At 70.7% G+C, this 57671-nt stretch carries 47 protein-coding genes and 2 pseudogenes (2 of these 49 running past the window's edge); 21 read left to right on the top strand and 28 right to left on the bottom strand.

What is annotated here, in order from left to right; genetic code table 11:
• The 4 genes from ACFYOB_RS14005 to ACFYOB_RS13990 form a co-directional block, all read left to right on the top strand.
• Positions 1-971, top strand: the 3' portion of a protein-coding gene (locus ACFYOB_RS14005) for an AMP-binding protein (RefSeq protein WP_388559330.1). It extends 637 nt beyond the left edge of the window; the window shows 971 of its 1608 coding nt (coding positions 638-1608); the start codon falls outside the window, past its left edge; its stop codon occupies positions 969-971.
• Positions 972-1139: 168 nt separating this feature from the next.
• On the top strand, positions 1140-2756 hold the full coding sequence (locus tag ACFYOB_RS14000) for an MFS transporter (RefSeq protein ID WP_388559327.1): 1617 nt from the start codon (positions 1140-1142) through the stop codon (positions 2754-2756).
• A 267-nt stretch (positions 2757-3023) separates the two neighbouring features.
• Positions 3024-4406: a KamA family radical SAM protein gene (locus ACFYOB_RS13995; RefSeq protein WP_388559324.1), complete on the top strand. Its 1383-nt coding sequence runs from the start codon at positions 3024-3026 to the stop codon at positions 4404-4406.
• Positions 4403-5656 carry a pyridoxal phosphate-dependent aminotransferase gene (locus tag ACFYOB_RS13990; protein ID WP_388559321.1) on the top strand — a complete coding sequence of 418 codons (1254 nt, stop codon included), beginning with the start codon at positions 4403-4405 and terminating at the stop codon, positions 5654-5656. The genes ACFYOB_RS13995 and ACFYOB_RS13990 overlap by 4 nt, the downstream gene beginning before the upstream one ends.
• Positions 5657-5735: 79 nt before the next feature.
• Here ACFYOB_RS13990 and ACFYOB_RS13985 read toward each other — a convergent pair whose 3' ends face one another.
• Positions 5736-6005 carry a phosphopantetheine-binding protein gene (locus ACFYOB_RS13985; RefSeq protein ID WP_328928364.1) on the bottom strand — a complete coding sequence of 90 codons (270 nt, stop codon included), beginning with the start codon at positions 6003-6005 and terminating at the stop codon, positions 5736-5738.
• A gap of 108 nt (positions 6006-6113) precedes the next feature.
• Between ACFYOB_RS13985 and ACFYOB_RS13980 the strand changes: the two genes are divergently transcribed.
• The 3 genes and pseudogenes from ACFYOB_RS13980 to ACFYOB_RS13970 all read left to right on the top strand — a co-directional run.
• Positions 6114-7724 carry an AMP-binding protein gene (locus ACFYOB_RS13980; protein ID WP_388559318.1) on the top strand — a complete coding sequence of 537 codons (1611 nt, stop codon included), beginning with the start codon at positions 6114-6116 and terminating at the stop codon, positions 7722-7724.
• Positions 7725-7761: 37 nt separating this feature from the next.
• Entirely contained in the window at positions 7762-9360 is a 1599-nt protein-coding gene (locus tag ACFYOB_RS13975) for a PQQ-binding-like beta-propeller repeat protein (protein WP_388559315.1), read from the top strand.
• Positions 9361-9440: 80 nt separating this feature from the next.
• A pseudogene (locus ACFYOB_RS13970) lies at positions 9441-10119 on the top strand (transposase); the annotation flags it as partial.
• A gap of 239 nt (positions 10120-10358) precedes the next feature.
• Here the strand turns inward: ACFYOB_RS13970 and ACFYOB_RS13965 are convergent.
• The 17 genes and pseudogenes from ACFYOB_RS13965 to ACFYOB_RS13885 all read right to left on the bottom strand — a co-directional run.
• Complete coding sequence (locus ACFYOB_RS13965; protein ID WP_388559312.1) at positions 10359-10682, bottom strand: hypothetical protein; 324 nt, start codon at positions 10680-10682, stop codon at positions 10359-10361.
• A 389-nt stretch (positions 10683-11071) separates the two neighbouring features.
• Positions 11072-12466, bottom strand: coding sequence for a KamA family radical SAM protein (locus tag ACFYOB_RS13960; protein WP_388559518.1), 1395 nt, complete (start codon positions 12464-12466; stop codon positions 11072-11074).
• An 11-nt stretch (positions 12467-12477) separates the two neighbouring features.
• Positions 12478-14841: an SDR family NAD(P)-dependent oxidoreductase gene (locus ACFYOB_RS13955; RefSeq protein ID WP_388559309.1), complete on the bottom strand. Its 2364-nt coding sequence runs from the start codon at positions 14839-14841 to the stop codon at positions 12478-12480.
• Between the two features lie 80 nt (positions 14842-14921).
• Positions 14922-15866 carry a T3SS effector HopA1 family protein gene (locus ACFYOB_RS13950; protein WP_388559306.1) on the bottom strand — a complete coding sequence of 315 codons (945 nt, stop codon included), beginning with the start codon at positions 15864-15866 and terminating at the stop codon, positions 14922-14924.
• Between the two features lie 29 nt (positions 15867-15895).
• A complete protein-coding gene (lxmK, locus tag ACFYOB_RS13945) occupies positions 15896-17008 on the bottom strand; it encodes a class V lanthionine synthetase subunit LxmK (protein ID WP_388559303.1) in 1113 nt (370 codons plus the stop codon).
• Positions 17005-18201 (bottom strand): M16 family metallopeptidase, encoded by a 1197-nt coding sequence (locus tag ACFYOB_RS13940; protein ID WP_388559300.1) that lies wholly within the window; start codon positions 18199-18201, stop codon positions 17005-17007. The genes lxmK and ACFYOB_RS13940 overlap by 4 nt, the downstream gene beginning before the upstream one ends.
• A gap of 190 nt (positions 18202-18391) precedes the next feature.
• Complete coding sequence (locus ACFYOB_RS13935) at positions 18392-19693, bottom strand: M16 family metallopeptidase (RefSeq protein WP_388559297.1); 1302 nt, start codon at positions 19691-19693, stop codon at positions 18392-18394.
• A gap of 175 nt (positions 19694-19868) precedes the next feature.
• Positions 19869-20015: an LxmA leader domain family RiPP gene (locus ACFYOB_RS13930; RefSeq protein WP_388559294.1), complete on the bottom strand. Its 147-nt coding sequence runs from the start codon at positions 20013-20015 to the stop codon at positions 19869-19871.
• A gap of 210 nt (positions 20016-20225) precedes the next feature.
• Positions 20226-21206 (bottom strand): hypothetical protein, encoded by a 981-nt coding sequence (locus ACFYOB_RS13925; protein ID WP_388559291.1) that lies wholly within the window; start codon positions 21204-21206, stop codon positions 20226-20228.
• The gene (locus tag ACFYOB_RS13920) at positions 21203-21760 is read right to left on the bottom strand and encodes a flavoprotein (protein ID WP_388559285.1); all 558 of its coding nucleotides are present in this window, start codon (positions 21758-21760) and stop codon (positions 21203-21205) included. Before ACFYOB_RS13920 ends, ACFYOB_RS13925 begins: the two co-directional genes overlap by 4 nt.
• 49 nt (positions 21761-21809) lie before the next feature.
• Positions 21810-22826, bottom strand: a complete 1017-nt coding sequence (locus tag ACFYOB_RS13915) for an LLM class flavin-dependent oxidoreductase (RefSeq protein WP_388559281.1) — start codon at positions 22824-22826, stop codon at positions 21810-21812.
• Positions 22823-23200 carry a nuclear transport factor 2 family protein gene (locus ACFYOB_RS13910; protein WP_388559278.1) on the bottom strand — a complete coding sequence of 126 codons (378 nt, stop codon included), beginning with the start codon at positions 23198-23200 and terminating at the stop codon, positions 22823-22825. The genes ACFYOB_RS13915 and ACFYOB_RS13910 overlap by 4 nt, the downstream gene beginning before the upstream one ends.
• A gap of 10 nt (positions 23201-23210) precedes the next feature.
• Positions 23211-23672, bottom strand: coding sequence for a hypothetical protein (locus tag ACFYOB_RS13905; protein WP_388559274.1), 462 nt, complete (start codon positions 23670-23672; stop codon positions 23211-23213).
• A gap of 260 nt (positions 23673-23932) precedes the next feature.
• Positions 23933-24739: an ABC transporter permease gene (locus tag ACFYOB_RS13900; RefSeq protein ID WP_388559271.1), complete on the bottom strand. Its 807-nt coding sequence runs from the start codon at positions 24737-24739 to the stop codon at positions 23933-23935.
• Entirely contained in the window at positions 24736-25689 is a 954-nt protein-coding gene (locus tag ACFYOB_RS13895; RefSeq protein ID WP_388559268.1) for an ABC transporter ATP-binding protein, read from the bottom strand. The genes ACFYOB_RS13900 and ACFYOB_RS13895 overlap by 4 nt, the downstream gene beginning before the upstream one ends.
• 555 nt (positions 25690-26244) lie before the next feature.
• Positions 26245-26388, bottom strand: a complete 144-nt coding sequence (locus ACFYOB_RS13890) for a hypothetical protein (protein WP_388559532.1) — start codon at positions 26386-26388, stop codon at positions 26245-26247.
• Between the two features lie 108 nt (positions 26389-26496).
• Positions 26497-27086, bottom strand: a pseudogene (locus tag ACFYOB_RS13885) (transposase); the annotation flags it as partial.
• Between the two features lie 94 nt (positions 27087-27180).
• Between ACFYOB_RS13885 and ACFYOB_RS13880 the strand changes: the two are divergent.
• Positions 27181-27717, top strand: coding sequence for a phosphoribosyltransferase family protein (locus ACFYOB_RS13880; RefSeq protein WP_388559265.1), 537 nt, complete (start codon positions 27181-27183; stop codon positions 27715-27717).
• Positions 27718-27743: 26 nt separating this feature from the next.
• Here ACFYOB_RS13880 and ACFYOB_RS13875 read toward each other — a convergent pair whose 3' ends face one another.
• The 3 genes from ACFYOB_RS13875 to ACFYOB_RS13865 all read right to left on the bottom strand — a co-directional run bounded on the left by ACFYOB_RS13875 (position 27744) and on the right by ACFYOB_RS13865 (position 30622).
• Positions 27744-28160 carry a hypothetical protein gene (locus tag ACFYOB_RS13875; protein WP_388559261.1) on the bottom strand — a complete coding sequence of 139 codons (417 nt, stop codon included), beginning with the start codon at positions 28158-28160 and terminating at the stop codon, positions 27744-27746.
• Positions 28157-29005 (bottom strand): hypothetical protein, encoded by an 849-nt coding sequence (locus ACFYOB_RS13870; protein WP_388559258.1) that lies wholly within the window; start codon positions 29003-29005, stop codon positions 28157-28159. Before ACFYOB_RS13870 ends, ACFYOB_RS13875 begins: the two co-directional genes overlap by 4 nt.
• A 1230-nt stretch (positions 29006-30235) precedes the next feature.
• Complete coding sequence (locus ACFYOB_RS13865) at positions 30236-30622, bottom strand: hypothetical protein (protein ID WP_388559255.1); 387 nt, start codon at positions 30620-30622, stop codon at positions 30236-30238.
• A gap of 66 nt (positions 30623-30688) precedes the next feature.
• On the opposite strand from ACFYOB_RS13865, the gene ACFYOB_RS13860 reads away from it, so the two are divergent.
• On the top strand, positions 30689-31162 hold the full coding sequence (locus ACFYOB_RS13860; protein ID WP_388559252.1) for a hypothetical protein: 474 nt from the start codon (positions 30689-30691) through the stop codon (positions 31160-31162).
• Between the two features lie 345 nt (positions 31163-31507).
• Here the strand turns inward: ACFYOB_RS13860 and ACFYOB_RS13855 are convergent, their stop codons facing one another.
• The 3 genes from ACFYOB_RS13855 to ACFYOB_RS13845 all read right to left on the bottom strand — a co-directional run bounded on the left by ACFYOB_RS13855 (position 31508) and on the right by ACFYOB_RS13845 (position 34593).
• Positions 31508-32089, bottom strand: a complete 582-nt coding sequence (locus tag ACFYOB_RS13855) for a hypothetical protein (protein WP_388559250.1) — start codon at positions 32087-32089, stop codon at positions 31508-31510.
• Positions 32086-33234 carry an integrase gene (locus tag ACFYOB_RS13850; RefSeq protein ID WP_388559247.1) on the bottom strand — a complete coding sequence of 383 codons (1149 nt, stop codon included), beginning with the start codon at positions 33232-33234 and terminating at the stop codon, positions 32086-32088. The genes ACFYOB_RS13855 and ACFYOB_RS13850 overlap by 4 nt, the downstream gene beginning before the upstream one ends.
• A gap of 393 nt (positions 33235-33627) precedes the next feature.
• Complete coding sequence (locus tag ACFYOB_RS13845) at positions 33628-34593, bottom strand: ACP S-malonyltransferase (RefSeq protein ID WP_388559244.1); 966 nt, start codon at positions 34591-34593, stop codon at positions 33628-33630.
• A gap of 165 nt (positions 34594-34758) precedes the next feature.
• Between ACFYOB_RS13845 and ACFYOB_RS13840 the strand changes: the two genes are divergently transcribed.
• Genes ACFYOB_RS13840 through ACFYOB_RS13805 form a run of 8 tightly spaced genes read left to right on the top strand, consistent with a single transcriptional unit; the run spans position 34759 to position 45650 of the window.
• On the top strand, positions 34759-36582 hold the full coding sequence (locus tag ACFYOB_RS13840; RefSeq protein WP_388559241.1) for a fatty acyl-AMP ligase: 1824 nt from the start codon (positions 34759-34761) through the stop codon (positions 36580-36582).
• Positions 36576-38330, top strand: a complete 1755-nt coding sequence (locus tag ACFYOB_RS13835) for an acyl-CoA dehydrogenase (protein ID WP_388559238.1) — start codon at positions 36576-36578, stop codon at positions 38328-38330. Before ACFYOB_RS13840 ends, ACFYOB_RS13835 begins: the two co-directional genes overlap by 7 nt.
• 37 nt (positions 38331-38367) lie before the next feature.
• Positions 38368-38679 (top strand): acyl carrier protein, encoded by a 312-nt coding sequence (locus tag ACFYOB_RS13830; RefSeq protein ID WP_388559235.1) that lies wholly within the window; start codon positions 38368-38370, stop codon positions 38677-38679.
• Positions 38679-41636, top strand: a complete 2958-nt coding sequence (locus tag ACFYOB_RS13825) for a beta-ketoacyl synthase N-terminal-like domain-containing protein (protein WP_388559231.1) — start codon at positions 38679-38681, stop codon at positions 41634-41636. The genes ACFYOB_RS13830 and ACFYOB_RS13825 overlap by 1 nt, the downstream gene beginning before the upstream one ends.
• Complete coding sequence (locus tag ACFYOB_RS13820; protein ID WP_388559228.1) at positions 41633-42652, top strand: 3-oxoacyl-ACP synthase III family protein; 1020 nt, start codon at positions 41633-41635, stop codon at positions 42650-42652. Before ACFYOB_RS13825 ends, ACFYOB_RS13820 begins: the two co-directional genes overlap by 4 nt.
• A gap of 7 nt (positions 42653-42659) precedes the next feature.
• Positions 42660-44576, top strand: a complete 1917-nt coding sequence (locus ACFYOB_RS13815; protein ID WP_388559226.1) for an HAD-IIIC family phosphatase — start codon at positions 42660-42662, stop codon at positions 44574-44576.
• Complete coding sequence (locus tag ACFYOB_RS13810; protein ID WP_388559223.1) at positions 44563-44799, top strand: phosphopantetheine-binding protein; 237 nt, start codon at positions 44563-44565, stop codon at positions 44797-44799. Before ACFYOB_RS13815 ends, ACFYOB_RS13810 begins: the two co-directional genes overlap by 14 nt.
• The gene (locus ACFYOB_RS13805) at positions 44796-45650 is read left to right on the top strand and encodes a 4'-phosphopantetheinyl transferase family protein (RefSeq protein ID WP_388559221.1); all 855 of its coding nucleotides are present in this window, start codon (positions 44796-44798) and stop codon (positions 45648-45650) included. The genes ACFYOB_RS13810 and ACFYOB_RS13805 overlap by 4 nt, the downstream gene beginning before the upstream one ends.
• Positions 45651-45698: 48 nt before the next feature.
• Here ACFYOB_RS13805 and ACFYOB_RS13800 read toward each other — a convergent pair whose 3' ends face one another.
• Positions 45699-46739 (bottom strand): LuxR C-terminal-related transcriptional regulator, encoded by a 1041-nt coding sequence (locus tag ACFYOB_RS13800; protein ID WP_388559219.1) that lies wholly within the window; start codon positions 46737-46739, stop codon positions 45699-45701.
• 393 nt (positions 46740-47132) lie between these two features.
• Positions 47133-47861 (bottom strand): 4'-phosphopantetheinyl transferase, encoded by a 729-nt coding sequence (locus ACFYOB_RS13795; RefSeq protein ID WP_388559216.1) that lies wholly within the window; start codon positions 47859-47861, stop codon positions 47133-47135.
• 289 nt (positions 47862-48150) lie between these two features.
• On the opposite strand from ACFYOB_RS13795, the gene ACFYOB_RS13790 reads away from it, so the two are divergent.
• The 4 genes from ACFYOB_RS13790 (at position 48151) to ACFYOB_RS13775 (ending at position 53702) form a co-directional block, all read left to right on the top strand.
• Positions 48151-48996 (top strand): metallophosphoesterase family protein, encoded by an 846-nt coding sequence (locus ACFYOB_RS13790; RefSeq protein WP_388559213.1) that lies wholly within the window; start codon positions 48151-48153, stop codon positions 48994-48996.
• On the top strand, positions 48927-51848 hold the full coding sequence (locus ACFYOB_RS13785) for an AAA family ATPase (protein ID WP_388559210.1): 2922 nt from the start codon (positions 48927-48929) through the stop codon (positions 51846-51848). Before ACFYOB_RS13790 ends, ACFYOB_RS13785 begins: the two co-directional genes overlap by 70 nt.
• A gap of 264 nt (positions 51849-52112) precedes the next feature.
• On the top strand, positions 52113-53069 hold the full coding sequence (locus tag ACFYOB_RS13780; protein WP_388559207.1) for a polyprenyl synthetase family protein: 957 nt from the start codon (positions 52113-52115) through the stop codon (positions 53067-53069).
• 72 nt (positions 53070-53141) lie between these two features.
• Positions 53142-53702: a DUF664 domain-containing protein gene (locus ACFYOB_RS13775; protein WP_388559204.1), complete on the top strand. Its 561-nt coding sequence runs from the start codon at positions 53142-53144 to the stop codon at positions 53700-53702.
• 41 nt (positions 53703-53743) lie between these two features.
• On the opposite strand, the gene ACFYOB_RS13770 is transcribed toward ACFYOB_RS13775, so the two are convergent.
• A complete protein-coding gene (locus ACFYOB_RS13770; protein WP_388559201.1) occupies positions 53744-55468 on the bottom strand; it encodes an AMP-binding protein in 1725 nt (574 codons plus the stop codon).
• Positions 55459-57671, bottom strand: partial view of an ATP-binding protein gene (locus tag ACFYOB_RS13765; protein WP_388559198.1) — the 3' portion only. It continues 10 nt past the right edge of the window; the window shows 2213 of its 2223 coding nt (coding positions 11-2223); its start codon lies off the right edge, out of view; its stop codon occupies positions 55459-55461. Before ACFYOB_RS13765 ends, ACFYOB_RS13770 begins: the two co-directional genes overlap by 10 nt.

The following is a 57671-nucleotide window of genomic DNA, read 5'->3' as shown; positions in this document are numbered from 1 at the left end:
GGCTCGCCACCACCTCGCCGCTCCAGTTCGACTTCGCGCTGCTGGACATCGGGCTCGCGCTCGGCTCGGGCGCGCAGCTGATCCCCGTACCGCGCGAGCTGATGCACTGGCCGCGCAGGCTGTTGCGCTTCCTCACCGAGACCGGCGCCACGCAGGTGGACGGCGTGCCGTCCATCTGGCGGCCCGTACTGCGCCACGAGGCCAAGGGGCTGGCCGCGCTGGCCGGCCAGCTGCGCGGGGTGCTCTTCTCCGGCGAGGCCTTCCCGCTGCCGGAACTGCGCCAGTTGCAGAGCCTGTTGCCGCAGACCCGCGTGGTGAACTGCTTCGGCCCCACCGAGGCGATGGCCTTCTCCCTCACCGACGTGCCGAACCCGCTGCCCGAGGGCGCCGACAAGCTGTCCATCGGATTCGCCTACCCCGGCGCCGAGATGCTGCTGATCGACGAGGACGGCAGGCCCGTCGAGGAGCCGGGAGCGGTGGGCGAGATCCACCTGCGCGGACCGTCGCTCTTCACCGGTTACTGGGACGATCCGGAGGCCACCCGCGCCGTCCTGGTGCCCGATCCGCTCAACCCCAGGTCCGGCCAACTCGTTTACAAGTCAAATGACTTGGCATACCGAGGCGAGAGTGGTGAGCTGTACTTCGTCGGCCGGTCCGACCTCCAGGTCAAGATCCGCGGCAACCGGGTGGAGCTGGGGGAGATCGAGCGCCGGCTCCTGGAGTTCCCGGGCGTCGAAGCGGCCGCGGCGGTGGTGCGGCCGCGGCAGGGCGACGACCCCGAGCTGTACGCGTACGTCGTCCCGGCCCGCGGATTCACCGCGGACCCCCTCGTGATCAGCGCGTTCTGCAAGCAGACACTGCCCGAGTACATGGTTCCGCGGAAGGTCGGCCTGATCCCCGGCCTGCCGCTCACCCCCAACGGCAAGACCGACCGCAGGGCCCTGGCGGCGCGCGCCGCCGAGGAGGGCTGACCCCCCAGCCCGGCCCCACCCCCTGTTCCGCCCCCTGCACGGACCCCTGTTCCGACCCCTGTTCCGACCCCTGTCCTGACCCCTGTTCGCGTCCGGACGCTCCCCCCACATCCCCGCTTTCCGTTCACTGATACGTACGCCCCGTCCCGACAGCATTGGACAGCCCCCATGACCAGCTCCCTGAGCGAGAACGACAACACCGGACCGGAGGTTAAAGCGGGCCGTAAGGAATGGATCGCCCTCGGCGTTCTGCTCCTGCCCGTGCTGCTCGTCTCCATGGACCTGACGGTCCTCTACTTCGCGATCCCCTCCATCAGCGAGGACCTGAAGCCGTCCGGCAGCGAGCAGCTGTGGATGATCGACATCTACGGCTTCGTCCTCTCCGGAGTCCTCCTCACCATGGGTGCGCTCGGCGACCGCATCGGCCGCCGCCGCCTCCTGCTGATCGGTGCCGTGGTCTTCGGCGGCGGCTCCTTGCTCGCCGCCTACGCCTCCAACCCCGAGATGATCATCATCGCCCGGGCCCTGCAGGGCATCGGCGGGGCGACCCTCATGCCCTCCACCCTGGCGCTGATCCGCAACCTGTTCCGCGACCAGACCCAGCGGCGTACCGCCGTCGCGGTGTGGTCCACCGGCATGGCCGCCGGCGCGGCGCTGGGCCCCGTGGTCAGCGGCGCGCTCCTCACCGGCTTCTGGTGGGGCTCGGTCTTCCTCATCAACGTCCCCGTGATGCTGCTCCTGCTGGTGACGGCGCCGTTCCTGCTGCCGGAGTTCAAGGACGCCGCGGCCGGGAAGTTCGACCTGATCAGCGCCGCGCTCTCGCTCGCCATCGTGCTGCCGGTCATCTACGGCTTCAAGAAGATCGCCGTGGACGGCTTCTCCGTCACCCACGTCGTCGCCATCGCGGTCGGCCTGGCCATCGTCCCGCTGTTCCTGCGGCGTCAGCGCACCAGCTCCGACCCGATGATCGACATCTCGCTGTTCCGCAACCGCGCGTTCGGCGCCTCGGTGACCGTCAACATGCTCGCCTGCTTCACCCTGGTCGGCTACTCGCTCTTCAGCACCCAGTACATGCAGTCGGTCCTCGGCATGACCGCGCTGAAGTCCGCGCTGTGGACCATCCCCGGCACCCTCGCCGTGGGCGCCGTCGTCCCCGTCGCCACCGTGCTCGTGCGCACCGTCAAGCCCGCCCACATCATCGGCGCCGGGTTCACCATCGCCACCCTCGCGCTCCTGATGCTCACCCAGGTGCCCGCCGAGGACGGCCTGGTCCTGATCCTGATCGGCATCATCGCGCTCGCCGTCGGGCTCACCCCGGTCCTCACCCTGGTCACCGAGCTCGTCGTCGGCCAGGTGCCGCCGGAGCGAGCCGGTACCGCCTCCGCCCTGCTCCAGACCGGCCAGGAGCTCGGCGGCGCCCTCGGTGTCGCCGTCCTCGGCAGCATCGGCGCCGCCGTCTACCGCAACAGCTCCGAACTGGACGCCCCGGCCGGGGTGCCCGCCGAGGCGCTGGACCCGGCCCGCGAGACCATCGGCGGAGCCCTGGCGACCGCCGGCAAGCTCTCGGGCGAGGCCTCGGCCAACCTGATCGAGGCGGCCCGCGCCGCGTTCACGACCGAGGTGCACGCAGCCTCGGTGGCCGGCGCGGTCGTCATGGCCGGAGCCGCCGTCTTCGCCCTGATCGGGCTGCGCGCCGTCCAGACCGACAACCAGCGGGCAGCCGAACTGGCCGCCCAGGCCGCCCCGGTGGAGCGGGCCGGACAGCCGGGCGCCGGCACGGCCTGAGGCGCAGCCGCCCCACACCCCCACAGGCCCTCCCACAGGGCCCACCGACAGCCGCCCAGGACCTGAACCCCCGCCGGTCCTGGGCGGCTTCGCCATGCCCGGGGAGCGCGTCCGGAACCCCTTGCCGGCCGCCGGGCGCCAGGGGCCGCCGTAAGGGTAGGGCTGGGGTCCGATCTGGGGTCCGGTGGCCGATTCCTCTCCCTAGCATCGAACCGCATTCGAGCAGACGCTCGGAACTGCCAGGCACCAGGCTGGAGGAATATCCGCATGTCCCTGCTGGCAACCGATTCTGTCGAGACGGCACGGTTCCGCGCATACGGGCCGCGGCAGCTCGACGAGATCGCCGACCGCCACGGCCTGCCCGCCGACATACGGGAGACCGTCCGGCTCGTGTCGATGGTGCTGCCCTTCCGGGTCAACGAGTACGTCCTGTCGCAGCTGATCGACTGGGACCGAATCCCGGACGACCCGATGTTCCAGCTGGTCTTCCCCCAGAAGGGGATGCTGACCGAGCAGAACGAGCGGGACCTGGCCACCCTGTCCGCGGACCCCGCCTCGAAGATCGCCCTGCGGACCCTCGTCCAGCAGATCCGCGGCCGGCTCAACCCGCACCCGTCCGGCCAGAAGGAGCTCAACGTCCCCACCCGGGAGGGCGCCGAGATCGCCGGGCTCCAGCACAAGTACCGCGAGACGGTCCTGTACTTCCCGAGCCAGGGCCAGACCTGCCACTCGTACTGCACCTACTGCTTCCGCTGGGCGCAGTTCGTCGGCGACGCGGACCTGCGCTTCGCGGCGCCCGACCCGAGTGGCCTGATCTCCTACCTCGGCTCGCACCCCGACGTCACCGACGTGCTGGTGACCGGTGGCGACCCGATGGTGATGTCCACCGAGCGGCTGCGCTCCCACCTGGAGCCGCTGCTTCCCGTGGACACCGTACGGACCATCAGGATCGGTACGAAGTCCGTCGCGTACTGGCCGCAGCGGTTCGTCGCCGACCCGGACGCCGACGACGTGCTGCGCCTCTTCGAGAAGGTCGTCGCCTCGGGCCGCAACCTCGCCGTCATGGCGCACTTCAGCCACCCCCGGGAGCTCGGCACCGACCTGGCGCGCCGCGCGATCGCCCGCATCAGGTCCACCGGCGCCCTCGTCTACTGCCAGGCGCCGCTGATCGCCCGCGTCAACGACGACCCGGACGTCTGGAGCCAGATGTGGCGGGCCGAACTCGCCGCCGGTTCGGTCCCGTACTACATGTTCGTGGAGCGCGACACCGGCCCGTACGACTACTTCCGGGTGCCGCTCGCCCGGGCGGCCGAGATCTTCCAGTCGGCCTACCGCACCCTCCCGGGCCTGGCCCGTACGGTCCGCGGCCCGGTGATGTCCGCGACGCCCGGCAAGGTGGCCGTCGACGGCGTCGTCGAGAACGCCGAGGGCCGGTTCTTCCAGCTGCACATGGTCCAGGCCCGCGATCCCTCCCTGGTCGGCCGGCCCTTCCTGGCGCACTTCGACTCCGAGGCCGCATGGCTGGACGAACTGCGGCTCGACCGCACCGTACCGGCCGACATCGCGCGTGCGCTCGCCGGACCCGCGTGGCAGGGCGAGAAGGAGCTCTTCGGGACCAAGGCGGCCGCACCGGTGGGGAGCCCGGCATGAGCGACATGCGGATGTCACCGAACCTGGCCCTCAACCAGCTGGTGGCGCAGCGCCAGGCGGCCGGCGAGCCGCTGATCCACCTCGGCTTCGGGGAGTCCAGGCTCCCCGCGTTCGCACCGCTGGTGGAACGGCTCGCCGCCGGGGCGACCCGCAACGCCTACGGGCCGGTGGCCGGCGCGCCCGCGGTCCGGGGCGCCGCCGCGGGGTACTTCAACCGCCGCCGCATCCCCACCGACGCCGACCAGATCGTGGTCGCCCCGGGCAGCAAACCGCTGCTGATGGCCCTCAACCTGGCCGTCCCCGGCGACGTGCTGCTGCCCCGCCCCGCGTGGAACACGTACGCCCCGCAGGCCCGGCTGGCCGGCAAGCACCCGATCGCCGTCCCGATCCCCGAGGAGTGCGGCGGGGTACCGGACCCGGACGCCCTGCGCGAGTGCATCACCGCGGCGCGCGTGCTCGGCCGCGACCCGCGCATCATGGTGCTGACCCTGCCGGACAATCCGACCGGCACCCTGGCGTCGCCCCCGCTCATCCGCGAACTGTGCGCGATCGCCGAGGAGGAGGGGCTGCTGATCGTCTCGGACGAGATCTACCGGGACGTGGTGCACGACCCGGCCACCGAGTTCCTCAGCCCCGCCGAAGTGGCCCCCGAGTGCACGGTCATCGCCACCGGCCTGAGCAAGAGCCTCGCCCTGGGCGGCTGGCGCATCGGTGTGGCCCGCTTCCCGACGGGCCCCTGGGGCGAGTGGATCCGTACCGGAGTGGTCTCAGTGGCCAGCGAGGTCTGGTCGACGCTGGCGGGGCCGATGCAGGCGGTGGCCGAGTACGCCTTCAGCGAGCCGCAGGACGTCCGCGACAGGCTCCGGGCCAGCGCCCGGCTGCACGGCGTCGTCGCGCGCGAGGTCCACCGCATCACCGTGGAGGCGGGCGCCCGCTGCCGGCCGCCCACCGGGGCCTTCTACGTCTACCCCGACTTCGAACCGGTCCGCGAGGAGCTGGCGAAGTACGAGGTGACCGACTCGCCGACGCTGGCCCGGCGGATGCTGGACCTCGGGATCGTGGTGCTCGCCGGACACCTGCTCGGCGACGAGGGGGACGCCCTGCGGTTCAAATGCGCCACCAGCATGTTGTACGGCGAGACGGCGGAGCAGCAGCAGCTCTCGCTCGACGCGCAGGACCCGCTCGCCCTGCCGCACGTCCGCTCGAATCTCGACAGGATCGAGGAGAGTTTCCAGCGGCTGATCCCCTGACCGTCTTCCTGCCGCAAAAAGAGAAGCGGCCCGACTCGGATGTGAAATCCTCGTCGGGCCGGTCGGTGGACCGATTTTCTCACGCGGCGGATTCGGTTTCGGTGATCAGGGTTTTCCAGAGGACGTCCGGGCTCGCGAAATTCTCCAGTTTCAGCGCGTCGTCCAGGAAGCGGACGTCGTAGGCGCCTTCCAGGGCGGCGAGCAGTTCGACCGTTCCCATGGAGTCAAGCCCCAGGTCACGGAGTTGTGTGTCCCCGGTCAGTTTCTCGTCGGGGGAGAGGTAGGGCAGGAACGGGCGAATGACGGCCTCGAAAGCGCCGTCCCAGGTGTGATTCGTGAGTTCTGGCATACGGGAATGATGGGGGCGGCCGCCGATGGCTGTCAATGCGTCCCGGAAATGCGCCCGGAAAGCGTCCGGAAAAGAGCTTGCCGGTAATTCTGGCGAGGAGGAGCAGAAATGGAACCATTGGCGCGGACCGCGCTGCACGCACGTTTTCTGCGCGGTCTGGAACGCTCACCGCGCGGGGTGGCGGTGCGCGTCGGGAAGGAGACCGTCGACTACACGACGGCCCACGAACTGGCCCTGTCCTGGGCGGGGGCCCTGCTCGCCGCCCCCGGCGGGCCGCCGAAGGCCGTCGGTATCCTGGCGGGCCGCAGCGTGACCTCGTACGTCGCCGTCCTGGCCAGCCTGTACGCGGGACTCCCCGCGGTGCCGGTACTGGCCGACTTCCCGCCCGGCAAGATCGCCTCGATGCTGGCGTCGGCGGAGGTCTCCGCCCTCGTCGTCGACGAGGAGGGTGCGGCCCTGCTCCGGGAGCCCGACGGCCTCGCCACGGACCTCGCGACGGGGCTCGGGAGCCTCCCGGTGCTCGCACCGGACCTCGGCCGCGAGCAGGCCGAGGCGCTGGCCGCCGGCGGAGCGCTGCCGCTGTTCGCCGCCTCGCAGACCGCGCTGGCACAGCCGCGGAACGCCGCTCCCGACGACGTGGCCTACATCCTGTTCACCTCCGGCTCCACCGGCCGGCCCAAGGGCGTACGGCTCACGCACGGCAACACGGCGCACTACTTCGCGCTGATGGACGCCTGGTACGACTTCACGTCCGGCGACGTCTTCTCCCAGGCCGCCAACCTCAACTGGGACTCCGCCGTCTCGGACCTGTGGTGCGCCTGGGCGGTGGGCGCCCCGCTGGTCTCGGTCTCCCCCCACGCCTACCGCGACCTCCCCGCCTTCGTCGCCGAACACGGCATCACCGTCTGGTTCTCGGCCCCCAGCGTGATCTCGCTGTCCCGCCGCACCGGCCGCCTGGTGCCGGGCAGCATGCCCTCGCTGCGCTGGACCTACTTCGGCGGCGAGGCGCTCCAGTTCCAGGACACCGACGCCTGGCAGCAGGCCGCCCCCCACTCCGCGGTGATCAACGTCTACGGCCCGACCGAGATGACCATCACCACGCACCGCCACCGCTGGTCCCCGCAGGAGTCGACCCGGCTCGGCGTCAACGGCGTCGTACCGCTCGGCCTGCTCCACGACGGCCACGCGGAACTGCTCCTGGACGAAGACGGCGCCCCGGCCGTGGACGAAGGCGAACTTTGGCTGTCCGGCCCGCAGTTGTCGGCCGGCTACCTGGACCCCGAGGACGGAGCCGGCAAGTACCTGGAGCGCGACGGCGTCCTGTGGTACCGCACCGGTGACCGGGTCCGCCGGCTCGCCGGAGGCGAACTGGTCTACCTGGGCCGTACGGACTCCCAGGTGCAGGTGCAGGGCTACCGGGTCGAACTGGCCGAGGTGGAACACGCACTGCGCGCCGGCACCCCGGTGACCGACGCGGTGGTCGTCGGCGTCCCCGTGGCCAACAGCACCGAACTGGTCGCCTTCTACCTCGGCGGGCAGCGCACGCCGCAGGAGTTCCACCGCGACCTGGCCGGTCTGCTGCCCGCGCAGCTGATCCCGCGCCACTACCACCGGCTGGACGAGTTCCCGCTGAACACCAACAAGAAGACCGACCGGCTGGAGCTCACCGCACGCGCTGCCGCACTGCACGGCAACCGCGTCCCGGTGACCGCCGGCTGATCGACGAACCCCATCACAGCACGAAAGAGGAAGTCCCATGCGCACAAGACCCCGGTCCCGGCAGGGAGTGGTCCGCAGATTCGCGCTGCTCGCCGTTGCCGCACTGACCGCCACGCTGTTCACCGCGCCGGCCACCAGCGCGTCCTCGCCGCCGTCCTCCTGGCCGACCGGCGGCCACGACATCCGCAACAGCCGCACCAACCTGCAGGAAGCGACGATCGGCAAGGCCAACGTCGGCCGCCTCAAGGCCAAGTGGACGTACGCCACCCACGGCGACGTGTCGGCCACCCCGGCAGTGGTCGGCGGAGCCGTGTACTTCCCCGACTGGGGCGGCTACCTGCACAAGGTGGAGGCCAAGACCGGCCGTCCGATCTGGTCGCGCAAGGTCTCCGACTACACCGGTGACCCGGCCTCCGTCTCCCGGTCCAGCCCGACCGTCGTCGGCGGCAAGCTGTACATAGCCGACTGGAACAAGGCCGTCCTGATGTCGGTCGACGCCACCAACGGCAACCTGGTGTGGAAGCGGGAGATCGACACCCAGTACAAGGCGGTGCTGACGCAGTCGCCCGTCGTGCACGAAGGCGTGATCTACCAGGGGGTCTCCTCCCGCGAGTCCGAGGGCGCCCTCGACCCGGCCTACCCCTGCTGCACCTTCCGCGGCAGCGTGAACGCCATCGACGCCGCCACCGGCAACCTCCTGTGGCGCCAGTACACGACCCCCGACAACGGCGGCAAGCCCGGCGGCTACAGCGGCGTGGCGGTCTGGGGCACCCCGGCGCTGGACCCGTCGACCAACACGGTGTACTTCACCACCGGCAACAACTACACCGTCCCGCAGTCCGTCAGCGACTGCCAGACCGCCGGCCACACCCCTGCCGAGTGCTATGCGCCGGACAACTACGTGGACACGGTCCTGGCCCTCGACATGACGACCGGCCAGATCAAGTGGAACACCGGAGCCAAGCGCTTCGACGCCTGGAACACCGGCTGCATCCCCGGGTTCCCGCCCAACAACTGCCCGCCGAACCCCGGCTACGACTACGACTTCGGCGACGGCGCCCACCTGTTCACCATCAAGGGCCCGAACGGCTGCCCCCGCAAGGTGATCGGCGCGGGCGAGAAGAGCGGCGAGTACTGGCTGATGGACGCGGCCACCGGCGCCGTGGTCTGGAGCGCGGCGGCCGGCCCCGGCGGCCACATCGGCGGCATCGAATGGGGTACCGCCAACGACGACAAGCGAATCTACATCGCCGAGGCCAACTTCAACAAGCTGCCCTACCAGCTGGCCGACGGCTCCACGACGACCCGCAGCTCGTTCGCGGCGCTCGACCCGCAGACCGGAAAGGTCCTGTGGCAGGTCGCAGACCGCAGCGACGGCTTCGCCTGGGGCGCCCTCACCGCCGCCAACGGCGTCGTCTTCGGCGGCTCCACCAGCGGCCGCATGTACGCGCTCGACGCGGCGACCGGTGCCTACCTGTGGGACTTCACCGCACCGTACTCGTCCAACGCGGGCCCCGCGGTCGTCGACGGCACCGTCTACTGGGGCAACGGCTACGCCCGCTTCGCCAACGGCGGCGGAACCACCGGCAGCCTCACGGAAGGCACCTTCTACGCCTTCACGGTGGACGGCAAGTGACAGGGCAGGACACGTGAGAGGGGCCGGTACCCACTCTTGGGTTCTAGGAGTCGTTGCAACATCCCAGTTCAGGGGATGCGATGAACTTCGAGATCCGTAGGGACGGGACGCCTCAGGGCCCTCGGAAGCTGACCCGGGAGCGGGAGGCATACTCCCGTCTCATGCAGCAGGGCTACAGCAACAAGGAGGCCTGCCGGTCCGTCGGGATCGACGAACGGACGGGCCAGAAGTGGCGTAACGGGCGCAAGCCCAATGGGAAACAGAGGAAGGCTCTGCTGCCGCTTGGCGCGGTGGCAGGGCCTTCCGGCTCGTCGCGGCACCTGCACGAGGCCGATCACATCCACATCGCCGACCGGCTGCGGGAGAAGGCCACCGTGCGGGCGATCGCGGCCGAGCTGGGCTGCAGCCCGTCCACGGTCAGTCGTGAGATACGCCGCAACCGCCACCCCGAGACCGGGGCGTATCGGCCGTATGCGGCCCCAGTCCCGTGCGGATGCCCGCCGACCCCGTCCCAGGTCCGGCAAGATCGGCCGGATGCCCGAGCTGCGGGACTTCATCCAGGGCCACCTGGACAGGAAGTGGAGCCCGGAGCAGATCTGTCAGGCTCTGCGGGACACCTTTCCCGACCGGCCGGAGATGCACGTGGTCCACGAGACCGTCTACCAGGCCCTCTACGTCCAGGGCCGGGGCGAGCTTCGCCGTGAGCTGGCCGGTGCTCTGCGCACCGGCCGTGCCCGCCGTGTACAGCCGAAGCACGCTAGTTGTCACATAGGCAGGCTTGTTGTCACCTGCGAAGCTTTCAGGTGTCGGAGCACGGAGCACCGGGTCCTGGAAGGCGGCCGGGCACGTGACGGAGACCGGGCCGTTGAACACCAGCTCCAGGCCGGGCGGCCCCGTGGCGCGGTCGAAGGGGGCATCCGAAGTCATCAGAGGTGGCTTCGGACGCCCGCGGCCGGCCGTGGCGGCCGCCTATCAGGAGGCCGCCACGTCGGCAGTGGTTACTTCTTGACGTACAGAGAGGTGAAGATCATCCAGATGTCGGTCAGCTGGCGGTACTCCTGGTGGCAGACGTAGGCGGTCCAGGCGCCGTTCGCGACGCCTTCCGCGCCCTTCGTCTCGCACGCGGCGAGCGAGCCGACGTAGGAGGTCTCGCGGACGTAGCCCGGCGGAGGGGTCCAAGCGGCCGCCGCGGACACGGAGGGCCCGGATGCGGCCGGCTGCGGTACGGCGGCGGACGCGGGCGAGGCTCCCAGGACGAGGGCTGCCGTGGCCGCCAGGACGGCACCGGGAACGGCCGCCCTGCGCAGGATCGGGTGGGACATGTCTGGCTCCTTCTGGTCGGTCGCGCGGTGGCGACGGTGTGGGCGCTGGTGTGGGGCCGTTGGCGGCATCACACCGGCCGGGGGCGTGTCACGGCTGGGCAGCCACTCTCGGCGGCGGTCCGGGATCAGTTACGCCCGCCTTCGAAAGCTCCCTTCGAAACAACAACGAAAGGTCTTGGAACAGCTGCACGGTGTGGCCTTCTTGACAGCTGCGGTCGGCCTTCAACGCCGGCTTTTTACAGCAATGGAATTGCTGAATTCTGATCGCGGTCCTGCTCTTCGACCCGTGCCGGCCCGGCTCGAGGACTCGAAGCAGCGGTGACCTCGCACGTCGCGTTCGTGCGCGTCCGATGTACCGGCCGCCGCTCGAAGCCGACAACCGCCGCGCTTCAGCCCTGGGCAGATTCCTTCCACCACTGTTGGCCCGATGCCGGCAACAGGTCGATGGGGTCGTAATACTGGTGCTGTCGGCCGAGAACATCAGGTTCTCCGTCCTCCAGGGACGTGAGGTAGTTCTTCCCCCAGTAGCTGATGCCCCGGTCGCGGTCATAGGCCTCGTATTGGTCGACCCACCGCTTTCCTACGAACGGAACGTCGCACACGATGCGCGGAGTGGAGAACCCGGGAAGGTACCCCATGATCTCGTGTTGGAGGCGCTGCGCTTGGCCGACCGAAAGCCGCCAGTGCTCTGCATGGGGAATCATGTCGCACATGTAGAAGTAGTAGGGGGTGACGGAGGCGTGGTCGCACAGAGCGAAACACAGGTCGAGCAGAGACTGAGCGCTGTCGTTCACCCCACGCATGAGGACACCCTGGTTGCGCACGTCACGCAATCCCGCAGCCAGGAGTGCTCGCGCAGTGCGAGCAACGTACGGTGTCACCTGCTGCGCTGCGTTCGCGTGGGTGTGCAGGGCGATCTGGACGCCCCGTGACACCGCCTTCGCCGCCAGACGGTGGATACCCTCCAGAACCGGGGCGGAAGCCCAATACTGCGGCAGGCCGATGAGTGCCTTGCTGGCGAGGCGGATGTCCCTGATGTTGTCGATGTCCAAGAGCTCGTCGAGGAATGCCTCCAGGCGGGGCCACGGCATGTTGGCCAGATCGCCGCCGGATACCACGACGTCCCTGATTCCCGGTGAGCGCCGCAGATGTTGCAGGATCGCTTCTGCCCGGTCGGCGGGCTTGAGCGTCATGCGCGATTTTTCCACCTGGGGCGTCGACGTGCCGACGAGGTCCATCCGGGTGCAGTGCCCGCAGTACTGGGGGCAGGTGGTCAGGAGTTCCGCGAGCACCTTGGTGGGATACCGGTGCGTGAGACCCTCGACAACCCACATGTCCTGTTCGTGCAGGGAGTCGCGGCTCGCTCTCGGGTGGGACGACCAGACCGGGTGCCGGTCGGAGAACACCGGCAGCATGTACCGGCGGACAGCGTCGGTGTAGAACTCGGCGGTGAGTGAGCCCGCACCGGTGGGTGCGGAGAACGGAACCATGGTGTTGAGCATGTGCGGCGGCACCAGTACGGACATCGTGGCGCGGTGCAGCCGGTCGCGTTCCCAGTCGTCGTAGAAGTCGTCGTCCAGCAGGTTCCCCATCACGGCCCGTAGCTGACGAGCATTCTTGATGCAGTGCACGCGCTGCCACTGAGGGTTCATCCACTGTTCGGCGCTGACCTCGCGCCAGCCGGGGAAGCGCTGCCAGTCCGGCTCGACCAGTTCGGTTCGGCGGTAGGTGTACGGCTGGAAGGCCGATCCCGGTAGCCGTGTTCCTGCGGCCGCCGTTTCCATCGTGGCGCTCTTCACAGCTTCGATTCCACTTTCCGCTTGCTCGCGAGGGCCTTCAGTCTTTGCTTGTCAGGCTTGCCGGCGCCGGTCCTCGGCAGGCTGTCCGCGAAGCCGAGCTGTATGGGGACGTAGATCTCCCCCCATGCCTCGCGCACCATCTCCAGGAGCTTCTGCGGGTCGATGGTCTCGCCGGGGACGGGCACGACCACCGCGTGGACATGCTCGATCGCATCGTCGCCGAGCACGCCGAAGACAGCGCTGTCAGCAACCAGGTGATGGGAGTTCAGCAGATCCTCGAGGTCGGAGGGGTATATGTGGTCGCTCGCCACGTTGATCATGTCCCTGGCCCGGTCGGTGACGGTCAGGTATCCGTTGCTGTCCAGAAACCCGATGTCACCGGTGTGCAGCCAGCCGTCCTTGAGTACCGCGTCCGATTCGTCGGGCTGCTTCCAGTACCCGCGCATGACGGTCTTGGAGCGCACGCAGATTTCGCCGTGTTCGAGCGGCGGAAGTTCGCGTCCGTCCTCATCCCGGATCGCGACCGTAACCCAGGGCAGCGGCCTGCCGGCGGAGCTCAGCACGCCCGGCCGCGAGGGGTCGTGGTCCTGGAACGTGAGGACACTGATCCCTCCCGCCTCGTTCTGTCCGTAGGACTGCACGAGGACCGGCCCGAAACGCCGGACCACGTCGGCGAGACGGTTGGCAGAGGCCCGGCAGCCCGCGTACATGATGGTGCGCATGCTGGAGGTGTCGGTCGTGGTTGAGGCCGGATGGTCCACCAGCTGGTAGGGCATGGGCGGCACGAGGAAGATGTGCGTGATCCGCTCGCGTTCGATGGCGGCAAGCACCTCGCCGGCGTCGAAGCCGTCGTGAAGCACGACAGTCCCCTCGCTCATCAGGATGATGTCGGCCATCACGCCGCCGGTGTACATCAGGGGGGTGCACATCAGCAGGCGGGGTTCCTGCGCCCCGCCGGCGGGCGGAGCGGTGTAGTTGCCGCTGATCTCCTCATAGGTGACGGCGATGCCCTTGGGCCGGCCGGTGGTGCCACCGGTGTAATTGAACACGCAGATGTCTTGGGGGCGTGCTCGGCTGGGGAACGGATCTGCCGCCTCCTGTGCGGCAAGCTCCAAGAGGTCCGTCCGCGTGCCTGACGGACCGAGCGAGAGGACCTGCGTCACCGGCGCCAGGCCGGTCAGTTCTTCGGCTCGATCGCCGTACCCGGGATCGACGATCAGCGTGTGGGTCTCGATGTCCTGGACGATGGCCGCCTGCGTCTCGGCCGTCAGGCTGTTGTTGAGATGGTGGACGCGGCAGCCGACCAGGCCTGCGGCGAATCGGACGGCGAGGGCTTCGGGCCGGGTCCCGCTGAGAATGGTCACCGTCTGCCGGCGGTCCACCCCTTGGCGGCGCAGGGCTCGGGCCATGCGGAACACCATGGCGCGGAGCTCGTGCGCGGTCGTGCGCCGTCCCCGGTGGACGAGGGCTTCTCGGTCGGGCGAGGTTTCGAGCCCTGCGAGAATCTTCTCGACGTGCGTACGGAAGTCCGGCCCGGCCGCGAGATGGCCGGCCAGGATCTCTTCGCTGATTTCGCTCAGGAGGGCGCGCTTGGCGGGGTCCAGGACGTCCTGGTGAGGCGGCGCCGCATTCACTCCGTCGTAGTAGCCGCCGGTCGCCGCTACCTCTCCGGTCGCGCAGGCCAGTCGCAGGACGGCTTCGGCGCCCTGCTCGATGGTCGACTCCGAGGGAATGCCGAGCTCCTGGACCATGGGCGTCGGCATGAAGTTGGCCGGGTGGACGCAGTTCACCGAGATGTGTTCACCTGCGAGTTCCGCGGCAAGGTCCATGCTGAAGGACGCCAGCGCGAGCTTGGACCGCCCGTACGCCACCCACCCGTGGTAGAAGCGGTCCATCGTCAGGTCGTCGAAGTCGATTTCGAGCTGTGCGGCGGATCCGACGTTCACTACGCGGGGCGAACGGGCATTCCTCAGCCCTGGCAGCAGAAGGCGTGTGAGGAGTACCGGCGCCAGGTAGTTCACGGCGAAGCGCAGTTCGTGCGCGTCGTCGCTGAGCTGTCTTTCGGCGCCTTCCGGCCCCGGGCCCACACCCGCGTTGTTGATCAGTACGTCGATGCGTGGCTGCTCGGCGAGGATCTGATCGGCGAGGGCCCGTACCTCGTCGAGACGCGCGAGGTCCGCGACGTAGGGGTGGGCTACGGCTCCAGCGGCGCGAAGGCCCTGGACACAGGAGTCCACGCGTCCGGCGTCGCGCCCGTGTACCAGGATCGTGTCGCCCTGATCTGCGAGCTGCTCCGCGAGGTGCCGGCCCAGGCCCGACGTGGCGCCGGTGATCAGTACGATGCGCGGTTCGGCTGTCATCTGCTCCTCCTGTGGGGGCTGGGGTTGGGGAGGGGTGTCGGCTGCTTCCGCATGGGCCGGCAGAGGGCGGTGGGGTCCTCTCATCGCCCGTCGCCGTTCATCCATGGCGCGTGCGGCACGATGTTGGCCTGGGTGAGTGCACTGCAGACCGCTGCCTCGGCGGTCGGGCCGGCAGGATGCAGGGCGTGGTCCACGAGCCCCTCGGCCACGGCATGGGACCGGTGTTGGCCGAAGCTCTTGCGGGCCATGCCGGGACGGCTGTCGGACGGTTCCTCGGCCGTCGACACGCCGGGGGCAAGCTCCCGGGCGAACACCGACGTCGTACGGCCGAGTCCGGTGAGGACGGCGGCAATCCCTGCGGCGTCGAAGAGAGCAGCGTCATTGTCGTCCAGGTAGACGACGATCGCATCCCTGCGCGGGTAGTACAGCGGATTCGAGCTGATCTTGGCTCGGTAGCGGGTCGCGCCGTCCTCCAGCAGTGTCAGCAGTTGCCCCCATGCCCGCGGGGCAGCGGCTGCGTCCTCGATGTGAAGGTAGTAGCGGCGCAGACGAGTGGTTCGGGGGCGCCCGCGGGAACCGTCCACCAGAAAGAATCCCGGGGAAAGCGCGGGGCGACGAGAGGGATAGCGCAGCAGGGCCCGGTCCCGGTCAGCACGTCGTGCCACCTGTGCGTCGGCCGGCGCCGACGCGTCCACGAACGTGCGCACCCCGTCGATGGTCGCGATGCGTCGTGCGTTGGCCGCGCTCGTTGCGGCCTCCGTCACGGATGCTTCCACCACGGTGTCATGGTGGGGTACGGCGTCCGACAGCAGCCTCTCGTACTGCCTGTCGCGCAGGGTGCGGAGGGCCGGTTCACCCCCCAAGGTCATTCCCGCGTGCAGTACTTCGTAGATCTTGTCGGCCAGGGCGTGCCGGAGCTCGGGCAGGGTGCTCGCCGTGACGGTGGTATCCAGGACGCGGGCGGTCAAGGCACCCGGGTCCACCTCGAGCTCCCCGAGAGCGGAGCGCAGACGCTCGGACAGCACGGGGGACGGTGTGGGGCTCGACATGGCTTTCAGTCCTCCAGACCGAGTGTCTTGGTAACAGCGGCCGGATCGACCAGCACTGTCCTGGCGGTCCCCAGCGCTGCGCGGTCCAGAGGGGTCAGACTCGGGCGCCGAGCAGCTGCTGCCATCACGCGGTCTATGAGGTGCCAGCCCGCGAAGCCCGCGCTGCGCTCGCGCAGCGCTGCCTCGAACGGCCGGCCGGTGGAGCGGTACCCGGTGCAGAACTGTTCGATCAAGGGGCGCCGTCGGAGTAGTTCGCGCACCCCCCGGGCGACGAGCTCGCGTCCCGAATCCGCGCTGCCAGCCGGGTCGGGAGAGTCCTCGGTTCCGGTTCCCGGGAGCTTGCGCAGCGCGCGGTACAGCCATTCGCCGACGAACGCGCCGAGGTCTCGGGCCGGGTCACCCCAGCGCAGCTCTTCCCAGTCGATCAGGTGGGGCATGTCGTCGACGAAGAGGAGCTGGTCGAGGCGGAAGTCGCCGTGGATCGCTCGACGGTCGGCGGACTGGCCCTCGCTGTCCCTCAGGCGTCGGAGCGCCGCGGAGAGCGCGTCATCCTGCTGCAGGATTCGCCACAGTTCCAGCTCGGCGAAGCTGGAGTTGCGGTGAGTCTCCAAGGGCAGCGCGTCGAGGTACGAGACGGGAGGCAGGACAGGCAGGCTCGTATCCAGGGTTGTCGCCGGGGCCGGGTTGATTCCGTGGAGAGCGCCGATCATCTCGCCGACACGGAATGCGTCCTTCTCCTCGAACGCGTCGTCGTCCGCCCGTTCGGCACCTGTGCGGGCCCCCGGCAGGAGTTCGAAGACAACGAGCGCGTCCTCCTGACTGCAGCCGAGGTAGCGCGGGGCTTTCAATGCCGCTGTCGAGGAGGCGGCAAGGAGCTCTTCGAAAGTGAGGATGTTCTTGAGGCGCCGGGAGACATCTGCAGCAGGTCCCTCGAGACGCTTGACGAAGACGTTGGCACCGCTGGTCGTTCGGCCGGCCCAGTTCTCGTTGCGGCCGTTGTGTGCCACCACGTTCGCGCTGTCGAGGGTGCCGAGGCGCAGTCCGGCCAGGAGGTTCGCGACCGCCGGCACGGAGTTCACATCGGTGGCCCTCGTACGGTAGCGGTGGTCGGACGTCACCGTGATACCCCCTGGTCGGTTCGCTGGAGCGGGGAGGGGGCCGGGAGCCCGTGAGGCACGTCGTCGATGCGTTCGAACCGGCGGACCGTGGTCCCGGGGACATCGGCCAGGGATACGGCAAGGGCTGTCGCATTGCCGATCACGACCGTGTCGAATCCTGTGGGGTCGAGGTGATGGAGCGCCGCCTCGACGACGTCCCCGGCGCCGACCGCTGCGAGGGCCAGTGGGTAGTCGTCCATCCACTGGGGGCCCACGCCCTCGGAGAGCAGGTTGGCGAGCAGAGTCGCGTGTGCGGAGGGGGAGACCAGTGCGGTCGCGATGCGTCCGGTCAGCAGTCTTTTCGCCACCGCGATCTCCTCGTCCGTGGGCGGACTGGAGAGCATGGCGGCCAGTTCGGCCCTCGTGTCGCGAAGAGCGAGGGCAGCGGTCTCTTCGTTCGCCGCCAGGCGGACGACGGTCGTGGGGCTCCCCGCAACCATCTCGGTCGCCGACCCCGCCATGTACGCGTATCCCTTCCGCTCCCGGATGTTCATGGCGAGGCGAGAGGCAACCCCCGCCCCGAAGACTGCGTTCGCGATGTCCAGGGCGGGACGTCGTGCGTGCGTCCGGTGCAGCGCTGGGCTCATCATCAGCAGCTCGGCCTGTGCGGACTGCGGCCGGTGGACGAGTACGACCTCGGCGGCGGCGGCGGAAGGAAGAGCCGGGAGGTCCTGTGGGGCTTCGTCCCTGCGCCATCCGGAGAAGGCCTCTTCCATGAGGGCGGCAACCGATGAGCCCTGGACGTCGCCGACGAGGACGAGGATCGCTCCATGCGGTGTGAGACGTGAGGAGTGCAGGCTGCGGACCGCCCCGGGCTCGACACCCCTCAGCGCCGCGGGGGACGGCAGTTCGTGCGGCATGGTGTTCTCCGCACGGCACCTGCGCAGCAGGGTGGTGAGCGCCATCCACCGCGGTTCGCCGCGCCGGATGGCGACCTGCGCCGCAAGGCGGTCACGGGCCTCGGCTACGGACGCGTCGCTGAACCGGGGCTCCGCCAGGTGCCGGCCGATTTCCCGCAGGACGGTCGGCAGAGAAGCCGCGGGGGTGTAGCCGAAGACTCCGATCCATTCGGCGTTCCGGGCAGAGTCGATGTCGGCGACGGCCCAGGCCTGTGCGTGTTCACCTGTCTGTCCGCCCGCCGCGTGCAAGAGCACATCACTGAGGATGTGGGTCGCGGCGGCATGCGCTTCCCCTGTGGTGGGGCACGGGATGTACATGCGGATCTCGACCAGAGGTGCAGTGCTGTCGGGGACCACGACACAACGCAATCCGTTGGACATGGTCGTGTCCACTGCCGGCCGGGGCCGGGCGAAACCATCCATATCGGGTAGCCAGCTCTCTTCGCTACGTCGTCGGCTCTGCTGCTTGGCGCGGGACGGCCTGGCTGGTGACCAGGCGGAGCACCGCCCTCTGATCGGTGAGCAGCGCGCGGGCCGCGTCGGTGACCGCCTCGGCCCCGATCGTCAGGATTCGGCCGGGCAGTTCATCCACGAGCGCCGGGGCATTGTGGAGGAGCTCGTACGTCCCCATGGCCCGCGTGCGCGCCAGCAGGTCGGCATTGCGTCGGGCGGACCTCGCGGCAATCCGGGCCCCCGCCGTGGGCACGAGATCGGCAAGTGCGTGCCTCTCGGCGAGCCCGGCCAGTTCGCCGTCGATTTCGGCGAGTACCGATTCGGGGTCGGTGTGCGGATGGTGGGTCACGGCCAGGGCGAGGGTGTCCGGGGCACGTGTGTCCAGTGCGTTGAACAGTCCGCAGCCCGCCGACACGTGGACGGCGGCGCCCTTCTCACGGACCAATCGCGTGTGGAGCCGGGACGATGAGCCTCCGGTGAGGATCTCGCACAGGACCATGTGCGCGAGGTAGGCGTCCAGCTCCGTCCCGGGGTCCGGGAGCTGATAGCCAAGGGCAAGAGCCGGGAGCGAGGCATGTACGTCTTCCCGCCGGCCATGGCGAGTGGTTCCCGGGAGCTCCTCGCGCAGCACGGCCGGGGCCGGCTTGGGGCGGTGAGGAAGAGCGCCGAAGACCTCTTCGATGTAGGCCGCGGTGCGATCAGGGTCGAAGGCCCCGCAGACGGTGAGGACTGCGTTGGCGGGCACATAGTGCGCGCGGTAGAAGTCCACGGCGTCAGCGACGCTCGCCGAGTCGAGGTCTTCGAATGCGCCGTACCCGTTGTGCGTATTCGGGTATGTGTTGTATAGGAGCGCGGGCAGGGGTATCCAGGGAAAACCGCCATAAGCCCGGTTGAGGATGTTGAGTCTTATCTCTTCCTTGACGACGGCTCGCTGATTGCAGAGGTTCTCCTCGGTGATGAGGAGTGCGTGCATGCGGTCCATCTCCATGGAGAGAACCTGTTCCAAGCCTTCTGAAGGAAGGACTTGATAGTAGTCCGTGTAGTCCTGGTGTGTGGATCCGTTGACGGAACCACCGAGGCCCTGAACGTACGTCCAGTGGGCCATTTTGGCGTGGTTCTCGCTGCCCTGGAACATGAGGTGTTCAAAGAGGTGCGCGAACCCGCTCCGGTCCTCCGCCTCGGACCGGAAGCCCACGTCGTAGTGGACGCTGACGGCCACGACAGCGGCGGAGGGGCGGGGTTCCAGCAGCACCCTCAGACCATTGGGGAGGGAAAACCGTTGCAGTTCAGACATTCAGGTTCCTTTGTGGCGCTGCACGAGGTGAAATGTGCACGCGCCGTGGGGCTGCGGCTGAGCCGCAGCCCCACGCTATCCTTGGATCTGAGACGCTGGCGCCGACTCGATTTTTGACGGGATCAGTTGGCGCCAGCGTGTCAGCTTCACAGGGACTGTGCAGCTAGGAGCTGCTTCAGCAACCCTCGACATAGGTGGCCGCGGAGACCGTGATGGTGAAGACGACCGGCGAGGTTGCAGGCGCCTCGTCCTGGGCGCTGGCGGCCAGCTCCTCGGTGTTGGTGTAGACGGTGTAACCCTCGATGAGCTTCTCGGCGTCCATGGGACACCCCTTTCTTATACGGGTTCCGATTCCGAGTGACCCCGGAACCGCTTGCTGAAACATTTCTATCACCGTCCGAGCGGCTCCTCAAAGCGTTTTCAAGAAATGTTCGACAATTTTTTCGACTCGAATTCACGGCATGTCGAATTGCCGGGCGGCGTAAACCGCCCGGCTAATGGAATCTGCCATTCAGGTAACTGAGACGGGCTGTCAATGCCAGTCAATAGCGCCTTTCCCGTTGCCGTCGAGCTGCTCCGCGACAATTTCCAGAGCGACTGAGAACCACCAGTCGTCCCAGCCCGCGAATTCGCAGTAGTCCCTGACATGGGCGAGCACGGTCAGTGTGGCGACCGTTCCAGCGAGTGGTGACAGATCATCTGCGTATCCGTCCAAGAAGGCACGGCCCAGTCTCGACCACTGGGCGGCGGCCTCCTGGCCGCCCTTGCGTGTGATGATGCCGCGCAATTCGGTGAGTTCGCCCAGCACCCGGCCGGTGTCGAGAGCTGCCGGCCCGACCTGCACGTCTTCCCCGATGAGCAGCACGGAAGGCAGATCGCCGAGGCCGGGGACGAGCACTCCGGTCCCCGGGTTGCCGTGCAGAAGCACTCTCCCAGCTCTGTCGTCGAGTGCGGCATCGCACCAGTCCCGCAACTTCCTCCAGCGCCCCTGTCCGAGCTGGTCGCCGGTCAGGGCTGCGAGTCGGCGCAAGGGCTCCGAAGCCGTGGCGTCACCATCTGCGAGCCAGTGCGCGAGCCGGTGCACTCCCGAACGGTCGGGCCTCCGGTCCGCCGCAAGAAGGGCGACATCCGCGGGAGGTGAGGCGTGCAGATGCCGCAGCAGGACTCCCAGTTCTCGTAGGAGTTCACGGGCCCTCGGGTATGACTGATGGGGATGCTGCTGCATCAGCAGCTTCCCCAAGGACCATGGGCCAGGGGCCGGATACACGAGTGCGTGCCCGTCTTGCTGGGGCAAGGACAGGCGCAATGCGGTGACGGGCAGGCCGCGTATCAGGCGTTCCACCGGACGGTCGGGCACCTGCATCTGAGCCGAACGTGCGGGGCCGGCGGACCGCACCCACAGATAGGCGCCGTCGTCGGCGTAACTCTGCTCAGCCTTCCGCCGGTATACAGACGTTCTGGTGAAACGGGTCCCGAGCTCATCGACGAGATCCCCGTAAAGGTGTGCGCTCACGTGACTCGGCGTCCCGCAGATCCGCTGTTCCCGAGCGATCGTTCCATCAAGGTCAGAAGCCCGGGCAGCTCTGGGGGCACGAAGGCATCGTTACGGCCCGTTGTGGAACTGGGCCCCCTCTGGGGATGCAGGATGCTGATGTTCGGACGCTCCTCGAGTTCCTTGAGGTGACGGCGCACCACAGGGTTGTGGATTCCACCGGGGGGCAAGGAAGGAGCAAGCCCGATGGGAGCCTGCGTGCACTGCATCGCGAGCAAGGCCGGGCTGTCACCCAGGCCGATGGCGAAGCGGCTGACGAAGTTCATGGTGGCGGGATACACCGCAACCGCCTCGGCCCACTCCGCCCATGCAACGTGCTGGGCCGTGGTCTGCGGTGTGTCCGGCCAGACATCGAGGTCTGCCTCGGTTGAGCTGAGCGCTGACAGCGCTTCGCGTGTCACGAACCGCTCTGCGCTGCGCGTGACAACGACGCGGCATTCCGTTTCCGGGAGCTCCATCCGCAGCCACTTGACCCAGTAGGGCAGGAAGGTCACACCGATGGCGCCGGTCCCCACCAGGAGGAGTCTGCGCGGGGTGAACCTGAAGGCCGCGGGTGCGGTGGGGTCAGACATGCTCGTGCTCGAGTTCCCCGAGGACGGCGCGCAGGTCGACGAGAGCGGCCTCGATGCCGTGTCGCACCAGAACGCCGGAGGGACTGAGCACCACCTCGTCGACGCCCGAGTGGAAGTACTCTCGAATCCGCTCCGCGATCTCACCGGCGGAACCCGTGACGAAGACCTGGTTCTCCACCAGGGCCTCGGCGCCGGCGTTCACGTCCGCGGGATCGGCCTGCACTCCGGCCCCGCGGAGCATCGATGTGTAGTGCTCCGAGCTGAGATGCATCCTGTTGGCGGCCAGGACCAGAGCTCGCACGTCGCGATCGGTGCGGTCGACCGCGAAGTGCACCAGTGACACCACGCGCGGCAGGCTGCGGTACTGGCTCCGGGCGCCCTCGCGCAATGCGGGGAGAAGCGTGTCGCGGAGGTAGGGCAGAGGGGTGAGCCAGGTGATGGCGGCATCCGCCACTTCGCCGGCGAGCCGGGCCATACCCGGCCGCAGGACGCCCAGGCCCACGTGCACCGGAGGATTCCCGAAAGGCAGCGCCGGCAGGGCGCCGTGCAGGACGTGGTACCGGCCGTCTCGACGGACCGTCTCCCCGGTCAGTGCCTCTCGCACGAGCGACACATATTCACGACTCGCGGTGAGCGGGCTTTCGTAGGTGGAGCCGCGAAGCGAACGGACGAAATTGGCTCCGCCGGGACCGAACCCCGCAATGACCGACTCCCCGGTAAGCGCAGCCACGGAACGCGCCGAGGCCGCAGCCTCGTACGGATGGCGCAATGCCATGACGGTCACCGCGGTACCAACGGGTATACAGAGCCCTTGACCCGCGAGATGCGAGAAGACCTGATTCGTGTCGAGGGTCAGGGACTGTCCCATCCACAGGCGGGTAAGGCTGGTATCGCGGACGAGTTCGGCAAAGCCGATGACGTCGGCCGGTCGGGCCGGCATCACCGGGAAGAAGACCGAAACATCTCCAGCCGGGAGTTGCGCCCCCTGGCGGGCTGGGGATGCGTTCATCTTTCTACCTGCTGGCCCACGAAGTTCACCTGCTGGATCAGCCCGTCCCGTATGCGATACATGGCGACGACGGTCGCCGCATCGCCTTCCACGACGACCCGCTCTTGGTCGATGACCCATTCGCCCTGAACAATGCGGCCCAACACCGTGGCCTGAGCAGGCTTGGTCGCGAACTGCTGGGCGTACATCCCGCGTAGTGCTTCCTGTCCGGAAACGGCGGGGACTCCGTCGATCGACAGTTCGGCTTGGTCGGCGTAACAGTCCATGAAATCGTCGAGCGCCTGGCTGTTGTAAGCATCGATCTGACGCTCGACCACTTGGGCTTCCACGGTATCCACCGGTAAAGAAATCAATTCCTTCATTTCACCACTCACGGCAAATTCCTTACGGTTTGACGACTGCTCGTATTGCTCGCATTGCGGCGTCGGGATCGTCCGCCGCAAAATAAATCTTCTTCGCCGCTACAACACCGGGCTTCCCGAGATCCAGACTCAGGGGCCGATCAAATTCCATGTACATATTCACGCTGGCGCCGACGGAGCAGGCAACGGCGTCACCCTCATCCGCTATGGAGCGAAGCCCTCGGCCGGTGACCGTGCGTATCCCCCTACCGACAGAACTGATGGCCTGGACCGGGATCTCCACTGCACCGAGAAACCCCGTCCGCAGCGTGATCCGCTCGGAGTTGAGGAGGTGCGGATGGCGATGCATGGCGGCAACCGCACCGAACCCGATCAGAACGATCGATATCTCTAACAGCGCATGCGCGGGCCGCAGAACCGGAGGCACCATCCTCGAGACGAGGAATGCCAGGACACCCTCCATGACGCAGAGAATGATGATCATCTGGCGAGTGTCGGAGGAGTGTCGCAGCGACGTCGCCTGTTCGACCCCGGGAAGAGGCCGGCGGACAACCCAATCACGGAGGGCTCCGCCCAGTACTTTCGCCATCCGGAGCTTGGACTGCTTCGGAATCGCTTTCGCTGCAGGGGGAGTGACGGACACTGCAGATCCTCCCTCGTCCACACCCGGAGAATCCAACTCTGCGGGCATCGTATGGAATGTTTCGAATTCGGCCTGATCGTGGTTACGGCCTACAGGAGACGTCACTTGCGGGCCTCCCAGCGGAACCACGTACGGGCGGCCCACACAGCAGCGACCGTCCACGCGCCGGCGCCCACCAGGTCAGGCAGCGCCGCAGACCAGACAGCCTCCCCGTCAGGAGCGCCGAGCCACCCCACGCGAACAAGATCCATCACCGACGTCAACGGCAGGTACGCACACCACTCAGCCAGCCAGGACGGCATGGCTGCCGAAGGGATCGCCAGACCCGATCCGGCAACGGAGACCAGAAGCAACGGCATCGTGGTCAGTTGCGCCATCTCAACGCTGCGAGTGAAGTTCGCTGTGCAGGCGGCCAGCGCCGCCACCAGGAGCGTTCCCCCCAGGATGCCGATCGTCAGCAGTGCCGGGTCAGCAGGTGCCACCAACCCCAGCACGCCGATGCCGAGACCAATGACGAGGCCGCACTGCGCCCATGCCACAGCTGCAGCAGGCAGAGCGGTACCGGCCAGGATCTCGCCATCAGTCAGGGACCCGGTACGCAGCCGCTTGAGAACCATGCCTTCCCGCCGTGCCACGAACGCGCCCACCAGATTGGAGTACACGACGAAGAGCAGGACCATACCGATCGTGCCGGTAACCAGGACGGGCCTGGAATCGACTCGCACCTGGCCCTCGCCCGTGAAGGTCGAGGGCACGAAGGAGTACATGATCACCAATGATCCGAGGGGCAGAACGAGTGCCGAGAAAAGCGCACTCCTGTTCCGCACCAGCATGGTCAACTCTGCGCGCCCCAAGGCAAGGAGCCGATTCCCCTGGGCTGACATCACCGAGGACAGGTTCGTGCTCATGATCCCACCTTCGCGGATCGTGACTGCCCGATGGGAGTCATGGCCAGAAAGGCATCTTCAAGTGTCGCGGACCTCGCATCGAGGCCTTGCAGAACGACCTCGTGCTCGTTGGCCCACACCAGCAGCTTTGTGAGGACGGGCTGCAGGTACTGGGTATGCAGCACGATTGTCCGCCCATGAACCTCACGCCTCGTCACGCCGGGCATGGCCGGCAGCGCCTCCGAACAATCCGCGGGAAGTTCGAAGGAAACCCGGGAAGGGTGGTCCGCAATCACATCAGCGGTGGTCCCCTCTGCGACAACGACGCCACCCTGCAGGATGGCCACGCGGTCGGCGATGCCCTCCGCTTCTTCGAGGTAGTGCGTCGTGAGTAGTACCGTGACCCCTTCTTGCCGCAGCTGCTGGACGATCTCCCAGGTGTCCCGACGTCCCTCGGGGTCCATCCCGGTCGTCGGCTCGTCCAGAAACAGGACCTCAGGCCGCCCCATCACCGCGAGCGCCAGATCCAGGCGGCGGTGCTCCCCGCCGGACAACTGCTTCACGGGCACCGAGTGGCGACTTTGCAGCCCCACAAGGCTCAGTACCTCGGACACCGTTCGGCCAGGGCGAGCACACCGGGCCCAGAAACGCGCTACTTCTGCCACCGTGAGATCTGCGGGAAACCCACCAGCCTGAAGCATGACGCCGGTCAATGGGCGCACACGTGCCCGCTCCCGGAAGGGGTCATGCCCAAGTACGCGTACCGTGCCGCCGTCCGCGGGCGCCAATCCCTCCAACAATTCGACGATGGAGGTCTTCCCGGCACCATTGGTCCCCAGGAGTGCGAAGACTTCGCCACGGCGGACCTGCAGCGTCACACCACGTACTGCCCTGTACTCGTTCCTCCCCCCGGCCCCGTACGTTCTCTGCACGTCACGCGCGTCGATCACCAAACCGTTGTCGTCGTTCATGATTCCAGTCTCGTGTCGTTCTCGAGCAGCCGACAGTGTGATTTGTCATCAGCCGTTCCATGCCATTTGGCATGACGTTCCGTGCAGGGCATCGAGGGGACGTCTCGCGTGCCCCGTCCAAGATCAGCCACCCTTTCCTCCAGCGGGAGCTGATCAAAACCTGCCATCGCCCCTCTGTCAAACTCATGCATCATGAAACCACTTCGAATCGGCCTTCCATCGCACCGTTTCAGCCAGGCCGCGATCCGAGGATCTACGGTTTTCGGCCCGTGTCGAAACGGGCCCAATATTCCGCTTTCGGTCGCAGCCGTAGCTACTGTCAGACCCTGCGGGGGGCGCGAGCGTCTGCGCCGTCGCGTGCCTGGCGGAAGAGCCTTCCACCTGCCAGGTGCCCGCCTCGGCCCGCAACGCGGTTCCGCTGGCGGGAAGAACCCAGCCACATGCCTAATCGGCATGCGCCTGGCTGGATCTGCGTCGGTGCGCCGGCCACACCGACCAGGCGGATCCGCCCGACGGACCCGTCGCCGTGCCATCGGCGTGGCGTGCGCTTGTCGTTCAACGTTCGGCGTCGAGCGGCGTCTCGAACTTCTCCTGCAGCCGCATGTTGACGTGCGTCGCAGTGCGGTGCAGGTCGTGCAGGGCCCGCCGCCGGGGGCTCAAGGTCTGGTGCTCGGCCGGCGTCAGACGGGGTGCGGGCAAGAAGGTGCCTCTGATCTTCCGCCACTGCTGCCAGCCCTCCCAGCGGGTCCGGTCCGGCGGCGGACCGGACCGAAGGAACGGGACGACCGCGTGCTCATCCGGCGCCGTCTGCGCGAACGACGCCGCGAACAGCGAGTTCGGGCTGTGCGAACCGTCCGGGTCCCAGGCCGGGCGTACTCGTCCAGCTTGCGCTTTTGCCGGACGTCGACGATCCAGGTGGCGATCAGGTGCTCGAGCTGGTCGGCCGTCAGCACCGCGTCGGCTGCCGGGTCGGCGCCGCGGTCGGCGACATCGACGCCGGTGTAACCGACCAGGTGCTCGAACAGCAGCTGCCGGATCACACCGAACGCGCGCTCAACTGCGGCTTTGTCCTGGGGCCGTAACACGCGCGGGCAGGACGTTGCAGCCCAGCACCCGCTGGACTTCGACCAGGTGGTGGTTGCGGTAGACCGATCCGTGGTCGGTCGTCACCTCTCCGGCGCGAAGAACGGCAGGCCGGCCACCTGGTGCCCGGCGAACTCGGCCACCACCGCGGCGGGTAGGCCCGGGTAGGGCCATTCCAGGTCCTCGCCCCAGTCCGCCCGCATCGGCAGCGGCATCGTCACGTCCCGCAGCACCATCGCGACGTCCACGGACGTGTCGGATACCAGCATCAGCCGGAAGGCAACCAGCGAATGCGTGCAGACGTCCAGGGCCAGGTTGTGGACGTAGTTCTCAGCTGACCATTGACCGCTGCTCGGGGCCCTCTGAAATGGTTTGATCCTGACCGTGTAGGCGTGGAGACTCGCCGTCATGCCTGCTACTGCTCGGGACCTTGTCCTGGAACGCTTCCGCTGGATCGATGGACACGCGGACGTCTGGGCGGTCTTCAGGGATCCCGTCACGCTCGCGGCTGTGGTCTCCGGTCTCGTGGAGCCGTTCAAGGATGAGGGGATCACTGCAGTCTGTGGCGTCGAGTCCCGTGGTTTCCTCCTCGGCGGGGCCGCTGCCGTCGCGCTCGGCGTCGGCTTCATCCCGGTGCGCAAGGCGGGAGGGCTCTTCCCGGGCGACAAGCTCGTCCGTGAGGCGTCGCCCGACTATCGGAAACTCCGTCACACGCTCCGACTCCAGCGCGACTCCGTGACGTCAGGCGACCGGGTGCTACTAGTGGACGACTGGATCGAGACCGGTGGCCAGGCCGAGGCGGTGAAGGAGATGGTGATCGAGGGCGGCGGCGACTGGGCTGGATGCGCCGTCATCGTTGACCAACTCGACAAGGCGGACCTGCGCGCGAAGATCGGACCCGTCCGAGGACTGCTCTTCGCGAAGGAACTGCCTGAAGGCGGATGACCGTTGATGACCGCACGACGCCGTGTTCAGCGACCGCGCGGCCGGTCGGGCCTGTCGAGGCGGGTGATGTTGCTGGTGGCTTCAAGGGCTTCGCGCAGGCGGGCGTTGTCGACGGCCAGGCGTTGGATCTGGGCGGCTGCGAACTGGAGGTTCTCGGTCAACGACCTGTTGGCGCGGCGGAGTTTGGCGTTTCGGGCGGCGAGGACCTCGTAGGGGCTGGGGCGGATCTCGGCCGTGGGGTGGGGTGCCGGCCTGGAGCGGGCGGTGGAGACTTCCTTGGCCAGGTCGGGGAAGTGTCGGCGGAAGGTGGTGTTGCTCAGGTCGAACTTCGCGGCCAGGGCCAGGACGCTGGGGCGGGTGCCGTTGTCATGGCACTCGTTGACGTACTGGTCCAGGACGCGTCGGACGTGGGCCTCGGCGGGGACGTCGGCGGGGCGGCTCATGCGGACTCCCGGGTGGTGGTGTTCTCCAGCAGGAACGCGGTGATCTCCGCGCGGCGGGTTTCGAGCCGGTGCCGCAGGAGTGGCGGCAGGGTCGGGCGGGTGGCCAGGCGGCGGGTGATGCGGTCGATCTCGCGTTGCCAGGCGGCGGTGTTCTCGGGAGTGAGGGCGACGTTTCGGCAGGCCAGGGGCTTGCAGCCGCCGTGGTCAGGCAGTCCTCCGCTGCGGCGGTTTCGGGCGCGTTCACACAGGGCCTTGGCGTGGTCGTGGACGCAGGTGATGTACTCGCCGGGATAGACGGCCGGGTCGTGCTTGGCCATGAGCCTCCGCAGCCGGTTGTCGTCCAGGACGACGGTGCCCTGGAAGCGGGCCCGTTCTCCGAAGGTCTCCAGACGGCGGGCGGCCTCGTCGGCGGCGGGGCCGGTGAGGTGGGTGTGCTCGTGGGCATCGATCGCGGCCATGAGGTGCTCGCCGCGAGCCAGAGCCTGCTCGCTCTCCACTTCGGCCCGGAAGCCCGACTCGCTGGTGCCCGCGTAGCCTTCGAAAACCTGGATGCAGTGGTGCCGATAGGCCAGGGCGCCAGCGATGACGCCTCCGGGACGGCGTGCGATGAACCAGGCGAGGGTGCGCCTGAACTGGCTGTTTTTCAGGTGGAAGGGCTGCTGGTTGACCATGGGGATGCCGTCGGTGCGACCGTGGCGCCGGCAGTATTCGTTGATCCAAGCGGCGAAGGTGTTGAGGGGGGCGTTGGTGGCACCGCTGGTCAGCACCTGGCTGACCGCGTTGCGTTTGACGCCGGGACTGTGGTCCAGGCGGGCGAAGAGGTAGTCGGTGCCGGGCGGCTGCAACTGCTCCAGGACGGTGATCGCCCGGGCTGCGGGTTCGCCGATGCTCCAGGTGGCCGGACGCCGGCGGGGTCGTCCTCGGACTTGAAGGCCAGGCTGTGCATCTTCCAGCGGTAGGGCGTCCCATCCGCATCACAGTCCTCAGCCCGCCGCGTCGCAGGTGCTTGATCTCGCTGTCGCGGGCGCCCGAGAGGAAGGAAAGGACCAGGTAGCAGGCGTCCTGGAGTATGCGGGCGAGGGCGGCGAGGCTGTCGGGCTCGGTGTGGTCGGCCAGGATCGCTCCGATCCACGGCTCGTCGTCGAGTCGGCCGCGGATCGGCAGGTCGCTAACGATCTGGGGCGTGAGGCCAACGATGGCGGCGGTCTCGTCGATCAGGTGCCGGTAGCGGCCGAGAGAGATCGGGCTGCGGCCCAGCGCCTGCGCGACCCCGGTCGTGCTGGGCTCGCCGCGCCAGCCGGGCAGCGGCTGGCCTGCCGTGATGTGTTCGTCCAGCCAGGCCCGCAGCCGGATCGGCAGGTCGCCGTAGACGTTCGGCTCGGCCGGTGCCGGCAGCGGGGTCCGCCAGTGGCGGTCCGCGGCGAGGATGTCGGCGAAGAACTCGTCGATGAAGCGCATGGCCCAGACGAACAGCGGCCCCAGTACTTCTTCGGGGATCCGTGCGGTGGCGTTCACGCCGCTGTGGGCCTTGGGTTCGCTCCAGCCGTCGACGTGGCGCGGGTCGAAGCGCAGGGCGTCGGAGAACAGGACGCTCCGCCAGACCCAGAACTTGCGCGCGGCCGAGCGGGCTCTTTGCCGGGCGTCGGCGGCGGGCAGGGACTTGATCAGGAATCGTTGGAAGTCCTCCAGGTCCCGGCCGGTCATGGCGTCCAGGCGTCGGGGCGGGGCTGCTGCCCAGCGCAGGAACCGGATGTACTCGGTGAAGGCGGTGCGGATGGTGGCGACCTCGGGCCGGTCCTCGCCCGCCGTGACGGTTCCCGACAGCATCTCGTAGCAGAGTTCCTTGGCGACCTGCCGATGCGTGGCGGGGATCAGGGTGAAGTCGAGGATGAACCGGCGCTCGTGCTTCTTGAGCATCGCCGGGCCCAGGACCCAGACGTCGTCGCTGAAGAGCGAGGTGTCCTCCAGCGCCACGCCTGCTCGCAGTCGGCGGGCGTGGAAGACGAAGGGGTCGGTGCCGTCCGCACGGACCTGTGGGGGCGAGGGGAGGTGCGGCAGGGCGTGCAGGGCGGTGGTCACGGCAGTCCCCATGGGTTCTCGATCAGGTCCAGGAGGGCGTCGTGCGGCTTGTCGGCCTGGGCGTGCTGGAGTTCGGCGGGGGTGAACTTGGCGAGCATGTCCTGGCGGATGGCGACCCAGGCCGGCCCGTAGCGTGGCCACCAGACTTCTTCGGCCAGTTCGCGGCGGCGCTGGGCCAGGGCGTCGAGTAGAGCCAGCAGCCGCGGCAGGTGGTCGCGAGTGACCAAGCAGTTCCCGCAGTGGAAGCAGTCGAGGAAGGTGACCTGGCAGGCTTCCCCGGTGAGGGGGTGCTGGTCGTGGTCGACGCAGGCCGTCCAGCCGGTGTCCAGCTCGCCGTCGGCGGCCTGGCGGGCCGTGTCGGGTCCGATTCCGCTCTCCTCCATGGCCGCGGTGTCGACGGGGCCGGGCAGGACCCGCGGGCCCCCACCGGCGGCTTTCGCCGCCCGCTCGTGGGCCTGGCGTGCGGCCTGCTCGGCGTCGACCAGGGCCTCGCCGAGGACTTCCTCGGCCCAGGCAGTGATGACGGGGTCGCCGCTGAGGTAGTTCCTGAACAGAACGGCATGCTGTTGGACTTGGCGGCCGAGGGCAGGTGGCCGCCCATCCGCTTCGTGCGCCGCACCTCCATGCTGGTCTTGATCCGGTTGAAGCTCACCTGCAGCGGCAGTCCCTGGACCGGCAACGTCGGAGCTGTGCCGTCAGGCCCGGCGGCGGCCGGCTGGGGATCGGCCAGCAGCGGCCGGGGCCGGTTCGCCGCCCAGGCGGTCGGCAGGATCGAAGTGCAGCTCAAGGAGTCCTGGAACGGGGCGACATGGTCGTCTGGGACGCCGAGCCCGGCCGCGTATCCGTTGCGCCAGACCGACCACAGCAGCGGCGAACCGCACCGCTGGCGACTGCGGGCCGTCAGTTCCAGCATGAGCAGGTAGAACCCGCCCGGGTTGTGCAGTTCACGGCCCGGGGCCCCGATCTCCCAGGTCACGGTCTCGAACCAGCGTCGTGTGCCCCGGCGGCGCTTGACGATGACCAGCTCGACCGCCCGATCCGCCAACACGCGGTGCCGGATCGGGAGTTCCTTCATCGTCTCGCCGTTGCGCTCCGACAGGGCCGCGGTGAGCATCATCAGCGGCGGCAGGTCCCGCAGGGTCAGGAACAGGCGCCCTGCCAGGTGCCGGCGCTCGGGACAGAAGGGACTGGGCCGGGCCGCGGGAGGCGTGGGGACCTGCCCGGTGGCAGCCATGCGCTCCAGCACGCGGCTTAGGTCCCGATCGTTCTCATCCAGCGCCAGTGGGTCGGCCTGGTAGCGGCGAAGGAGGTCCTCCCCGGCCCGGATGCGGTTGCGGATCCTGGCGGCATCCGCCCGCAGCGCGGCCAGCAGCCGGGCCAGTTCCCCGTCGGAATATCCGGTGGTCGCGCAACGCAGGCAGCGCGAACAGCAGCCGGGCCTCGCCCATGTCGCGCAGAGCCGTGGTCGGTGTCGTTGTGGCCCGGTGGTCGTGGAAGGCTTGCAGGTGAGCGAGCGTGAGCTGGTCCGGGCCGGCCGGAGGCTCCGGCAGCGCTCCGAGGAACTTCACCAGGCGGCTCAGGGATCCCCAGCCGGTGGTCGCCGCGGCGAACGTGCGGAGCCCGCCGGCGGGTCCGGTCCGTTCAGCGACCACTGCGGCCAGAGCCCGGTGCCAGCCGGGCAGCGGCAGCTTGGAGACGTCGAAGACCCGGCGGCGATCGTCATCGCCGTGAAAAGCCACCAGCAGGCGTCCGTCGGGTAGTTCCCGCACCGGCGCAGGCGGTTCGTAGCCATGGTCCGGCAGGGCCGAGGGCCGGCCGGGGCCGGTGCTGCCGCGTCCTTGCCGGTTCATCCCGCTGCCCCGATCGCCCCGGCCGGCGGCGCGTTGTCGCCGATCCGCTGCAGCGGGGTGTCCCTGGGGTCCTCCCAGGTGTCGGGGACCAGGGCCATCCGGGTCTCCATCTCCAGTTCCTGCAGGGCGTGCAGGTAGATGGCCGTGGTCAGGACTGACCGGTGGCCCAATCGACGGCGGACCCAGTCCAGCGGGTCACCGAAAATCCGGGTGTAGTGGCCGCGCTGGGCCGGGTTGAGATCGGCCAGTGCCGCGATGTGGCCGCGCTGCAACTGTTCGAGAGTCACCACGGCGAACCCGTGACGTAGCAGGTGGGCGTGACACGACAGCTCCACCCCGCAGTCGCGGCAGCGCTGGTTGGCGTCCGCGAAGACGCTCTTCCAGGTCGACACCGCCAGCGGCTGCCCGTCTTCGCCGAGCCAGAACATCGCGGGCTCAAGGCCGTCCGCAGTCTCCACGAGCAGCCGCCGCCGTTCCATGGGCTTGAGCTCGCGCAGGTTCACCTTCCGACGCTCGATACTTCCCACGGTGCGCACCAGGTGGGGTCGTGACGGATCGTCGACCACCAGCGGTCTGCGCCAGCGTGCGTACCGCCCGGCGGCGCGGGCGTCTTGGACGACCTCGGCCCGGTCCAGCTCCGCATCGGCCGCCAGGTCGCGCATCACGCTGTGCGGGACGTAGACCCAGCGCGCGGAGAAGTACTTCGCGATCCCCCCCGGCAGCCAGAACCGCTGGTAGCCGCCCATCCCCACCTGCAGCGGCATCTCCGTCACAGTCAGACTCGCCTGCTCGGACAGCCGCATCCCGGTGCGGGCCATCAGGTCGGTGAACGTCGCGTTGCGGGCCGACCAGCGGCCCTTGAACCGGCCCGAGGGTAAGCCGTCGGGCCCGTAACCGCGCAGGCCCACGTCCCGCCAGAGCCGGTAGGACGCCGGTGGGAGCCACTCGATACGCTCGCCGCCCTCGTCATGCGCGTAGGTCGCCGGGACCGTGCCCTCGGCGCGGGCACCCTGCAGCGTGCCCAGCGGTGCCGACCTGCGGGAGCGGTGCGGGATCGGGACCGCTCCGATCTGGTTCTGCCGTACGGCCCACTCGAAGAACTGGTTGACGTGCGAGACTTCCTGGCTCCAGGTCCCGCCCGCCACTCTGGGCCCGGCCGGATCCCGGCGGCGCCACTGATGGAACGCCAGATGGTCGCCCTCAGTGGCCTGTCGCCATGACTTCCCGCCCCGCGCGCCGGCCGGTGCACCAGGACGTGCCCGTACTTCTCCGGCAGCTCGGCCGAACGGATGTAGCGCTGCCGGGCGCCGCCGGGGCCGAACCACTCCTGCCAGAGCCGGCGCAGGGTGTCATAGCTGGGCACCACCGTCTCCGGACCGAACGTCTCGGGGACGTACTGGCGGATCATGCGCTCCTTCGTCCGCATCGACACCTTCGCCATCCGCTTCGTCTCCTCGCGGACCGCGAAAACCGCCTCCGCACCTCCTCCGAGACCGCCCGCGTCCCGCCGCTTTGGCGCCCCTCCCCGTGCCCGATCCTCAGGCGGCCGCCGGCAGCCGTCGGCGCACCGGCTGCATCGCCGACCTGGGCGTCACCGGCACCACCTCGAAGGCGCGCGTGGTGCACGCGACACGGGTGAACAGCCCGTCCTGCCCGGACACGTACAGCCGGCCGACACCGGCCCGCTCCAGCGAGGCCACCACGTCCGGCCACCGCACCGTACGGACGAAACCGTCCAGCAGCATCCCCCGCACCTCTTCGCCGGTGGTCACCATCCGGCCGTCCTGGTCCGCGACGACCGGCAGCCGCGGCTCGGACCAGGTCAGTCCGTCGAAGATCTCGGCGTCCACCCGGTCGCGCAGCCCGCCGAAGAGGTACGAGTGCATGGGCGGCTTCATCGTGTACATCGACATGCCGCCCAGCGAGCGGATCCGCCGCTGCAGCCAGTCGAGTACCGACTCGTGCACCGTCAGCATCGTGAAGTCGTGGTCGACGACGCAGGACACGTCGTTCCACTCGCCGCGCTCGTCGAGCTCGCTCCGCAGCAGCGCGACCTTGTCCTGCGACACGCGCGCGATCGACTGGGTCACCAGGGCGGGGTGCTCCCGCGCGAAGTAGTCCTCCATCGTGTCGGCGAGCTGCGCCGTCATCCGTACGGCATCGGCGAAACCGAGCACTCCGCTGTACACGGCGGCGGCCCGGGCACCGAAGCTCGGCCCCGTCACGTACGCGGGCGCGATCTCCAGCCGGTCCGTCGCCCACCGCGCCAGAGCGAGGCAGTTCACCACGAACGAGATCTGCCCGTAGAGCGAGTAGTCGCCGTCGGCCTGCTGGTACCGGTCGGCCAGCGAGAAGCCCAGCACGTCGTCGGCGATCGCGTGCAGCTCCCGCGCGTACGGGTTGACCAGCATGAACCTGGCGACCTCGGAGAAGGCGGTCGGTTGCATACCGGGGAAGACGATCGCCGCTTCCCGCGGCGTCCCGGTGTCGGTGTGAATGTCCATGGACCGAGGGTCGCCCGCCCGTCCGCGCGCCGAGCACCCCTGCCGCCCCCTAAGGGGGCGCCCCGACAGCCGTCGCGCAAGCGCCCCTTAAGGATGCGCGCGGAGGATCGCCGGTAAACGAGGTCCGCAGATCCACGGGCCCGCAGACGCGAGGGGATGCCGCGGATGTCAGAGTCACGCTTCGCCACCTTCACCGAACTGCTCCGCGTTCGGACGGCTGAACTCGCCGACGAGGATGTGCACATCTTCCTCCGCGACACGGTCGGCGGAGCGCAGGCCGAGCACCTCACGTACGGGGAGCTGGACCGGGAGGCGAGACGCATCGCGGCCTGCCTCCAGGAGTACGGAGTGGGCGAGCAGCCCGTGCTGCTCGTCTACTCCTCGACCGCCGAGTTCCTCAAGGCCTTCGCCGGCTGCCTCTACGCCGGCGCCGTCGCGGTCCCCGTACCGATGCCGGGCGAAGCCGGCCGAGACAAGCGGCTCAACCGCACCACCGCCGTCCTGAAGGACACCGGCGCCAAGGTGGTCCTCACCGAGACGTCCGCGGCGCCCGACATCGCGCTCTGGCTCGCCCGCAACTCCCGCCCGGACGCGGCCTGCGTGGTCACCGACGTCCCCGGCATCGGCGACCCCGACGCCTGGCGGCCCGTCACGGCACGCCCCGACGACCTCGTGTTCCTCCAGTACACCTCCGGCTCGGTCTCCGAACCGCGCGGTGTGACCGTCTCGCACCGCAACCTCCTGGCCAACCAGGCCGCCCTGCAGAAGGTGCTGCACACCACCCGCGAGGACCGCTTCGGCAGCTGGCTGCCGTACTTCCACGACATGGGCCTCGTCGCCCACCTGCTGCACCCGGTGTGGCTCGGCACCCACAGCGTCCAGGTCACCCCGCTGTCCTTCGTCAAGCGCCCCCTGCGCTGGCTCCAGGCCATCGACGAGTACGGCGTCACCGTCGGCGGCGGCCCCAACTTCTGCTACGACCTGTGCGTGCGGCGGGTGAAGGACGAGCAGGTCGCCGACCTGGACCTGTCCCGCTGGCGCCTCGCCCTCAACGGCGCCGAACCGGTACGCCCCGAGAGCCTGGACGAGTTCGCCGAGAAGTTCGCCCCGGCCGGATTCCGCCCCGAGGCCCTGCGTCCCTGCTACGGACTGGCGGAGGCGACCCTCGTCGTCTCCGGCGGCGTCCCCGGCACCCCGCACGTCCGCAAGGACTTCAACAAGACCGCCCTGGAACGCGACCGGGTGATCGGTGCCGGGCCCGCGGCCGCCGGTGCCGAGCGCGTCCAGACCCTCGTCGGCTGCGGCGCCCCCGTCGACGTCGAAGTACGCATCGTCGACCCGCTGACCCACCACGAACTCCCGCCCGGCGCGGTCGGCGAGATCTGGCTGCGCGGCTACGGCGTCGCCCGCGGCTACTGGAAGCGGCCCACCGAGACCGTACGGACCTTCCGTGCCAGCCTCAACGACGAGGAGAGCAACTTCCTGCGCACCGGCGACCTCGGGATGCTCGACAACGGCGAGCTGTTCGTCACCGGGCGCCTCAAGGAAGTCGTGATCATCAACGGCCGCAACGTGTACCCGCAGGACATCGAATGGGCGGCGCGGACCGTGAGCCCCGCCCTGACCTTCGGCGTGGGCGCCGCGTTCTCCGTGGACGCCGGACGGGAGCACCTCGTCCTCGTCCAGGAGGTACGCGGAGCGGGCAGCGAGGAGCTGCGGACCGTCGCGCAGAAGATACAGGCCCTGATCGGCAAGGAGTTCGAGATCCCGGCGGGCAACATCCTGCTGGTGCGTCCCGGCGCCGTACGCCGCACCAGCAGCGGCAAGGTCCAGCGCACCCTGATGCGCAAGCTCTTCCTCGACGGCGTGGTCCGCGGCGAGTACGAGGTCCTCACCCCCGACGTGTGGGCGCTGGCCCGCTCCGAGGACGTGCTGTTCGGCGAAGACCTGCTGAGGCCGGAAGGAGCCGACGGAGGAAGAAGGTGGTGACAGCCCTCCTCGGCGACCAGGCCGTGGCGCACCGGCGCGAGAGCGCCGTGCGGACCCGGGTCGCCGCCCTGGAGTCGCTGCTCGGCGACCCCTCGGACCCCGCCAACCCGGTCGGCTACACCGCGCTGCTGGAGGCGGACCGGGCCGCGGTGCCCTTCGCCGCCGGCGAGGCGCTGCTCGACGACTTCGGGATCACCGACGAGTACATCCCCCAGGCCCTCGGCGGCCGGCTCGACGGGATGGACACCCTGGTCAGGATCATGCGCCCGGTCTTCCGCCGGGACGTGGGCCTGGCCATGGGCCACGGCATGACCACCTTCATGGCCGCCTCCGACGTCTGGACCGCCGGCAGCTCCCGGCAGCGGCACTGGCTGGCCCGGCTGCTGCGCGACGGCGGCAAGGCGGCCATCGCCCAGCACGAGACCGCCCACAGCAACGACTACGTGCGCAGCCAGGTCACCGCCCGGCGCGGCCCGCACGGCTATCTGATCAGCGGGGGAAAGCCCCTCGTCAACAACCTGGAGCGGGCCGGCGCGCTGGTCCTGTTCTGCCGTACCGACCCCGCGCCCGGCAGCCGCAGCCACTCGGTGATGCTGCTGGAGCCCGAGCAGCTCACCGACGCACGCGCCGCGGTGACGGCCCGCCGTACTCCGGTGGGCCTGCGCGGCTGCCGGTTCGCCGGCGTGGAGTTCGACGACTGCCCGGTGCCCGGCTCCGCCCTGCTCGGCCCCGAGGGCAGCGGCATCGAGACCGCCCTGCGCTCCTTCCAGATCAGCCGGACGGTGATCGCCGCGTCCGCCGTCGCCGCACTCGACACCAGCCTGCGCACGGCCGTCCGCTTCGACCGCGAGCACTCCGGCGGCTGGCAGGCCCGAGGCATCGACGGGAGCCGCACCGGCGCGGCACTGACCAGCGCCTTCGTCAACCTGCTGCTCTACGACAGCCTCGCCGTCGTCGCCACCAGGGCCTTGCACCTGCTGCCCGCCGAGACCAGCGTCTACTCGGCGGCGCTCAAGTACCTGCTGCCCCGCGTGCTCACCGAGACCATGTACGACCTGTCGATCGTCCTCGGCTCCGGCTTCTACACCCGCGAGGGCAGCCTCGGCATCTTCCAGAAGCACGTCAGGGACGTACCGGTGCTCAGCCTCGGTCACGCCGGTACGGTCGCCTGCCAGGCCACGGTCATCCCCCAGATGCCGCGCCTGGCCCAGACCTCGTGGTTCCTGGAGGACGAGGCCCCCGCGGGCCTGTTCCGGCTGCGCGGCGACCTGCCGCCGCTGCGTACCGACCGGCTCAGCCTCGCGTGCGGGCGGGACTCCCTCACCGCGACGATGCTCGCCGTCAGCTCGGGCATCGACGGCGGCGGTCCCGTTGAGCGCGCCCTGCGCACGCTCGCCGTCCAGCTCGTCGAGGAGTTCCGGGACGTACGCGGCCGGGTGCTCAGGCTGGAGGCGGCGGGTTCGGCGGCGTCCGCGCAGCCCGCGCGGTTCGCGCTCATGGACCGTTACGCGCTGCTGCTGGCCGCGGCCGCCGTCCTGGGCCTGTGGGACCAGGGCCGCTACGGGCCCGACCCGTTCCTCGCCGACCCGTGCTGGGCGGCGGCCGCACTGCACCGCATCGCCCGCCGGCTGGGCACGCGCGTGGCCGACCTGCCACCGGAGTGCGAGACCCGGATCCGGCACGAGGTGCAGCTCCGCTTCAGCACCCAGATCAGCTACGACCTCTACTCCACCCCCATCCCGGGCTGACCGGGTCCTGGGCCGTACGCACCGAAGGAGTCCCACGATGACCGTTCCCTCCAGCCGGCACACCGCGACCACGGCGACCGCGGTCGGCGTACCGCCGCACGCGTGGCTGTCGGCCCGGCTCTCGCTGTACCTGCGCCGGGCTCCCGAGACCATCGACCCGACCGTGCCGCTCGCCGAGTACGGCATGGACTCGGTGGCCGCGCTGAGCCTGTGCGGAGACCTGGAGGACGAGTTCGGCCTGGAGGTGGAGCCGACGCTGCTGTGGGACCACCCGACCGTGGAGAGCCTGGTCCGTCACCTGTCGGCCGCCCTCGCCGCCACCGAGCCGTCCGCGCGGGACCAGCGCTGATGGGGGACATCGCCATCGTCGGCATCGACTGCGCGTTCCCCGGGGCGGCGGGCGTGCAGGCGTACTGGGACCTGCTGGTGCGGGGCGGGGCCGCGATCGGCCCCGTCCCCGGACAGCGCTGGGAAGCGGAGGACTTCCCCGCTGTCAGCGGCAGCGGCGGCTTCCTCGGCGACGTCGATGTCTTCGACAGTGACTTCTTCTCCGTCACCCCGCGCGAGGCCGCCGCGATGGACCCGCACCAGCGGCTGCTGCTGCCCTGCGCCTGGCGCGCCCTGGAGGACTCAGGCCGCGCCCCCGGCGAACTCGCCGGAACCGAGACCGGCGTGTTCGTCGGGATGATGGGCGGCGAGTGGGGCCGCCTCACCATGAGCGACCTCGCGCGCGTCACCCCGCTGCTCGGCGCCGGCAGCAGCGCCGGGATGGCCGCCAACCGGATCTCGTACCACTTCAACTTCACCGGGCCGAGCCTCGCCGTCGACACCGCCTGCTCCTCCTCCCTCGTCGCCGTGCACCTCGCCGCCACCTCCCTGCTGGCCGGGGAGTGCGACACCGCCCTGGCCGGCGGCGTCAACATCGTGCTGTCGCCCTCGCTCGGCATGGTCTACGGACAGCTCGGCCTGGCCGCCGTCGACGGCCGCTGCAAGCCCTTCAGCGCCGACGCCGACGGGATCGGGCGCAGCGACGGCGTCGGCCTGGTAGTGCTGCGCAGGCTCGACGACGCGGTTGCCGACGGGCAGCGGATCTACGCCGTGCTGCGCGGCAGCGCAGTCAACCAGGACGGCCGCAGCAATGGGGTCATCGCCCCCAACCGCTGGTCGCAGCAACGCGTGCTGAACTCCGCGTACCGGCGGGCCGGTGTCACCCCGGACCGCGTCGCGTTCGTGGAGGGGCACGGCACCGGGACCGTACTCGGCGACGCCATCGAGTGCGCGGCGCTCGGCGCGGTGCACGGGGTCCCCCGCGGCACGCCGTGCGCGCTCGGCTCCGTCAAGGGCAACCTCGGCCACACCGAGGGTGCGGCGGGCATCGCCGGACTCATCAAGACCGCGCTGGCCCTGCACCACCGCATCGTGCCCGCCAGCCTCTTCGCCGACCGGGAGAACCCGCAGCTGCGGCTCGCCGACCGGGGCCTGCGGCTGCTGAAGTCCCCGATGCGGCTGCCGCGCGGCGAGAGCCTCGCCGGGGTGAGCAGCTTCGGCATGGGCGGTACCAACGCCCACGCCATCCTGGGCACGGCGCCCCGGCCCCGCCGGACCGCTGCCGCCGCCCGGGCCCGTACGGGCAGCGCCCGCGGGGCCCTCGGCGTGTTCACCGTCAGCGGCGACACCCCCGAGGCCCTGCGCCGCAACCTCGCCGCCCAGGCCGACGCGGTCGCCAGGCGGCCGCGCGGCGGCGCGGCTGCCCTGTGCTGGAGCAGCAACCGCGTCAAGACCGGCCTGCCGCACCGGTTCGCGGTCACCGTGCGCGACACCGACGAGCTGGTGGACGAACTGCGCCGGGCGGCCGCCCAGGACGGCGCCGGGAGCGCCGGCCGTCCGTGGGGGCGACCGGTCGTTGCCTTCCTCTTCACCGGACAGGGCGCCGAGTACCCCGGCATGACGGCGCAGCTCCACCGCGAGTCGCCGGTGTACCGCCGCCATCTCGCCGACGCCGACGAGGCCCTCGCCGGACCCCTGGGCACCTCGGTGCGCGAACTGATCCTGGGCGGCGACGAGCGGGTGCACCGGCCGGAGTTCGCGCAGCCCGCCCTGTTCGCCGTCGGCTACGCCCTGGCCCGCACGCTCACCTCGCTCGGGATCGCCCCGGCCGCCGTGCTCGGCCACAGCCTGGGCGAGTACGCGGCGGCCGTGACCGCGGGCGCCCTCGGCCTTCAGGAGGCCGCCCGCCTGGTGGTCCGGCGCGGCGCGCTGACCGGCGAACTGCCCCGGGGCGGCGGCATGCTCGCCGCCACCACCGGTCCCGAGGAGCTCGCCGGGATCCTGGCGACGGAGCCGCAGGCCGCAGTGGCCGCGCTGAACGGACCCGCGGACACCGTGGTCTCCGGGCCCCTGGACGTCCTGGCGAGGATCGGCAAGGAACTGACCGGGCGCGGCGTACGGGTCAGGGAGCTGCCCGTCGCCCACGCCTTCCACTCGGCCTTGATGGCCCCGGCCGCCGCCGGGCTGCGCACCGCCGAGGTGCGGTGCGCGACGCCCGCGCTGCCGGTGGCCTCGACCCGGTACGGCCGGATGCTGCACCACGAGCCCATGGACGCCGACTATTGGGCCGACCAGATGGAGGAGCCCGTGCTCATGGACCCCGCACTGGGGGCGCTCGTCTCGGACATCGCCCCCACCCATCTGATCGAGATCGGTCCGCGCACCCAGCTGCTGCAGATCGCCGCCCGGGGCGGCCGGGCGCCGGGGGCCGAGTTCCTGCACCCCGCCCCGGGCCCCGAGGCGACCGGCCGGGACCTGGCCGAGACCGTCGCCGCGCTGCACCGCTGCGGACTCGACCCGCTCTGGGAGGAGCTGTACGCACCCGAGCACCGCGTCGTCGAGCCGCTGAGCCCGTACGTCTTCTCCTCGGCACAGCGCTACTGGGACCGGAGGACGCCGCCGCCCGCCGCCCCGCTCCCGGCTCCGGCCGAGGAGCGTCGGCCGCAGGGCACGCCTGAGCGGCCGTCCCCCGCGGCCGCCCCCGCCGCCGCCCACGACGCCGGCGACCCGGTGCTGCTCGCGGTGGTCGAGGCGGTCACCGAGGTCGGCGGATACCCCCCGGAGCGCGTGGTGCGCGAGGCCCGGTTCCACGAGGACCTCGGCTTCGACTCCGTGATGATCATGCAGCTCAAGAACCGGGTGGAGGCCCGGCTGCCACGCGTCGGCGAGGTGTCCGTCCAGCAGATGCTGCCCGCGCTGAACTCCGTCGGCTCGCTGTCCGAGTTCCTCGGCGACCTGATCACGGCGAGGTCGGCATGACGGCCCCCGCGGTCTACCTCGCGGGCACCGGTACGGCACTGCCCGGAGACCCGGTGGACAACACGGCGCTCGGCCGGCTGCTGGGCGTGAGCGAGGAGTGGATCGACATCTTCGTCGGCACCCGGACCCGCCACTTCGGCTGGGACCCTGTGACCGGGGAGGTCCGCGGCTCGCTGGCCGACCTGTGCGCCGAGGCCGGAGCGCAGGCCATCGACGCCTCCGGGCTCGACCCCGCCGACATGGAGTTCCTGGTACTGGCGACCGCGACCCCCGACCTGCTGCTGCCGACCACCGCGAGCGAGGTCGCCGACCGGCTGGGCCTGGGGCATCTGCCCGTCTTCCAGCTCCAGTCGGGCTGTTCCGGCGCGATCCAGGCCCTCGACCTCGGCCGCACCCTGATCCTCGGCGGCCGCCGGGCCGGCCTGATCCTCGGCGGGGACGTCACGCACCGCTTCCTGTCGCCGAGGGGGGACACCGCCCGGATGCCCACCGAGGAGCTGGTCAACTACGTCCTGTTCGGCGACGGCGCCGGAGCCGCGGTCCTCACCGACGAACCCGAGGGCGAGCGGGTGGCCGTACGGGCGGTGCTGAACTCCTGGACCGGGCAGGGCCGTCCGCCCGGCCAGGTCCTCGACTGGTACGGGACCACCGACCGCCACTCGGAGCGGCGGATGCTGGCCGAGGACTACAAGGCGATCGAGGAGCACGTGCCGTCGATCTCCGTGGAGATCCTCTGGGAGCTGCTCGGCGGACTCGGCTGGAGCCTGGACGACATCGGGTACCTGCTGCCGCCCCAGCTGTCCCGGCGGATGACCGCGCGGATCCTGGAGCGGCTGCCGGCCACCTCCGCGCGGGAGATCTCCTGCGTCTCGGAGACCGGCAACACGGGAAACGCCCTGCCGTTCCTGCAACTCGACCGGCTGCTGCCGACGTTCGCCCCCAAGGAGCGCGCACTCGCGCTGTGCGTGGAGTCCAGCAGGTGGATCAGAGCCGGGTTCGCCCTGGAGAAGGTGTGAGGCGTCGATGACGACGGGACTGGACCGGCTGCGCGAACTGCGCACGCGGGGCCTGCTGGAGAAGGAATACGACCAGGTGGCGGCGCTGCTCGCCGACGAGAGCGGACCGGGCGGCGCGGGCACGTCCCCGGGCGCCGCGGCCGGGGCCGCGGCCGGGCGGCTGCTCGCCGGGCTCGACCCCGACGCCGTGCTGGCCCACCATCCGCGGACACCCGTCGTGACGGTGGCCGTCACCGGCCAGTCCACGGTCGGGCACGTCGTCGATCCCCTCACGGGCGAACTGGCCCGCCACGGACTGCTGTTGCGGCACGTTCTCGGCGAGCACGGCACCTACCTGCGCGACCTGACCGGGCCCGGCGGCGAACTGCGGGAGGCCGCGCCGGACCTCACGCTGTGCCTGCTCGACGCCGAGACCCTGTTCTGCGAGGTCCCCGCGGTGTGGCGGGCCGAGGACGTCGAGGCGGCGGGCGAGGAGGTGCTGCGCCGGTGCGCCGCTCTCGCGGACCGCGCCCCCGGCACCCTGGTGCTCAACACCGTCCCGCTGCCGCGCGCCTACAGCCACCAGCTCCTCGACCACCGCTCCCGGGCCCGGCTCGGTGCCGTGTGGCGCGAGTTCAACGCCCGCCTGCTGCGCCTCACCGAGTCCGCCACCCGCCTCGTGGTGATCGACCTCGAACCGCTGGTCGGCGAGGGCGGTCCGGTCACCGACCAGCGCCTGGCGCGTTACGCCAAGGTGCAGCTGGGCGCGGAACTCCTCGCCGCGTACGCCCGCGAGGTCGCGCACCTGGCGCGCGCCCTGCGCGGCATGACCCGCAAGTGCCTGGTGCTCGACCTCGACGACACCCTGTGGGACGGGGTGCTCGGCGAGCGGGGCCCGGACGGCGTCGCGGCGGCAGGCACCTTGCGGGGCGAGGCCTTCGGAGCGTTCCAGAAGTGCGTCAAACAGCTCGGATCGCAGGGCGTGCTCCTCGCGGTGAGCAGCAAGAACGACGAGGGCCCGGTCCTCGCGGCACTGCGCGGCCATCCCGACCTCGTGCTGCGCGAGGCGGACTTCGTACGGATCAACGCCAACTGGGAGCCCAAGGACGGCAACCTCGCCGACATCGCGGACCGGCTGGACATCGCCACCGACGCCCTCGTCTTCGCCGACGACTCGCCCGCCGAGCGTGCCCAGGTGCGCTTCGGAGCGCCCGAGGTGGCCGTCGTACCGCTCGACGAGGAGCCCGCGCTGCACGTGACCCGGCTCCTCGCGGACGGCTGGTTCGACACCCTGGCCCTGACCGACGAGGACCGGGCCAGGACCGGCGAGTACCACAGGCAGCGCGAACGCCGCGACCTGCACGAGAGCTCGGGCTCGCACGAGGAGTTCCTGCGGGCCCTGGGGGTCAGGGTGGACCTCGGCCCGCCCCGGCCCCACGAGTTCGCCAGGCTGTCCCAGCTGACCCTGCGCACCAACCAGTTCAACCTCACCGGCGGGGGACACCAGGAGTCCGAGCTGGTATCGCTCGCCGCCGATCCGGAGCGGCACCTGCTGCTGGCCGCCCGCACCGCGGACCGGTTCGGCGACAACGGCCTGGTCGGAGCGGTGCTGGGGACCTTCGCAGACGGGGCGCTGCACCTGGACAACATGTGGCTGAGCTGCCGTGTGCTCGCCCGCGGCGTCGAACAGGCCTGCCTCTCCGTGCTGCTGGGCCGGGCCCGCGACCTCGGGCTGTCCGCGGTGACGGCCCGGTACGTACCCACGGCGCGCAACCACCGCGTCCGTGACTTCTACCCGTCCTGCGGCTTCACGCGGGCCCGGTCCCGCGCGGCCGGGGACGGGGCGGTGGACTTCCACCACGATCTGGCGCGGGTGCCCGAAGTCCCCGGCCACGTACACATCACCGAATCCTTTGGGGGAAGGCCGGCGGATGAACCTCGATAGCGTCGACACGTTCCTGCGGACGGTCCGCGACGACCTGGGCCTGGACCTCGACATCCCCGCGGGCGCGGACACCGCTCTGGTGGACCTGCCCGGCTGGGACTCACTCAACCTGCTCCGGCTGCTGGCCCTCCTCGAGGAGTCGGGCCGCCGGGTGCCGGTGCACCGTCTGCTGGAGGCGCACAGCCTCCGGGACGTCCACACGCTGGTGAAGGAGTACGGATGACCGCCCCGGGCAGCCCCACGCTCGGCCCGCCGCTCGGTGAGCCCGTCGCCGTGGTCCCGGGAGGGGCCTCGTGGGACCGGGTCAGGGACGACCTCGCCACCCACGGGACGGCGCTGGTCTACGCGTGGCTGAAGGACCTGGAGCCCGTCCTGCCGTCCGGCGACGGCCTGCGCGAACTGCTCGGCCGCGACTGGACGCGGTACCTCGACCTGACGCACGCCGACGTGCGCAACCGGTACATCGCCTCCCGGATGCTGCTGAAGTACGCGGCGGGCGCGGTGCTCGCCAGCGAACCCGCCGACCTGGAACTGGCCTACGGGCCGACCGGCCGCCCGTACCTGCGCGGCTGCGACCAGATCGACATCAGCCTCAGCCACACCGAGGACCTGCTCCTCGTGGGGCTGACGACCTGCGGCCTGATCGGGGTGGACGCGGAGCGCGCCGACCGCGAGATGTACGGCAGCGGTCTGGGCCGCCACATCTGTACGCCCTACGAGCTGGTGCTGCTGTCCGGGATGCCGGAGGAGGAGCGCAACGGCGCGCTCGTGCGGCTGTGGACCCTCAAGGAGGCCTACAGCAAGGCCATCGGCCAGGGCATGCAGTTCCGCTTCACCGAGTTCGGCTTCGGTCCCGACGGCAGGCCCGTACGGGTCCAGCGGCCGGACGGGACGGCGGGCACCGGGGACGAGTGGATCTTCCGGACCTTCCCGCTGGCCGGGGGCTACGTCGTCAGCGCCGCGGTCTACGACGCGGGCTTCGGCCGGCTCCAGGACGCGCACGTCACGACGATGCTGGACCAGGACTGCGTGGACGCGATCACGGAGGCGCTGGAGGAGGACCCGGGGCGATGACCGCCGCCGCCGGGTTCAAGCGCCTCCGGAGCCGGACACCACGGGATGTCAGGTTAAGGAGGACGCCGCCGGCCCGCCGGAGAGTATCTCCTGACGCGCGGCGTTGTAGCCGGCCTGGAAGCGGCTGGTGGCTTCCAGTTCCTCGGTGATCTCGGCGATGTGGCGGCGGCAGGTGCGCACCGACATGCCGAGCCGCCGGGCGACCATCTCGTCCTTGTAGCCCTTGGTCATCAGCCGGATGATCGACCACTTGAGCTCGTCGGAGGAGGCGGGGGACCGTTGGGACTCCACGACGTACGGGGACGCGCCGTCCCACAGGTACTCGAAGACGGAGCACAGGAAGGCCACGAGCGTGGGCTCGCGCACGATCGCCGCCCCGGGCGCGCGGTCCCGGGAGGATCGTTCCGGCAGGAAGGCCACCTCCCGGTCGTAGATGATCAGTCTGTCGATGACCTCGTCGGCGGTGCGGATCTCCGCGCCCTGGAGGCTGACGTCGCGGACGTACGAGCGGGTGGGCAGGTCGTTGCGCGCGGTGTGCTGGTAGATGGTCCGGATCCGGACGCCGCGCGCCAGGGTGGACAGCGCCGACTCCCGTGCCTCTTCCAGCAGTTCCGCGGGGCGTGCACCGCCGGGCTGGACGGTGAGCAGCTCGCTCTTGCAGTTCTGGCTCAGGTGGTTGAGCATCGCCTGGATCCGGTTGACATCGGTGATGATGTCGAAGGCCTCCAGGCGGTTGCGCAGCCGGCGCCCCTCGAAGTAGAGCGGCGTCAGGGACAGCAGCTTCGCCCGGACGTCGGTCACCGCCTGCTGCAGTTCCCGGATGTGCCGCTCCGCGGGAGCCACCAGGGACGCGGCCGCCACATCGGGTGTGACGGGGGTCAGTTCGGACGGATGTCCCGGCATGGACTGCAGCAGGCGTACCCCGCACAGCACCTGCTCCACCCGCGTGATCTCCGCAGGTGTCAGAGACAGCTCCTCGGCGATCTTCTCGCGTACGAAGCGCCCGCACTCGACCGCGAGACCGTACGCCGCTGCGCTGAGGTCATCAAGCTCGGCGAACCCCGAATCCGGGCCCTCCCCTGCGAACATGCCAGCCCCCACTGATCGGTGTAATTGCTGCCACGTAACTTTACGCCAGCGTGAGGCCCTTGGCGCGAATGATCGATATCAAGCACTCTATTCGCATCACCAGGGACGCCAAAGCCGGAAAAATCGGGCGAAGGCGTGCTGACGGAGTTAATCTCGATCTTCGACTGGGGGAGTCGTGAGGGTAATTTCCGGTAAATTCTCCTCGATTTACTTGACCTTACTGGCGGGTATGGTCATGTCAGTTATGGGGGTGCAGTTCATGTCGGGCCCGGTTCTGCCGAGCGCATCCGCTCTGTCCGTCGGAGTCAGTGGGCCCGACGGGTCCGGCCTGGGAATCACCGCAACACCGGAGGACGACCGGTGGGGGTGAGGGAACCCCGCCCGTGATCCGGTTCAGCAAGCGCTCCCCGCACGGTGAATGGGGGGAGCGCTTCGCGCTGTCCGGGCCCCGGCGTCCGCCGGCCGCGCGGCCGGCACCGCGATGGCGCTGAGCAGTACGCCGTCGTCCGCCGACCAGCGGCCGCTGAACACGGTGGGCCCGTCCGGCGAGAGCCACTCGGGGTCCGGCAGCAGCCGGGCTCGGAACGTTTCCAGCCCCGCGTCGACGGTGACCAGGGCGTCGGTGAAGTCCAGCTCCTGGCCCGTGAGCGGGAACCACGTCTTGTAGACCGCCTCCTTCATGCTGAAGAGCAGCCGGTCCCACGCGACCTCCGGCACCGCCCGGGCCAGCTCGCGCGTGCGGCGCAGCTCCTGGGGCAGCGCGATCGACTCCAGCACCCCGTCCGGCAGCGGAGCGTTCGGCTCCGCGTCGATGCCCACCGCGGCGAACTCCGAGGCGCGGGCCAGTGCCACGCCCCGGTAGCCCGCGCAGTGCGTCATGGACCCCACCACCGAGGCGTCCCACTGGGGGACCCCGCGCCGCCCCGGCACCACGGGCGCCGCGGGCACCCCGAGGGTTCCCATCGCGCGTCGGGCGCACCACCGCACGGTCCCGAACTCCGCCCGCCGCTTCGGAACGGCGTTGCTGATCAGGAGTTCCTCCTCCGGGAAGAGGAACACCTCGTCGGGGTCGACGGTGGACTCGGCGGTGGCGACATCCGATGGCAGGAGCTTCGTGAGCACGGCATTCCCTCGGGTCGATGTGTCGGTCTGACGGCTCCCACGCTGCCGCCGCCGCCCCGCCCGGGCCAGGAACGAAGGCCCGGCCCGCCCCGATCGGCCGCCGCGCACCCGGTTTCCTCCCAGGCCACTGCCATCCGCGGCCCCCGCCGGCCGCCTCCTGCCGGGAGGCTGGCACGGCCCCCGCAGGCATTGCCATCCGCCTGTCATGCGCCGGGTTCCCTGCCTCCACCGGCGGTTGAGGGGATGAGCAGGGGTGTTCACCGCGAGGTCCGTCGCCCATCCTCACGGAATGCCGCACGGAAACCTCATGGGCATCAGTGACCTCCACGTCTCATTCCGGGAGAATCGCCGGATCGTCGAGGAGCTGAATCCGGACAGTCCCAACGACTGGCTGATCGTGGCCGGTGACGTGGGCGAGTCGCCCGATGATCTTCGATGGGTGCTCGGCCTGCTCACCAGCCGCTACGCCACCGTGGTGTGGGCGCCGGGAAATCATGATCTCTGGACCCTGCGGGACGACCCGGTGCCTTTGCGCGGAGAGGCGCGGTACCGGCACCTCGTCGAGATCTGCCGCTCCTTCGGCGTGCACACTCCGGAGGACCCCTACCCCGTCTGGTCGGGGCCGGGCGGACCGCTCGTCGTGGCCCCCCTCTTCCTGCTCTACGACTACACCTTCCGCACTCCCGGGGCGGCCACCCGGGAACAGGCGCTGGAGCAGGCCTACGAGGCCGGAGTGGTGTGCACCGACGAGTTCATGCTGCACCCCGACCCGTACCCGTCCCGTGAGGCCTGGTGCCGGGCCCGGGTCGCCGTCACCGAACAGCGCCTCGCCGCCTGCGACCCCGACCTGCGCATGGTGCTCGTCAATCACTTTCCGCTGGTCAGGAACCCGACCCGGATCCTGCGGCACCCCGAGTTCGCCCAGTGGTGCGGCACCGAACTCACCGCCGACTGGCACACCCGGTTCCGGGCGGCGGCCGTCGTCTACGGCCACCTCCACATCCCCCGCACCACCTGGTACGACGGCGTGCGCTTCGAGGAGGTGTCCGTGGGCTACCCGCGGGAATGGCGCAGGCCGGGCCACCCGCGCGACGTACCGCGCCGGATCTTCCCCGGCGCCGCGGCCGGGGATTGATGTCTGGCAACTTCCGGACACCGTGGGGGCGGGATTTCGAGCCTATACTGATCTTGAATTCCGGCTCAAGCAATGCTCGACCATCCCTCTTTCCGATTTTCGCGGTCCTTCCCGGAACGCACGGAAAAGGGACACTGGGGGACCCTATGGTGTTGTTCCGGCGTGCCGAGGAACTTTCTCTTTCAAACGCATTGCTCGACGGCTGTGCCGAAGGGAATGCCGGATTACTATTGATCGAAGGCGCGGTCGGCTGCGGAAAGAGTGAATTCCTGGAGACCGTCGCCGCCCATGCCGAAGCCCGCGGCGCGACCGTCCTGCGCGCCATCGGCACCGCGGCCGAACGGGGCCATCCGCTGGGCGTCCTGCGCCAGCTGGCCGCCGACGCGCCGGCCGGAGCCCTCCCGGCGCCTGCGGACGAGGCGGGGCGGGTCGAGGCCATGCAGGTGTTCGCCGCCGCCGTCCGTGAACTGAGCGCCGCCGCACCCGTGGTGATCTGCGTCGACGACCTGCACCACGTCGACGAACTCTCCAGCCGCTACCTGCTGCACCTGGCGCGCGGTGCCCGGCATGCCAGGGTCCTCCTGGTGTTCGCCGAGTCCGTGCACGAACGCGGCGACGACCCGCTGCTGCGCACCGAACTGCTCCGGCTGCCCCACTTCGTACGGCTGCGGCTGGAACGGTTCACCTCCGAGGCCGTCCGCGCCATGCTGCCGGACCGCACCGAGGCCGAGACCGAACGGCTGCACCGGGCCAGCGGCGGAAACCCGCTGCTGCTGCGGTCCCTGCTCCAGGACCCCCAGGGCCGTCCGGGCGACGCCTACGCCCAGGCCGTGCTCGCCTGCCTGCACCGCTGCGGGCCCGCCACCACCGAACTGGCCGAGGCGATCGCCGTACTCGACGGCCTCGCCGGCGCCGCTCACCTCGCACGGCTGACGGGCACCCCCGAAGCCGCCGCCGCCCGGGCCCTGGCCGCACTCGACGCCGCGGGCCTGCTCGCCGACGACGGCGGGCACGGGTTCCGTCACCCGGCCGCGCGGGCGGCCGTACTCGACCGGATGGACCCGGCCGCCCGCCAGGCCCTGCACCGGGAGGCCGCCCTGCTGGCGCGGGCCTCGGGCGCCCCCGACATGGCGGTCGCCGACCAACTGCTCGGCGCACGGCACACCTGCGAGGAGTGGGCCCTGCCCGTGCTGCGCTCCGCCGCGGACCAGTACGTCGCCGACGGAGCCCTCGAACAGGCCGCCGCCGTCCTGCAACTCGCCCGGGAGGCCAGCCCCGACGACGCGCGGCGTGCCGAACTGGCCGTCAAACTCAGCGTCGTGGCCGGCCGCACCGACCCGGCGGCGGCCGAACGCCACCTGCGCGAACCCCTCTGCGCCCTGGCCGCCGGAAAGCTGGGAGCGCACACCATGGGCCCGCTGGCCAGGGCGCTGGCCGCCCAGGGCCGGATCGACGAGTCGGCCGACGTACTGGAACGGCTGGCGGCCGGCAGCGGGCGCCACCCGGGCGCCGAGCGCAGGCAGGGGGACATCCCCGGGGACGACCCGCTGGACGGACTCTCCGCATTCCCCCAGTGGGCGGCCTCCAACCGCCGTGGCGCACCGGCCGAGGCCGGACCGCTCCCGGCCGGCCGTACGGCCAGGACCCCCGTCCACCCGGCGGCCCTGTGGGCACTCCCGGTGGAGACGGAGGAGGGCGCGGCCGCCCACGCCGCCGAACTCTTCCTCCGGGGTGCCACCCTCGCCGAAGGCACCGTGGAGCCGGTGGTGCAGGCCCTGCGCACCCTCCTGTACCTGGACGGCGCCGGGCGGGCGCTGCCCTGGTGCGAGACGTTCCTGCTCCAGGCGACCCAGCGCGGGGCCACCGGCTGGCAGGCCGTGTTCGGCGGCCTGCTCGCCGAGGCCCGGATGCGACTGGGCGACCTCCGGGGCGCGGCCCAGACCGCGGAAGGCGTCCTGCGGACCGTGCCCGCACGCGGCGGCAGCGTCCTGCTGAGCGCCGTCGCCGGCACGCTGGTCCGGGCCTGCACGGCCATGGGCCGGCCCGAGGAGGCGGCGGCCGTGCTGAGCCGGCCCGTCCCCGCCGAGCTGACCGGGAGCATCCACGGTCTCGGATACCTGCGCGCCCGGGGCCAGTACGCCCTCGCGACCAGCCGTTTCCACGCGGCGCTCGGCGACTTCCTGGACGTCGGCCGCCACATGAAGAGGTGGGGCCTGGACCGGCCGCGGCTCCTGCCCTGGCGCACCGACGCGGCGGAGGCCCTGCTCAGGCTCGGCGAGGCACGCCAGGCCGAACGGTTCCTCGCGGACCAGCTCAGCAGCCGGGACGCCGCGGACCCGTGGGTGCGCGGGATGTCCCTGCGGCTACGGGCCTCCCTGCGCGAGCCGAAGGAGCGCCAGGCGATGCTCGCCAAGGCGGTGGACGATCTGCACCGCTCGGGAGACCAGTACGAACTGGCCCGTGCCATGGGCGACTTCGGCCAGGTACTGCGGGAGCTCGGCGAACCGGCGCGCGCCGCCATGGTCAACCGCCGCGCGTGGCACGTGGCCAGGGAGTGCGGGGCCGAGTCCCTGTGCGTGAAGATCCTCCCCGGCCACACCGGTGACGGCGTCGAGGCGGGGGAGGCGGCCGAGACGCCGCACGCCGACCTCGTCGCGAGTCTCAGCGAGTCGGAGAAGCGGGTCGCCCTGCTCGCGGTGCACGGCCACACCAACCGCGAGATCGCCCAGAAGCTCTACATCACCGTGAGCACGGTGGAACAGCACCTGACCCGGGTCTACCGCAAGCTGGAGATCCCCGGCCGGCAGGCGCTCCCGGTCGACTTCCACCTGGGCGTCGCGGAGTTCGTCTGAGTCCGGGCCCGGGGCGGGTCGGCTCCGGGCCGGTCCGGGCCCGCTCCCGGCCGAGGCCGAGGCCGACACCGGGACCGGGGCCGGGAGCGGGATAGCAAGGTCATGGCAAGCCCGCCCGCTCCCGGCCCTCCCCTGGCAGACAACTGGCGCACTTGACCCCCTCCTCCCCCCCGGTTCCGCTCAGGTGAGCCCTCCCCGCTGGCCCCTCGCCAGCCCCCTGCGCGACGGTTCGGTCATGAGCCGCAGCCCACCAGGGAGGGCACCATGACCACACCCACGCACGACCAGCCGTGGCGCACGGCCACACCGGGACAGGTGCGCGACGCCATGCTCGACCGGGTCGAGGAGCGCCTTGCCCGACTGCTCGCCGAGGAGCACCGCAACCGCCGTACGCCCGACCCGCGCAGCGCCGTCCTGGTGGCCGGCGTCGCCGAACTCGTCCAGGCCGGGGCCGAGCGGGCCCACCCGGTCATCTGCCTCACCGGATACCTCGCCGCGGGTGGCGATCCGGACAGCGAGGACGCCGTGGCCGCGGCCGCCGCGCTCGAACTCCTCGACACCTGCCTGATGATCCGTGAGGACGTCCGGGACAACGCGCCGCTGCGCCGCGGCATCCCGACCCTGCACATCAGCCACGCCGCCGAGCACGAGCGCAACGGCTGGCGCGGCGAGTCCCGCCGGTTCGGGGAGGGGACCGCCGTGCTCGCGGGCGATCTCGCCCTCGCCTACGGTGACCGGCTGGCGGTCCGGCTCCCTTACGAGGTCTGGGAGCTGTGGGACGACCTGCGGACCGAGCGGGCGATCGGCGCGCACACCGAGGCCGCCGCCGCGACCGAGTACCTCGACGACGCCTGGCCGGGGCAGTGCCTGGAGGGCTGCGGCAGCGGCTGCGGCGCGGGCTGGTACGGGCTGCGCCACGCGCTGCTGATCGGCGCCGCCCTGGCGGGGCGGCACGACCTGCGCGAGACGTACGAGGAGTACGCGCGGGCCCTGCACGCGGCCTGGCGGATCCGCGGATTCCTGCGCGGCGGCCCCGGCTTCGACGGTGACGCCCAGTTCCTGCGCGACGTGTTCTTCGACGCGCGGGCCCGGGACGGGGCCGAGGAGACCATCGCCGGGCTCCTGGGGCGCGCGGACGAGGCCGTCGCCGGAGCCCCCGTCGACCCCGCGTGGCGTACCGAACTGGCGGCTTTCGCACGCCGGGTGGCCGGCTGCGAGTGACCCCGGCGATGTCGCCACGTCAAAGCGGAAAACCCGGTAGTGGGACCCGGCCCCACGGACGATCATGGGCGCATGAGCGACCAACCCGAGCGATGGACCCAGGCAACCGTCTACCCCGACATGTGGGCCGATCCGGACGACGACCCCCGCGACGGCAACGGAGCCAGTCCGGACGGCGAGCTCCCGACGCTGCAGGACTTCCTGACGAACTACCGCATCACCCTGCGGATGAAGTGCGAAGGTCTGGACGCGGAGCAACTGGCCCGTCGGTCGGTTCCGCCGTCGACGATGTCGCTGCTCGGCCTGGTCCGGCACCTCGCCGAGTGCGAACGGGACTGGCGCAACTGGATCACCGACGGTGACCCGCTGCCGAAGCTGTACGGCAAGCGCGACGCGGACTTCCACGGAGCCGTCGCCGAGCAGGCCGTGGTCGACGCCGCGTACGCCGATCTGGAGCGCGAGCAGGCCGCGACCGACGCCGCGCTGGCCGCGCACCCGGATCTGGGCGAGCGGTTGGGGAAGGACAAGATCGCGGTCCGGGAGCTGATGGTGCACAGGATCGAGGAGTACGCCCGTCACTGCGGGCACGCCGACCTGTTGCGCGAGTGCGTCGACGGAAGGGTGGGCCAGTGACGGGCCGGCCCCGGCCCTGAGCGTGATCCACCGGACGGGACTCAGTCGGGGGCCGGCCGGGGCCCGCCGGGCCGCAGGCGCGTCAGCCAGCTGCGCAGCGCGCCGCGGCGGACCCGGCCGAGGTCGTCGCGCGGCAGTGCGCCGACGATCTCCAGCCGTGTCGGCAGAAAGGCCTCCGCGACGCCCCGGGCGGTGAGGTGCTCGCGCAGCTCGGCCGGACCCGGCGGCCGGTCCTGCGCGGTCGGGACCACGACGGCGCAGGGCAGCTCCCCGTGCTCGGGATCGGTGTAGGCGACGACCGCGGCCTCGCCGACCCGGGGGTGGGTCAGCAACTGCTCCTCCACCTCGGCCACCGGCACCATGAAGATCGCGCCGGTCCGCATCCCGGCCCTGGCCAGGACCCGGATCCCGCCGTGCGGGCCGGTCTGAGCCAGGTCCCCGGTGTCCAGCCAGCCGTCGGCCCGCTCCCAGGTGGGCACCGGTGCCGGGGCTCCCTGCCCCCACGTGGCCAGGCAGACCGACGGCCCGCGCACCGTGAGCGCCTGTGTCCCGTGCCCGGCGGAAACCTCCAGCCCGCGCAGCGGGTGGAAGGCGTCGCCCTCGTCGGGAGTGTCCCCGGTGAGGGCGCCCATGCCGAGTTCCGGGGTCCCCCACACGGAGAGCACCGGTACGCCGAACACCGCGCGGAGTTCGGCGGCGAGCGGCGCGGGCGTGCTGGTGCGCCCGCCGGACAGCACCAGCCGCAGCCGGTCCAGGTCCCTGGGGCGGCGCTGCTGCGTCGTGAGCAGCTCGGAGAAGTAGGCGGGCTCCGCGTAGACCTGGTCCACCCCGGCCGCCGCCATCAGGTCCAGGCACCGGCCCGGATCCCACACGTCCTGGTGGACCCCCGTCCCGCCGACCGCCAGCGGCCAGCACACGGTGTACAGCAGCGAGGCCAGCGAGGTGAGCGGCAGCGTGCTGAGGAAGACCTCGCGCGACCGTCGGCCCGGGCCGTCGCCCTCGTGCTGGGAGGCGATGTTGGCGTACAGCGTGTTGGGGGAGTGCAGCACCGAGGTGTAGGCGTCCCGCAGGCCCATCACGCTGATCAGCAGGGCGGGCCGGTCGGCCTGACCGCTCCGCGGCCTGCTCCGCCTGCCCGCCTCGGTGCGCTCGTGCGCGGTGCGCCGGAAGTACGCCGCGAAGTCGACCGCCCCGGTCGCCGCCGCGTCCCCCACGACGACCCGGTGGCGCAGCCACGGCAGGCGCGGCGCGAGGTCCGCGAGGACCTCGGCGTGCGCATGCCCCTCCCACACGTCGGGCACCACGCAGACCCGGGCCCGGGTGTTCTCCAGGATCCGGTGCAGTCCGTGGGCCCGTACGGTCGGCAGCACCGGCACCGCGACCGCTCCGGCCCGCCAGCAGGCGAGGGTCAGCGCCGCGGTCTCCCACCAGCTCGGCAGCTGGTAGGCGACGGGGTCCCCGGGGGCCACCCCGAGAGAGGTCAAGGCGGCGGCGAACCGGTCGACGTACAGGGCCAGTTGGCTGTACGTGAGGGCGATCCGGCGTCGGCCGGCCGGACGGTGGGCCCGCTCCGAGACGATCGCCGGGCGCCCGGGCGCGGCGGCGGCCGTACGGTACAGGTCGTCGAGGAAGGTCTCCGGGCGCCACCATCCGGCGGCCCGGAACCGCGCCGAGACCCCGGCCGGCGCGCCGAGGTCCAGGGGCCGGCCGTGTGCGGAGCCGAGGTTTTCCGCCGCGGGGTACGAGGGGGAGTCCGTCAGGCCCATCGGCCCACCGCCCCGGCGACCTGCACCCGTGAGGTGCACCCGAGCCTGCGCATCACCTGGCGGACGTGGTTGACCACGGTCCACTCCGAAATGTCCAGCCTGGCAGCGATATGGCGGTTCGTCAGTCCTTCCGAGACCAGCAGGGCCACCTGGACCTGCCGCGGGGTGAGCGACTGCGCCTCGGCGACCGCCCCCGCCACCGGTCGGCGCGAGGGCGCGGGCGCCGAGAGGGCCTCCGCCACCGCGGCGGGCGCCCCCATCCGCACCCCCTCGGCCCACGCCGTGGCGAAGTCGGACCAGTCCAGCCGCGCGCTCAGCTCCGTACGGGCCCGCTCGGCCTCGGAGCGCCACTCGTCGGGCACCTCGGCCCCCGTCCCGGCCCGCAAGGTGTCGGCCGCCGCCAGCAGCCGCACCGTCCGCGGCCGCTGCGCGGGCGCCGTGCGCAGCAGGAGCAGCGCGAACTCCTCCAGCAGGTCCGGCAGTTCGGTCCGCTCCCCGATCGCCCCGTACAGCCGCAGGGCCTCCCGCAGCGCCCGGTCGGCCCGGTCCGGATCCTCGCCCTCCAGGGCCAGCGCCGCCGAGGTCCGCAGCGCGCCCGCCAGGCCCCGCCCGTCCCGGATCCGCCGGAAGGCCTCCTCGGCCCGGTCCAGCAGCTCCTGCGCCTTGCGCCGGTCGCCGTCGGCGTGCAGCACGTCCGCGAGAGCCGCCGCCGCCCCGGCCGCGCCCCCGGTGACGCCCATCGACTCCAGCGCGTTCAGCGCGGTCACCAGCACGGCCCGCGCCCCCGGCGGATCACCGGCCTTCAGCAGCGCCGTACCGAGGTGGGCGGAGGCGAGCGCGTTCTGCCGCCGGTCACCGACGGCCTTTCCCAGTGCGAGCGCCCGGCGGTGGCGGCGTACGGCCTCCTGCGGATCACCCAGGGCGAGCGCGAACAGCCCGGACATGTCGGCCAGCCGGGCCCGTACGGCCTCCAGCAGCGGGGGCCCCGCCGCCTCGGCCGCGCCGTCGCACCACTCCAGCCCCTCCCGCAGCCGCCCCTGCGTCAGCCAGGGCAGCCGGCAGCCGAGCACCAGGGCGGCCGCCGCCTCGCCGTCACCGCGCTCGCGCAGCCGCCGCAACGCGGCCGTCACGTTCGCGCCCTCGGCGGCCAACTCCCGCAGCATACGCTCCTGTTCGGTCCCGTTCAGGCCGGGCAGGGAGGTGGTCACCAGCTGCCGGTAGCGCTCCGCGTGCGCGTCCAGTGCCGCGCCGTCGCGACCCGACTCGGCGAGTACCGCGCGGCAGTGGGACCGCACGGGCTCGGTCACGGCCAGCCGCAGCTCCCCCTGCTCCTCACCCACCACGGCCAGCAGACCGCGGTCCAGCAGGGCCTCGACGCCCGCCTCCGCCGACACGCCAGCCGCCGCCAGGCCGAAGCCGGGCTCGTACACCGAGAGCCGCTCCAGCAGGGCGCGGACCGGGGCGTCGAGCCCGCGGCAGCTCCACTCGGCCAGGGCCGCGAGCGATCGGTGCCGCTCGGGCGCGTGCGCGGGTCCGCCCGCCAGGACGGTCGTACGACCGCGCAGCCGGGAAGGCAGCAGGTGGGGAGGGAACAGCCGCAGCCTGCGCGCGGCGAGTTCGATGGCGAGCGGCAGCCCGTCGAGGAGCGTGCAGATCTCGGCGACGGCCGCCGCGTTCTCCAGCGTGAGCGCGAAGGCCGGGTCGGCGTCCCGGGCCCGGCGTACGAACAGCGCGACCGACGCCACCTGGCGCACCTCGTGCGGGTCGGCGGCGCCCTCCGCGGGCCCCGGTACCGGCAGCGGCGCCAAGGGCAGCAGCTGTTCCCCGTACACCCCGAGCGGCTCCACCGCGGTGGCCAGCACCACCACGCGCGGATCACCGGCGAGCGCCGCGACGGCCCCGGCGGCGGCCGGGCGCGCCTCGTGGTCACAGCCGTCGAGCAGCAGCAGGATCCGGCCGGACTCCTCGGGCCCCCAGGAGCGCAGCGGTTCGTCCCCGGCGGTCCACCGCGCCGCCGCGTCGACCACCTCCACCCGGGCGAACTCCGCGCCGGCCTCCCGTACGGCCTCCGCGGCCAGCCGGGTCTTGCCCACGCCGGCCCGACCGGTCACCGTCAGCAGCCGGACCGAGGGGTCGCGCAGCCGCTCCCGCAGGGCGGCGGCTTCGAGTTCCCGCCCGACGAGCTCCGTCACCGGGCTGAGCG

Source organism: Streptomyces sp. NPDC006463 (assembly GCF_042870715.1).
In the GTDB taxonomy this organism is placed as follows: domain Bacteria; phylum Actinomycetota; class Actinomycetes; order Streptomycetales; family Streptomycetaceae; genus Streptomyces.
The sequence above is the reverse complement of the archived record's forward strand: the minus strand, read 5'-3'. Positions and strand labels throughout refer to the sequence as shown.

Excerpts from the sequence above, each read along its gene's own strand:
- ACFYOB_RS13810 (WP_388559223.1), top strand. The coding sequence starts at position 44,563 with ATGAACCTCGATAGCGTCGACACGTTCCTGCGGACGGTCCGCGACGAC.
- ACFYOB_RS13815 (WP_388559226.1), top strand. The coding sequence starts at position 42,660 with ATGACGACGGGACTGGACCGGCTGCGCGAACTGCGCACGCGGGGCCTG.
- ACFYOB_RS13965 (WP_388559312.1), bottom strand. The coding sequence starts at position 10,682 with ATGTCCCACCCGATCCTGCGCAGGGCGGCCGTTCCCGGTGCCGTCCTG.
- ACFYOB_RS13995 (WP_388559324.1), top strand. The coding sequence starts at position 3,024 with ATGTCCCTGCTGGCAACCGATTCTGTCGAGACGGCACGGTTCCGCGCA.
- ACFYOB_RS13805 (WP_388559221.1), top strand. The coding sequence starts at position 44,796 with ATGACCGCCCCGGGCAGCCCCACGCTCGGCCCGCCGCTCGGTGAGCCC.
- ACFYOB_RS13790 (WP_388559213.1), top strand. The coding sequence starts at position 48,151 with ATGCCGCACGGAAACCTCATGGGCATCAGTGACCTCCACGTCTCATTC.
- ACFYOB_RS13785 (WP_388559210.1), top strand. The coding sequence starts at position 48,927 with ATGGCGCAGGCCGGGCCACCCGCGCGACGTACCGCGCCGGATCTTCCC.
- ACFYOB_RS13820 (WP_388559228.1), top strand. The coding sequence starts at position 41,633 with ATGACGGCCCCCGCGGTCTACCTCGCGGGCACCGGTACGGCACTGCCC.
- ACFYOB_RS13975 (WP_388559315.1), top strand. The coding sequence starts at position 7,762 with ATGCGCACAAGACCCCGGTCCCGGCAGGGAGTGGTCCGCAGATTCGCG.
- ACFYOB_RS13780 (WP_388559207.1), top strand. The coding sequence starts at position 52,113 with ATGACCACACCCACGCACGACCAGCCGTGGCGCACGGCCACACCGGGA.
- ACFYOB_RS13800 (WP_388559219.1), bottom strand. The coding sequence starts at position 46,739 with ATGTTCGCAGGGGAGGGCCCGGATTCGGGGTTCGCCGAGCTTGATGAC.
- ACFYOB_RS13895 (WP_388559268.1), bottom strand. The coding sequence starts at position 25,689 with ATGAACGACGACAACGGTTTGGTGATCGACGCGCGTGACGTGCAGAGA.
- ACFYOB_RS13960 (WP_388559518.1), bottom strand. The coding sequence starts at position 12,466 with ATGGAAACGGCGGCCGCAGGAACACGGCTACCGGGATCGGCCTTCCAG.
- ACFYOB_RS13775 (WP_388559204.1), top strand. The coding sequence starts at position 53,142 with ATGAGCGACCAACCCGAGCGATGGACCCAGGCAACCGTCTACCCCGAC.
- ACFYOB_RS13830 (WP_388559235.1), top strand. The coding sequence starts at position 38,368 with ATGACCGTTCCCTCCAGCCGGCACACCGCGACCACGGCGACCGCGGTC.
- ACFYOB_RS13935 (WP_388559297.1), bottom strand. The coding sequence starts at position 19,693 with ATGTCTGAACTGCAACGGTTTTCCCTCCCCAATGGTCTGAGGGTGCTG.
- ACFYOB_RS13865 (WP_388559255.1), bottom strand. The coding sequence starts at position 30,622 with ATGGAGGAGAGCGGAATCGGACCCGACACGGCCCGCCAGGCCGCCGAC.
- ACFYOB_RS13990 (WP_388559321.1), top strand. The coding sequence starts at position 4,403 with ATGAGCGACATGCGGATGTCACCGAACCTGGCCCTCAACCAGCTGGTG.
- ACFYOB_RS13980 (WP_388559318.1), top strand. The coding sequence starts at position 6,114 with ATGGAACCATTGGCGCGGACCGCGCTGCACGCACGTTTTCTGCGCGGT.
- ACFYOB_RS13770 (WP_388559201.1), bottom strand. The coding sequence starts at position 55,468 with ATGGGCCTGACGGACTCCCCCTCGTACCCCGCGGCGGAAAACCTCGGC.
- ACFYOB_RS13930 (WP_388559294.1), bottom strand. The coding sequence starts at position 20,015 with ATGGACGCCGAGAAGCTCATCGAGGGTTACACCGTCTACACCAACACC.
- ACFYOB_RS13855 (WP_388559250.1), bottom strand. The coding sequence starts at position 32,089 with ATGAACCGGCAAGGACGCGGCAGCACCGGCCCCGGCCGGCCCTCGGCC.
- ACFYOB_RS13905 (WP_388559274.1), bottom strand. The coding sequence starts at position 23,672 with ATGATCATCATTCTCTGCGTCATGGAGGGTGTCCTGGCATTCCTCGTC.
- ACFYOB_RS13915 (WP_388559281.1), bottom strand. The coding sequence starts at position 22,826 with ATGAACGCATCCCCAGCCCGCCAGGGGGCGCAACTCCCGGCTGGAGAT.
- ACFYOB_RS13985 (WP_328928364.1), bottom strand. The coding sequence starts at position 6,005 with ATGCCAGAACTCACGAATCACACCTGGGACGGCGCTTTCGAGGCCGTC.
- ACFYOB_RS13875 (WP_388559261.1), bottom strand. The coding sequence starts at position 28,160 with ATGAGCCGCCCCGCCGACGTCCCCGCCGAGGCCCACGTCCGACGCGTC.
- ACFYOB_RS13900 (WP_388559271.1), bottom strand. The coding sequence starts at position 24,739 with ATGAGCACGAACCTGTCCTCGGTGATGTCAGCCCAGGGGAATCGGCTC.
- ACFYOB_RS13845 (WP_388559244.1), bottom strand. The coding sequence starts at position 34,593 with ATGGACATTCACACCGACACCGGGACGCCGCGGGAAGCGGCGATCGTC.
- ACFYOB_RS14000 (WP_388559327.1), top strand. The coding sequence starts at position 1,140 with ATGACCAGCTCCCTGAGCGAGAACGACAACACCGGACCGGAGGTTAAA.
- ACFYOB_RS13880 (WP_388559265.1), top strand. The coding sequence starts at position 27,181 with ATGCCTGCTACTGCTCGGGACCTTGTCCTGGAACGCTTCCGCTGGATC.
- ACFYOB_RS13840 (WP_388559241.1), top strand. The coding sequence starts at position 34,759 with ATGTCAGAGTCACGCTTCGCCACCTTCACCGAACTGCTCCGCGTTCGG.
- ACFYOB_RS13825 (WP_388559231.1), top strand. The coding sequence starts at position 38,679 with ATGGGGGACATCGCCATCGTCGGCATCGACTGCGCGTTCCCCGGGGCG.
- ACFYOB_RS13955 (WP_388559309.1), bottom strand. The coding sequence starts at position 14,841 with ATGACAGCCGAACCGCGCATCGTACTGATCACCGGCGCCACGTCGGGC.